Here is a 54,947-nt window from a genome sequence, read left to right on the forward strand (position 1 = left end):
CGCGGCACCTTGTAGCGGTCAGCCTGACGCCACACGGTTTCGGTCTGCGGCTCGACGCCGGCGTTCCCGTCCAGCAGACAGATCGCGCCATCGAGAACCGCAAGCGAACGCTCGACTTCAATGGTAAAGTCGACGTGGCCGGGGGTGTCGATGATGTTAAAGCGATACTTGGTATCAGATATACCCTCGCTGCTCGGGTCTTCCTGGCGCTGCCAAAAAGTCGTGGTCGCAGCCGAGGTGATGGTGATACCGCGTTCCTGCTCCTGCTCCATCCAGTCCATTGTCGCGGCGCCGTCGTGAACTTCGCCGATCTTGTGGGACTTGCCGGTGTAAAACAGGATGCGCTCGGTCGTCGTGGTCTTGCCCGCATCGATGTGGGCCATGATCCCGAAGTTCCGGTAACGCTGGAGGGGATAGTCGCGTGCCATGATTCAAATGCCTCTGAGGTTTACCAGCGGTAATGGCTGAACGCTTTGTTCGCGTCTGCCATCTTGTGGGTGTCTTCGCGCTTCTTCACGGCCGAACCGCGGCTCTGGACCGCATCAAGCAGCTCACCTGCTAGACGCTCTTCCATCGTGTTCTCGTTGCGCGAGCGCGATGCGTTGATCAGCCAACGGATGGCAAGAGCTTCGCGGCGCTCGGGGCGCACTTCGACGGGCACCTGATAGGTGGCACCACCGACGCGGCGCGAACGCACTTCGACCGACGGCTTGATATTGTCGAGCGCTTCGTGGAACACTTCCACCGGCGCGCGCTTGATCTTGCCTTCGACGCGCTCGAGCGCGTTGTAGACGATCGTTTCAGCGACGGATTTCTTGCCGTCGATCATCAGGTTGTTCATGAACTTGGTCAGAACCCGATCGCCATACTTGGCATCGGGCAGGACTTCGCGTTTTTCTGCGGCGTGACGACGAGACATCTGTGGTTCCTCTTACTTCGGACGCTTCGCGCCATATTTCGAACGGCGCTGCTTACGATCCTTGACGCCTTGCGTATCGAGCACGCCGCGCAGGATGTGGTAACGCACACCGGGAAGGTCTTTTACACGGCCGCCACGGATCAGAACCACAGAGTGCTCCTGAAGGTTGTGGCTCTCGCCGGGGATGTAGCTGATGACCTCGAAGCCATTGGTCAGGCGCACCTTAGCAACCTTCCGCATGGCCGAGTTCGGCTTCTTCGGCGTCGTCGTATAGACGCGCGTGCAAACGCCACGCTTCTGCGGGCAGCCCTGAAGATGCTGTGACTTGGTGGTTCTGACTTTCGGCTGCCGCGGCTTGCGGATCAGCTGTTGGATCGTTGGCATTCCGGTTATTTCCCCGTCTCTCAACACATGTGTCTGCACAAGGACCAGCCCCATGCGGTTAATCAAAAGCGAATCGCGCGTCCGCAATACGCAAAGACCGCAATCGCACCCTGCATTCTGGGTCCGACGCGGTGGGTTTCCAGAGGATCGGGGCGCATTCGCCCGGATCTTGACCACTACAGTTCTGATACAGGCGACGGGGCGACCCCCTCAGCCATGGATGGGGCGCGTATAGGGGGAGTCGCGGGGGTTGTCAACAGGTCCGGACTTGCGTTCACTACAGGCCAATGCCACAGTCGACACAAGCAGTCTAAGGCATGCAGGGCAGGATGGAAAATGCAAATTCGCAGGTGATCGGCCTGTGCCGGTTTTCCTATCCAGCCTTCGGTGGTTTTCAGGTCGAACATACCGAAACCGCAGAGCGCGAGGCTTATTTATACGCCCCCGAACGCATGCAGGAACGCTTTCGCCTGTTTGAGCAATTCACCCTCCCACCCCTGCGCGCTCAGACCGATCCGGATTTCATCCTTTTGGTGGTCATCGGCCCCAATATGCCGCGTCAGGATCACGCCCGCCTGATGGACAATCTCGCCACCCTGCCACAGGCCCGCGTCGTGATCCGCGAACCGGGGCGTCACCGCGATGTCATGCGCGAGGTCATCAACGCGGCCGTTCTGGACAGCGATCAACCCTCCTTGCAATTCCGCATGGACGACGACGATGCGGTATCCGTCCATTTCGTGGAGCGTCTGCGCAAACTGGCCCATTCGGCGCGCGGCCTCTTGCGCAGCCACCGCCATGTCGCGATTGATTTCGTCAACGGCTTTGTCGCCACCCCAACGCCCGAAGGCATCATGGCCTCTGCCACGTTCCAGCACATGTGGACCCCGGCCCTCGCCCTCTCAGTCCGCCCCGGGGTGCGCCATACGATCATGAACTATTCCCACGCGCGCCTCTGGCAGAACATGCCCACCCTCTCTTGGCCCGAGGAACCGATGTTCGTGCGCGGGCACAACGGCTATAATGACTCGCGCCAAAAGGAAGGGGTGCGCATGCCCAAACTCTCGTTGCTCGATGCCGAAGGCGAGGCACTCTTTCGCGATCATTTTCACATCGACGCGGACAGGGTCCGCGCAAGCTTTCGCTAGGGGACCGCAACAGATGCGTGTGATCGGGATTTGCCGGTTTTCATATCCCGCCCTTGGCGGCTTCAAACGCATGCATGAGACGGTCGAGGAACGCGAGGCCTATCTCTATGCCCCCGCCCGGATGGAGCTGCGGTTTCGCCATTTCGAATGCCTGACCCTGCCCTCCATCGCGGCGCAGCAGAACCCCGATTTCACCTTTCTCGTGATGATCGGGCAGAATATGCCCAAACCCTATCTCGAGCGCCTGCATGATCTGACCGCCCCGGTGCCGCAGATCAAGATCATCGAAAGCGAACCGATGAAGCATCGCCTTGCCATGCAACTGGCGATCAAGCACGAACTGGGCGAGGATACCGACCTCTCCATGCAATTCCGCCTCGATGATGACGATGCGGTCGGTCTCGGCTTTGTGCGTAGCCTGCGCTGGTTCGAGAAACACACCCGCACCATGCGCAAGAGCTGGCGCTACATGGCCATCGACTATAACCGCGGCTATTCCGTCACCTTGTCAGAACGCGGGATCGTCGCAGAAGAACTGCAAGCCCCGTTTTGGGCCTGCGGCCTTGCCGTGCTCTTTCGCTCCGGCGATCCGCTGACCGTAATGAATTTCGGCCATCACAAGCTGCATTACGACATGCCCACGCTGATTCAGCCCGGCCCGCATATGTATCTGCGCGCCAAACATGCCGACAACGACTCTCATGCCAAATACAAAACGGGTCCGATGCACCCGATTGATGCCCGCGAAGCAGCGTTTTTCAAATCTCAGTTCAACGTGGACGAGGCCCAAGTGAAAGCTGTCTTTTCAAATCCGCTTTTGCCCGGCGGCTGATCTGCGCCTCGCGGTAAAGGGTAAAGAGCCCGCTTGCCACCACGATAGCAGCCCCGACCAAGGTCAGCGTCTGCGGCCAGTCGCCGAACACCAACCACCCCAGGATCAAGGCCCAAATCAGGCTGGTGTAGCGAAACGGTGCCACGAAACTTATCTCGCCAACCCGCATCACCATGATTGAAAAAAGATAGCCGCCGATGATCATCACCGCCGCGCCACAGATCAAGAGCGCGGCCCGCCCATCGAGCGCCACCCATTCGCCGGTCAGGCTTCCCAGACCGAAAAACGCCATTATGAAGAACGAGTTGAACAGCGTCACCAGCATCGAGGGCACATCGCGCGACAACCGCCGCGTCGCCAGATCGCGCAACGTGACAAAGGCAACGGCCGCCAATCCATAGACAGAATAGATGTTGAACCCTTCGGTGCCCGGCCGCACGATCAACATCACGCCGACAAACCCGGCCAAGATCGCCGCCATCCGCTTCCACCCCACCGGCTCGCGGAAAAAGAGCGCAGCAGCCAGCGTCAGTGTCAGCGGCAGGGCCTGCATGATCGCGCTGATATTGGCCAGCGGCATATGATAGAGGGCCGTGACAAAGAAATACGCCGATCCGATTTCGCCCACCAGACGCCAGAACACCGGCCCCCAATCCTCGCGCGGGAGATGCCGCTTGAGCGCGCCCATCTTCCACGCGATCAGCGCGACGAGGATCGTCGTCATCACCCCGCGCAGAAACATCACTTGGAAAAGCGGCACCTGCCCTGCCAACCCCTTGATCATGGCGTCGTTCAGCGTGAACGCAGCCATTGACCCCATCATCAGAAGGGCGCCAGTCAAATTGTCGGAGCGGGGCATGATGTGCCTGTTTTTTATCCTGTCGCCCGCGCATTAGACGCGGATCACCAGCGGACGCAAGGGGGCGCAAGGGGGATCACCCGGCCAAAGCGGCGTGCAGCGCGCCATGCAACAGCGGGTTTGCGGCCAGCACGCCATCGACCATCGGCACCGGGTTGTTGAACCGGAGCGGTGCCGCGCGGCGGTCCGATGTCATTGCTCCCGCCTCGCGCAGGATCAGATCACCCGCCGCAATATCCCATTCCCAGGATGGGCGCAGCGTCATCATCGCGTCATACCGCCCCTCCGCCACAAGGCTCAGGCGATAGGCCAGCGACGGGCGAAAGGCGCGCGCCATCTCGGGCACTTGGCCCTCTCGCCAATTCTCGGCCGCGTAATTGGGCTTGGACGCCAATATCGACGCGCCCACCAGATCTGCCCGCGCCGTGGCCCGGATGGGCACCCCGTTCAGCGTGGCCCCATGCCCTGCTGCGGCAGCGTAGAGCTTGTCGCGCATCGGCAAGTAAATCGCCGCGGCAATGACTACGCCACGCTCCACCACCGCCAGAGAATGCGCCCAGTCGTGATTGCCTTCGATGAAACTGCGGGTGCCGTCGATCGGATCGACAATGAACACCCGCTCGGCCCCTAGCCGTGCCGCGTTATCCTCAGTCTCTTCCGACAGCCATCCATAGTCAGGCCGCGCCGCGCGCAATTGCTCTACCAGCATCGCATTGACCGCCAGATCCGCCGCCGTCACCGGCCCGGCACCACCCGGTTTGTCCTGCATGTCGAGCGGCCCACCCACAAAGGCGGTCGCAATCCGGCCCGCCTCATGCGCCGCCTCGATCAAGAGTGCCAGATCATTCCCCGGCAAGCGTCAACCCCTCGATCAGCAGCGATGGCACCACCCGGCCCACATGCAGCCGTGCATCATTGGCCGGGACCATCTGGCGCAACATCTCGGGCAGGCTGCCGGCGATGGTGCATTCATTGACCGGCCATTTGATCTCGCCATTTTCAACCCAGAAGCCCGCCGCCCCCCGCGAATAGTCGCCGGTGTTGGGATTGATGGTCGAGCCGATCATCGACGTGACCAACAGGCCCGTGCCCATCTCGCGGATCAGATCCTCGCGGCTCTGCGTGCCTTGCGTGAGTGCGATATTCCAAGTCCCCGGCGAGGGCGCAGAAGACGTGCCGCGCGTGGCATTGGCCGTGCTCTGCATCCCCAGCTTGCGCGCCGTGGCCAGATCGAGCGTCCAGCCCATCAGCACGCCATCCTGCACAATCGCCCGCTTGGCGGTCGGCAGCCCCTCGGCATCAAACAGGCGCGATCCGCTCACGCGCGGACGGTGCGGATCCTCCAGCACCGAGAGCGCCTCGGGCAGCACCTGCTCGCCCAAACGCCCCCGCAGCCAGGACGACCCCCGCGCCACCGACGCCCCGTTGGCCGCCGCCAGCAGATGCCCGATCAAGGAGCCGGAAATGCGCTCGTCAAACAGCACCGGATAGGCCCCGGTGCGCGGGCGGCGCGCCCCCAGACGTTCTACCGCGCGCAGACCGGCCCGTTGCCCGATCTCCGAAACATCCCGCAAATCGCTGGCGAAAATCCGGCTGTCGCCATCATAATCGCGCTCCATCCCGGTGCCCGACCCGGCGATTGCCACGCAGGAAACCCCTGTTTCGCTGCGCGCGTAACCGCCCGAGAACCCGTTGCTCGCCGCGATATGCACGGCCCGGTGGCTATAGCCCGCCGTCGCCGATTGCACCTGGGTCACACCGGAAACCGCCAAGGCCGCCGCCTCCGCCTCTTGCGCCATGCCCGCCAAAGCATCGGGTGCTGGCTCGGGTGCCGGATCGCACAGCTCCAGCGCTGCCACATCCCAATCTCTCGCCAATTGCCCCACCTCGGCCAGCCCGGCGTAGGGATCAACCGGCGCCTCCCGCGCCATCGCCACGGCCCGCTCGGCCAAGGCCGCAATCGTCGCAGCCCCGGTATCCGAGGCCGACACATTCGCCTGCCGCCCACCGATCAGCACGCGCAGACCGATGTCCACCCCCTCGGCGCGCTCTGCCCGTTCCAGCGTACCGCCGCGCATGTCGATTGTGATCGACTGCCCGCGCAAGGCAATGGCATCCGCCGCCTCGGCCCCGGCCTTCAGGGCCGCGTCAATCAGCGCATGGGTCAATTCATCGAGCGCTTTCGCCATCGGCATCTCCTTGTTGCCGCCCTGAGGTAGACCGCCACCCCCCCACGCGCAAGCCCGCGCCTAAGCAAAAGGCCACGCGCCTGCGCCCGTGACCCTCTCCTGCCTTGTATTTCCGCGTTACTTCAGACGCTGCCCATTGGCCAGAACCTGACCCTCCTCGGTCACTTCGATGCGCGAGGTCAACTCGTCCTCGCCGGTGCCAGTGCGCGCGAACATACCCGCCATCATCCGCACCATCATCGCCTGATCTTCGGCCACAAAGCCCATGCCAATGAGCTTGTCCAAGAGGCCATTGCCCCCCACCAACCGCAGATCAATCGCGCCTTCCGGGGCTGGCACCCCGTCAAAGCTGGTCAGGTCCGTCTGATCAAAGGTAAACGCCCCCGCCCCGGTCAGCTTGGCCCCCGCAAGATCGACCGTCAGGTCATTGAGCACGAGGCTCTCCACCTCACCGGGCACCTCGTCCCCCTCTTCCAGCTTGGCCATCTGCGCAGGGTCCAGCAGGTCGTAAAAGAGCCGCCCCTTCCCCGACACATCAACGCTGATCGTGGCCGGATCACGCGGCAATTGCGCGCCCGGATCGAACATCGCCCAGATCGTATCGGCCATGGTGAACCCACCAAATTCGAGCGCCAAGGCGAAATCCTGTGCCGCATCACTCTTGACAACAGGCATCGCAAAATTGAATCCCATCCGCGCCATCCCGGCCGTAACCGGAAATGGCAAACCGCTTCCCGCCAGGGCAACGCTCACGTCGCGCCCCTCGCCGCCATAGCGCAAACCATCCGGCCCCATGCCCACCTGCAGCGTGCCCGATGTCGAGCTTTGGGTGCCTTCGATATCCTCATCGCCGTTTGTCAGCCGATAGGACGTGTTGCCCTCTTCATAGGCGATCTCACTGTCCACCCGAAAACCTGCGCGCAGCGCGGCAGCCATGTCGCTGGTGTCCACGCCATCGACCATATCGCCATTCCCGGTCATGCTGAGCCGTGCCAACGTGCCGTTGATCCGGGCGCGCCCACCTTCTTCGGGATCCGTGAAATCAATCTCGTAGGCCACGGGACCGGCGGTCATCTCTTGCGTGACCGCGCGCGTCGCCCCGTCCAGCGTGCTCTGATGCCGTCCCGCCATGTCGGCCATGCGGACCTCGGCCACCCCAATCTCGACCGTCTCCGCACCGGCAACGACATCATCCAGCGTCATCGCCACCTCTTGCGCGGTGTAGTCATAGGTCATTGCACTGGCATCGCCGGTCACAAGCATCTCCATGCCCGTTTGCGCCACCTGCATGGTGACCGCAACCTGCTCGCCCGCCTCATCCTTGAGGTCCATCGCAATCGGCATGACCGCTGGCAGGATCACGGCCACCGATCCGTCGCCTTGCTCGACCAGTTGCATCTCGACCATGCGCACTTCGACGGTGCCACCCTCTTCGGGCACCTCCATCCGCATCGCCAGATCGCGGATCGTCAGCGTATCGCCCGCCTGCGCCGTCTCGGCGGTGACAGCATAGCCATTGCTTTCCAGATAGCTTTGCCAATCCTGCCAGACCTCTGCCGCAGTCAGATCGGCGAATCCGGCCGTCGCCGACAGGCAGAGCACAGAGGTCGAAGCGGCGAGCGTGCGGATATAAGACATGAAGAGCACCTTTTTTAAATCGGGGTTGCCAACAACTTCGGTTGTCACCGCCGCTTGGTCAAGGGATGATCTGACTGGAACTTGGCCTACCACAGCGTTAGGACAAGGGCATTCAAAAAGGGGAATACCATGGATATGCAGGGCAAATGCGTTCTCATCACTGGCGCCAGCAAAGGCATCGGCGCCTCCGCTGCGCGGGTTTTCGCCACCGCAGGGGCGAATGTCGCACTCGCGGCGCGCAATGGCGATGCAATTGCCGAACTGGCTGGTGAAATTGGCCCCGCAGCCATCGCCATTCCCTGCGATGTCAGCCGCTTTTGGGAAATGGAGGCTGCCGTTGCCGCCTGCCACACCGCCTTTGGGCATCTCGATGTGCTGATCAACAACGCCGGCGTGATCGAACCGATCACCACCCTGTCCGAGGCTGATCCCGATGATTGGGCGCGCGCCATCGACGTGAACCTCAAGGGTGTTTTCAACGGCATGCGCGCCGCCCTGCCCGGCATGATCGCACGCGGCGCGGGCACCATCCTCACCGTCAGTTCCGGCGCGGCCCATAACCCGCTTGAAGGCTGGAGCGCCTATTGCACCTCCAAGGCCGGAGCCGCGATGCTCACCCGCTGCGCCACCCTCGAAGCCGCCCCCGCGGGCATCCGCGTCATGGGCCTCTCGCCCGGCACGGTGGCCACCGACATGCAGCGCGAGATCAAGGCCAGCGGCGTCAATGCCGTAAGCCAGTTGGACTGGTCCAGCCATATCCCGGCCGATTGGCCCGCCCGCGCCCTCCTCTGGATGTGCGGCCCCGACGCTGCCGAGTTCGCCGGACAGGAAATCTCGCTGCGCGACGAGGCGATCCGCCGCCGGGTGGGCCTGATATGAGCGCGGCCCCATTGGTCACGCTCGAACGCGACGGCGGGCTCTGGATCGCGACCCTCAACCGCCCGGACAAGGCCAATGCCCTGACCGAGCCGATGCTCTCGGACCTCGCCGACATCGCAGAGTCCGCCCAAGAGGCGCGCGTGTTCGTGCTGACCGGAGCGGGCAAGGTCTTTTCCGCCGGGGCCGATCTGGACGCCGCGCGCGCCGGCCTCGCCACCAGCCCGGTCTGGGAACGCCTCTCGGGTGCCATTGCCGCCCTGCCCGGCCTCAGCATCGCCGCGCTCAACGGAACGGTCGCGGGCGGGGCCACAGGCATGGCGCTTGCCTGTGACATCCGCATCGCCGCCGAGGGCGCAGGCGCGTTCTACCCGGTGATGAAACTGGGCTTCTTGCCCCAACCCAGTGATCCCGCCCGCCTTGCCGCCCTGATCGGCCCGGCACGCGCCAAGATGATCCTTCTGGCTGGCGCACGGCTCAGCACCCAAGAGGCGCTCGACTGGGGGCTGTTCGACCGCGTCGTCCCCGGCGACAGCCTGATGCAATCGGCCCGTGATCTGGCCGCCAACGCCCTCGCCGCGTCGCCCGATCACGCGGCGGCGCTCAAGGCGATGTGCCGCGCGGCAGAATGACCGCGCTCAGACCGGCATCGGAAACGGTCTGAGGATCGTATCCTTGCGCAGGTATAGCGGATGCTTGGCCGAACCGTCCTTGTTCAGCCCCAGACACATCAGCGGCTTGCCCGTGGCGGCAATCTCGCGCAGCGCGTGCCGCACGATGCCCTGATAACGCGCATGCAGCTTGCCATAGGCCAACACGACAAGCTCTGATTGCTCTGCCATGGCCACCAGCGCCGGGATGTTCGCGGCACTGCATGCCACATCCGGCTCGCGCGGCAGATCCTTGGGCGAGGTCGCCCGCCAATCCAGCATATTGCCTTTGAAATAAAAGGAATATCCCCAATCCTTTGCGAACATCACCTCGCGATGACAGGTCGGATCGGAGACCTCCGCACTGGCCACAGACGGGTTCATGCCCACAAAGAGCACCCGGCGCGGGGCCGCCCCTTCGGGTGTCCAATCCCGGCTCAGAACCTGACGATACCGCCCACAGTCCGAATATTCCGCCCCACCTATCACCCCGTCAGGCAGGCGCAGGCGCACCTTTCCGCCCGGATCATGCAGGTGATCCGGTGCGCCGCCGTTCATTGGTTGAATACCCGGCTGGGGTGCAATTCCCCCGCCTTGTAGCGGCCCACGGCCACGGCTTTGCCCTCGATCGCTGCCCAACATTCATCGCCGTACTCAATGCCCTGCGCGATCACCATGCCGGGGTTGCCGTTGCGCAGACGCGTTGCCCCCTCGGGCGTGGCCGTGACCATGGGCAAATCGGCCAGCCCCTCTTCGAGCGGACGCACATGCGCCTCCAACTCCGGGCTCTGCGCCATTCGGTCGATGTCCTCGATGCTCAGGCCATCCTCGGCCTCGAACGGCCCCGACCAAACCCGCCGCAACCACGCCACATGGCCGTAACAACCCAGCTTCTCGCCCAGATCGCGCGCCACAGAGCGGACATACCCACCCTTGCCACAGGTCATTTCCAGAACCGCATGATCCGCATCTGGGCGGTCCACAAGCAGCAATTCCTCAACCCAGAGAGGCCGCGCCGCGACATCGAACTCTTCACCGTCGCGCGCCAGTTTATAGGCCCGCTGCCCGTCGATCTTGACGGCGGAATACTTGGGCGGCACCTGCATCACGTCGCCCACGAACCCGCCAAGCACTGCCTTGATCTCGTCATCAGACGGACGGCGCTCGCTCTCGGCAATCACCTCGCCCTCGGTGTCATCGGTATTGGTCGCCTGCCCCAGCCGCACGCAAAACGTATAAGCCTTGAGCGCATCGGTGATATAAGGCACCGTCTTGGTCGCCTCGCCAAGCGCCACCGCCAGCACGCCCGTCGCCTCGGGATCAAGCGTGCCCGCATGGCCCGCCTTTTGCGCCTGCAACGCCCATTTCACCTTGTTGACCACGGCGGTCGAGGTCATGCCAGCGGGCTTGTCCACCACCAGCCAACCCGAAATCTCGCGCCCCTTGCGTTTGCGTGCCATGCCCGGCCCTTTGCCTGTTGCCTAAGCCCGCAGCGCCTAATCCACTGCCGTGCCCGCGTCAATCACCGCGCCCACCATCGGCCCCAAAGGAAAGCCGATGTCAGAGCGCCCAAGCGCGGGCGCATAGAGGCGCGAGACCTTGCCGTCGAAATAGAGCGCCTGACGCAGTTTCAGATGATCGCGGAAAAATCGCCCGAACGTATGGAAATTCACCGCCCGGTCCGAAATCACGAAGAACGCCCGCCGTCCGTCCCGGGACGTGCCCACGCCGTTGCGGATATAGAGACTGTCGCTATCCTTCAGAAACCTTGGATGCAGCGCGCCATCAATGACCAGCATCGGGCCCGATTGGCTGGCATCCCGACAGCGCGGGCGCTCGCGCTCGAAACGCAAGGTCTCGATCACATCGGCGCGGCCCTCGCGGATGCAGAAAACCCCGTTGGGCAAGAGGCCGAAATTGCCGGGACCATCGCGCGTGACAAGGCCACGCACCTCCTTGCCCGCCTCCACGTAGAGGCCGACCGGGCTGCGATCCGCATGATACATGCCCGCATTCATCGCAAAGACCAGCGCTTTGCCCTCGGCCTTTATCTGGTCCTCAATGGCGCCGAAACTGCCCAAAGGCGTCCCGGCCTCGGCATCGTTGAGGAAAAGCCGCAGATCATCGCGCGCCATGTCAACGGCACACACGGTGTAGCTTTCGCCCTCAAACTGTTCGCCACGGCACTCGGCTGCCTGCACGGCCCCAGGGCCAAGCACCACCGCAAGCAAGATACAGAGCCTAGCTTTCCACATCCCGGCGCACCGTGTCTTGGTCAAAGAGGCGTCGCGTCTCATCCATCTGATCGAATGTCTCATCCAGCCGAAAGCGCAGATCGGGTGCGTATTTCAGCCCCACCTTCTTGCCGATGATCCGCCGCAACTCGTGCTTGTTGCGCGCCAGGAGCGCGATCAGATCGTCCTGCCCCTCGCCCCCCAACGGCATCACATAGGCGGTCGCAATCTTGAGATCCGGCGAGGTGCGCACCTCGCCCACCGTCACGGAAATACGGTTGAGCTCGGGGTCGTGAATATCCCCCCGCATCAGAACTTCGGACAACGTCCGGCGGATCAACTCGCCCACGCGAAGCTGACGTTGCGAAGGGCCGGGCCCGTCATGAAACTTGTTCTTTGCCATGCCCCGCATCTAATCGCTTGGACCGGCATTTCCAAGCACAGAAATCTACCCGGCTTGTTCTGGGCCGAAATACTCCTGTGCCGCCCTGGCCCTGCCCGCTCTCTTGCCGCATAAAGCACAGCGCGCTATGCAGGCGCGAAACCATCACCAGGAGTTCCGCCAATGACCGACCTGCCGGGCATCGTGATCACCGGGGCCTCTGGCCGCATGGGCCAGATGCTGATCCGCACCCTTGCCGATAGTCCGCGCGCGACGCTCATCGGCGCGCTTGAGCGTCCCGGACACGCCTGGATCGGGCAGGATGTGGGCCGCGCCATGGGCGGGGCCGAGATGGGTGTGACTGTGACCGACGATCCGCTCGAGGTAATCGCACGCGCCCATGCGGTGATCGACTTCACCTCCCCCGCGGCCACGCGGGAGTTCGCCACGCTGGCCGCTCAGGCGCGGGTCGTGCATGTGATCGGCACCACCGGGCTCGACGCGGACGACCTCAAACATCTAGACGCCGCAGCGCGCCACGCTGTGATCGTGCGCGCAGGCAACATGAGCCTTGGTGTCAATCTGCTCACCCAACTGACCAAGCGCGTGGCCGCCGCCCTGGACGAGGATTTCGACATCGAGATCGTCGAGGCACATCACAATCAAAAGGTCGATGCCCCCTCCGGCACAGCACTCATGCTGGGCGAAGCGGCGGCAGAGGGGCGCGGGGTCGCACTCGACCGTGTGAGCGACCGCGGCCGCGACGGCATCACCGGCAAACGCACGCGCGGGCACATCGGATTTTCGGCCATTCGCGGCGGCGATATCGTCGGTGAACATGACGTGATCTTTGCGGCGGCAGGCGAGCGGATCGTGCTGCGCCACATCGCCACCGACCGCGCCATTTTCGCGCGCGGGGCGCTCAAGGCCGCGCTCTGGGGGCTGGGGCGCAAACCGGGTAGCTATGACATGATCGACGTTCTGGGCCTCGGCGAAAACTGATCCGATCCCGGCGCTCTCGCGTATCCAGTTCAAACCACTTTTGGTCTGGTGTCCCGATGCGCGTTCTTTCTGCTGCCCTACTGTTTTTCGGACTGGCCGCCCCTGCCATGGCAGAGGGCTTTGCCCCCGTTACCAAACGCGACCGGTTCGTGTCACTGATCGAAGGGCGGGACCTGACCCGCTTTGGCATCACCCTGAACGTAACCTCTGATGGGCAGATCAAAGGCCGCGCCTTTGGTCGTGACGTCACCGGCGCATGGCGCTGGAATGGCGATTACTTCTGCCGAGACCTCTATTGGGGCAAGATGGACCTTGGCCCGAACTGTCAGGCGGTGCGCCTGAATGGCGACACGATCCGCTTCATCTTGGATCAGGGCACGGGACAGTTTGCGGATCTCTACCTGCGCTAGGCCGGCGCATGCTTAATCCAGAGTAGTCGCGTCAAGCTCTCACCGCGTTCAACAGCTTGTCGGGATTGCGCATGATGTAGATCCAGTCGATCTTGCCCGAGCGGTCCAGCGTCAGCGTATAAAGCACATCCTCCGCTCCCCCTTCGAGAATCGCAAGCGCGGGCGCACCGTTGGCCTGCACCCACCGCGGCACCGCAGGACCGGCCTTTGCCGCGACCGCAAGGATCACCTGCGCCACCTCCGACGCCCCCATGAGCGACCGCAGCGCCGCGCGCGCCTTGCCGCCGCCATCGCTGATGGCTGTGACATCCGGCGCGAGCATGGCAAGTACCGTGGCGTGATCCTGTGCCATCGCCGCCTGCGCAAAGCGTTCAAGTGCTACCCGAACCGCGCCCTCGTCTGGCGCGAAACGCGGACGCGCGGTCCTCAGACGCGCGGCGGCACGACTTACCATTTGACGACAGGCGGTCTCACTGCGGCCGAGCGTGGTCGCGATCTCGGCATAATCGGCATCAAACACGCGCCGCAGGAGGAACGCCGCGCGGTCCTCTGGGCCGAGCCTTTCCATCGCCCATAAAAGAGCAAGGTGGCACTCCTCGGCCAGCGCCATTTGCGTCGCGCCATCGGCCTCGTCCACCTCGGCGATGATCGGTTCGGGCAGCCACGGGCCGACATAGTGCTCGCGCCGTGCCCGCGCGCTGCGCAGCGCGTCCACCGCCAATCGCGTCGTCACCTGCCGCAGCCATGCGCGCGGCGCCTCAACCGTTGCCGCATGCGCGGACCAGCGCAGCCACGCGTCCTGAACCACGTCTTCGGCCGCAGCGCGCTCGCCCAGCATCCGGTAGGCCAGTGCCGTCAGGTGCGGGCGCTCGGTCTCGAAGATATGCAGCGCGTCACCGGTCATGTATCTGCCCTCACAACCGCGATGTCCTTTTCACCCAGCCTGATCGCATGGCAGGCCGCGCCATGACCCAGCCCGCGCTTGAGCACTGGATAGACCCGTCCCGAGGCGGCGGCGAACGCTGCGGCGATGGCCGCACGCGACCCGTGCCGCTGAACGATCTCGGCACGCAATGCCTCGGCATCCTCCGCCCCCTCGATCGCCGCCTCTGCAAAGCAAAAGCCAAGCCCCACCGCCCCCGCCGCCGCGAAATCGCGCCTCAGGCAGGCCGCCAGACACAGGGGGTCCACCCCCTTCGCCAGCGCATCATTGCACACAAGCTGCGCGCAGGGGCCGCAATCGCCGTCCAACACCGAAGCAAGGATCGCGCCCGCCCAGATATCGGGATCAGGCCCGGTCAACCGGCTCAACGCAGGCAGGAATAGATAGCGCAGCCCTGCACCGGGCCATGCATCGGTCATCTCCTGAAGGTAGGTCGTGTCATAATCATTGAGCCGCGCAAAGCGTCGAAACCCGATGTTCAGTAGCCAGCGCATCATGACCTGCCCTCCGGTGTCTTGATCCTTAGGCACAAAGCGGCGGTCAGCGCAATCAGCCCGGGCAGCACAGTGGCGACCAGCTCGCCCGCCCCGCCATGCGGCCCGTGATCAACCGCCTCGGCAAGGTGCAATCCGCCGTGCAGCAGTGGGAATCCGGCCCCCGCCAGCGCCACCCGCCAATCGCGCAGCACCGCCCCGACACCCAGTGCCAATGCAGAGGCCACAAAGGCAAGACCCACGTCGCGGAAAAAATGAATGTTGAACGCGCCGGTGTCGGACACGCCGGGAATGGTGGCGTAGAATCCCCCGGGCGAGACCACGAGCCAAAGCCCGATACCCCCGCACCACGCCGCCACAAGAGCTATGAAAGATCGCGTCATTTAGCACCTCCTTGTCCCGTAAAGACGAAACGGAAGGCCAAGTTGTGACAGGCGATGTTGAAAAAGAGCGGGGATCGGGGGCTATCCCGCCCGGTTTAGAAATCGATGGCGAGGCCCTTTTTCTCCCAATCGCCATAGCGTACGGGCTCCAGCCCCTCGCGCCGCCCCCCCAATTCGCGGGGCAGGTCCAGGGCATCGGCGGCCTTGCGCCGTGCCTCGGCCTCTGTCAACGCCCGTTGCGCAGCAGGGGGCAGATCGCGGATCGGGGTGCTGTCATCATCGGTCATGGTCGGGCTTTCCTTGGCAAGACCCCCCTGATATATCGCACAGCCAACCCCTCGCCAAGGACATGGCCCATGAAAAAGCACACCGCCACCGCCCGCTCAGCCGCGGCGCATCTGCTCGACCGCGTGCTGGGGGATGGACGGCTGCTCTCGGATCTCATCGCCGGGGGTGCGCTCGACCCGCTCAGCCCCGCCGACCGCGCACGCGCGCAACGGCTGGCCTCTGAGACGCTGCGCGGGCTGGCGCGCGCCGACCGCCTCTTGTCCCGCCACCTGCGCAAGACACCGCCTTTGCCCGTCTATAACGTGCTGCGCTTGGCCACCGTCGAACTGGCGCAGGGCGGCGAGTCGCATGGCGTGGTCAATGCCGCCGTTGACATCGTGGGTCAGAGCGCGCGGCACGCCAATCTCAAGGGGCTGGTCAACGCCGTGCTGCGCAAACTGGCCGACGAGGCACCGCGCAGTTGGAACGACCTGCGACTGCCCGGCTTGCCCGACTGGCTGCGCGGTCCGCTGGTCGAGGCCTGGGGCAAGGCGGCCGTTACCGCCATGGAGCGCGCGCATTTCGCCGGGGCCGCCCTCGACATCACCGTGAAATCCGACCCCGAGGGTTGGGCCGAAGCCCTGGGGGCCACGCTTTTGCCCACCGGCTCGCTGCGGCGCACCGATCCGGGGCAGGTCTCGGCCCTACCCGGCTATGCCGAGGGCGCGTGGTGGGTGCAAGATGCGGCCGCCGCCCTGCCGGTGCAGGTGCTGGCCCCCAAACCCAGCGAGCAGGTGCTTGACCTCTGCGCCGCGCCTGGCGGCAAGACGCTGCAATTGGCGGCGGCGGGCGCACAAGTCACAGCTCTCGACCTGTCAGAGCGCCGCATGACGCGAGTGGCCGAAAACCTCTCCCGCACCGGCCTTGCCGCCACCTGCCGGGTCGAGGACGCGCGCACCCATCAGGGCGGTCCCTATGATGCCATTCTGCTTGACGCACCCTGTTCCGCGACCGGAACCATCCGGCGTCACCCCGACCTGCCTCACGCCAAGGACGGCTCAGACTTTGGCGCGCTTATCAGCTTGCAAGCCGAGATGCTCGACCATGCGCTGACCTTGCTGAAGCCCGGCGGGCGGCTCGTGTTTTGCACCTGTTCGCTCTTGCCCGACGAAGGCGAATGTCAGGTGGAAGAGGCGCTGGCACGTCACCCCGGCCTGCGCGTCGATCGGGTCGCCTTGGAGCATCCCGGAATTGACCCGGCCTGGATCACCGAAGAGGGCGGGCTGCGCCTGCGGCCCGATTACTGGGCAGACCTGGGCGGAATGGATGGATTCTACATCGCCTGCCTGCGATTTTAACTCCCCCAGCCCCTTCAAAGAAACGGTGACTTGACCACACCCCACCGCTATAGTGCCTCCATCAACGCCGAAAGAAGCGTCCAGAGGCACGGCATATGTCCACATCCGATCCCTTGCCAGAACGCTGGCCAGAGCGCTGGTCGCGCCTGCTGAACCGCGTGGCGGCACGCCGAGCCGCTCTCAGCCGTCCCGCCACCGCCTTTCTGTCGCAGCCAGAACCGCGCAGCATCGGCTACCTTGCCCGTGGCCGACAGCTCTGCGCCGGGAATTTCGTCTTTGCCGGGCACTTGATCGAAGCCCCCGACACCGACATCTGGGATCTTGATCCGCCCGACGCAGCCTTTGCCGCGCAATTGCACGGCTTTGGCTGGCTCGACGATTTGGCGGCAGCAGGCGACACCCCGGCGCGCGCGCGCGCGCAAGCCTGGCTTTGGGCTTGGATCGATCGCTACGGCAAAGGCACCGGACCGGGCTGGACACCGGACCTGACCGGCCGGCGATTGATTCGCTGGATCAGCCAAGCGCTCTTCGTGCTCAGCGGTCAACCCTCAGAGGCCTCCGCCCCCTTTTTTCGGTCCTTGGCACAACAGACGGCATTCCTGTCCAGGCGCTGGCAGGCCGCCCGCCCCGGCCTGCCCCGGTTCGAGGCGCTGACGGGCCTCATCTATGCCGGGCTGTCGCTTGAGGGGATGCAAACACATCTCGACCCGGCGCTGACGGCACTGGCACGAGAATGCTCCGACCAGATTGACGCGCAAGGCGGTGTGCCCACGCGCAATCCCGAGGAACTGCTCGAGGTTTTCACCCTGCTCACCTGGGCCGCCATGGCCCTGAGCGAATCCGGTCGAACCGCAGGCGAGGCGCATTGGCGCGCGATCGAGCGCATTGCCCCCACCCTGCGCAGCCTGCGCCATGCCGATGGTGGTCTCGCGCGCTTTCACGGCGGCGGGCGCGGGTTGGAAGGGCGGCTCGACAGCGCATTGGCCACCAGCGGGGTCAAGACGCGGCGCATGGACGGGTTGGCCATGGGCTTTGCCCGGCTTGGCGCGGGCCGCACCAGCGTCATCATAGACGCGGCACCGCCCCCCACCGGCCCGGCCTCTGCCGGGGCGCATGCCTCAACCCTCGCGCTCGAACTGACCTCGGGGCGGCGCCCGCTAATCGTCAGTTGCGGCTCGGGCAACAGCTTTGGACCAGACTGGCGACGCGCGGGCCGCGCCACGCCCTCGCATTCGACACTTGTGCTTGCCAATGGATCCAGCGCGCGGCTCAGCAACGACAAACGCCACCCCGAATGGCTGAGTGAAGCCCCGCGCAATGTGCCGGTCAACCTGACCAAGGCCCCCGACGGGCTGCGTTTCGAAGGGGCGCAGGACGGCTATCGGCGCAGCCATGGCCTGACCCATGTTCGGCAACTCGATCTGACCTCGGACGGCCGTGGGCTTGCGGGCGAAGACATGCTGCTCGCCATCGAAGAGATGGACAAGCGCCGCTTTGATCGCGCCCTTGACGACAGCCGAATGCAGGGCATCACCTACGATATCCGCTTTCATCTGCACCCGGATGTCGACGCATCGGTCGATATGGGCGGTGCGGCGGTGTCCCTGGCGCTGCGCAGCGGCGAAATTTGGGTCTTCCGCAGCGACGGGCGCGCCGCTTTGTCCTTGCAACCAAGTGTGTATCTTGAAAAAACGCGGCTCAAACCGCGTGCGACCAAACAGATCGTTTTATCCGGCCGCGCGATGGACTATGCGACCCATCTGAGATGGTCACTGGCCAAGGCGCAAGATACCCCGGTCGGCATCCGCGATGTCGAGGAGGAGGCGCTTGATCCCGTGGCCGACGACTGAACCGACAAGGCAGGACCGCCCGACATGACCGATCAAGCGCCCATCACCCGCGCCCTTCTCTCCGTTTCCGACAAGACCGGGCTTCTTGAGCTCGGTCGCGCATTGGCTGAACGCGGGGTCGAACTCCTGTCCACCGGAGGCACCGCCAAGGCGCTGCGCGACGCGGGGCTCGCGGTGCGTGACGTGGCCGAGGTGACAGGCTTTCCCGAGATGATGGACGGGCGCGTCAAGACCCTGCATCCGATGGTGCATGGCGGCCTTCTGGCGCTGCGCGACAACCCCGAGCATCAGGCGGCGATGCAGGCGCATGGCATCGGTGCCATCGACCTTCTGGTCGTCAACCTCTATCCGTTCGAGGAAACCGTGGCGCGCGGCGGCGACTATGAGACCTGCGTCGAGAATATCGACATCGGCGGCCCGGCGATGATCCGCGCCGCATCCAAGAACCACGGTTTTGTCACCGTGGTGGTGGATGTGGCCGATTACGCGCCGCTTCTGGCGGAACTTGATGCGCATGACGGCCACACGACACAGGCGTTCCGGCAGCGTCTGGCACAGATCGCCTATGCCCGCACCGCCGCCTATGACGCGGCGGTCAGCACTTGGCTCGCAGGGGCCATCGGCGAGGCCGCACCCCGCCGCAGCGCCTTTGCCGGAACGCTGGCACAAACGCTGCGCTATGGCGAAAACCCGCATCAGGCGGCGGCCTTCTACACCGATGGCTCAGAGCGCCCCGGCGTGGCCACCGCCCGGCAGGTGCAGGGCAAGGAACTGAGCTACAACAATATCAACGACACTGACGCAGCCTTTGAACTGGTGAGCGAATTTGCCCCCGCCGATGGCCCCGCCTGCGCCATCATCAAACACGCCAACCCCTGCGGCGTGGCGCGCGGCGCGACCCTGCTCGAGGCTTATAAACACGCCTTCGACTGTGACCGCACCTCCGCCTTTGGTGGCATCATCGCGCTCAACCAGCCGCTCGATGCCGCCACCGCCGAAGAAATTGCCGAGATTTTCACCGAAGTGGTGATCGCCCCCGGCGCAGACGCCGGTGCCATGAGTATTTTTGCCAAGAAGAAGAACCTGCGCCTGCTCTTGACAGACGGGCTGGCCGATCCTGCCACCGCAGGTCGGATGATCAAACAGGTCTCGGGTGGCTATCTCGTGCAGGACAAGGACAACGGCCGTATCAACGCAGCCGATCTCAAGGTTGTGACCAAACGCGCGCCCGATCCGCGCGAACTGGAGGATCTGCTCTTTGCGTGGAAAGTGGCGAAACACGTCAAATCCAACGCCATCGTCTACGTCAAGGACGGGGCCACCGTCGGCGTGGGCGCAGGCCAGATGAGCCGGGTCGATAGCTGCCGCATCGCGGCGCGCAAGGCGGTGGACATGGCCGAAACCCTCGGGCTGGCCGCGCCCTTGACCCAAGGCAGCGTCGTGGCTTCGGATGCGTTCTTTCCCTTTGCCGATGGGCTGATGACCGCCGCCGAGGCGGGTGCCACCGCCATCATTCAGCCCGGCGGCTCGATGCGCGATGACGAGGTGATCGCGGCGGCAGATGCGGCGGGGTTGGCCATGGTCTTCACCGGCATGCGCCATTTCCGGCACTGACGCGCCGATGCGGATTGTATTCTGGACGGCGTTCTGGGTTTTCCTGCTGGATCAGGCCACAAAGTATCTTGTGGTGCATATGATGGACCTGCGCAGCCTCGGTTCCATCGACCTCTGGCCGCCGTTTATCAATCTGCGCATGGCGTGGAACTACGGCATCAACTTCGGGATTCTGGCGGGCGATGATCCGCTCACCCGGTGGGTGCTGATTGCCGTGGCGCTGGTCATCTCGGGCGCGGTTCTGTGGTGGGTGCATAACGAACCCTTGGAGCGCTGGCACCGGTTCGCCGCCGGGCTGCTGGTGGGCGGCGCTCTCGGCAATGTGATCGACCGGCTTATCTATGGGGCGGTGGCGGATTTTCTCAACATGTCCTGTTGCGGGATTTCCAACCCTTATGCATTCAACGTGGCCGATATCGCCGTGTTTGCCGGTGCCTTTGGCATGGTTCTGCTGCCTTCGGGCAAAAAGCCCTCGTGACCTTGCGCATTGAATGCGATAAAGCTCCCATGACCTTGCAGGAGAGTGGCGATGACGATGCCGCGAAAGACAGTTCTGACCTTTCTTGTGGCCACGCTCGTGGCCGGGTGCGGCGGGCGCGACGACGTCACGCTCAGCAAGATTCGTCATACCGGAAACGGGCCTGACGAGTTTTCCATAATTCCCGGCAAGCCCTTGCAAACGCCCGAGGATCTGGCCAGCTTACCCGCGCCGAACCCTGGCGGCAGCAACCTCACCGATCAAAATCCCCTCGCCGATGGCGTGGCCGCCCTTGGCGGCAATCCGGCAGGCGGGGTCGCGAGCAACGGCGCGCTTGTCAATCATGCCAATCGTTTCGGGGCCACCACCCCGGCCATCCGCCAGACTCTCGCCGCCGAGGACAAAGCGCTGCGTCAGGCGCATGGCCGCGTCGATGTGCTGCGCTTCCTGCCGGGCGACGATTACGTGCAGGCCTACCGCCGCGAATGGCTGGATGCCTATGCCGAAGAACGCTACCTGCGCAGTCGTGGCGTGGTAACACCGGCGAGTCCGCCCCCGCCAGAGTGAACGCCACCCCGCTTGAAACGGCGCGGCCAAGGCGTATCTACCAAATCAAACGCGACATAGACCGGAGACCGTATATGCGACACTTCCTCGCCGGGCTGACGCTGGCCCTTTTGCCGTTTGCTGCCCCGACATCGGCCTCGACTGCCGATCAGGTGACGCATTTCACGCTCGACAACGGGCTTGATGTGGTGGTGATCGAGGATCACCGCGCGCCCGTGGTCACGCAGATGCTCTGGTATCGTGCCGGGTCCGCCGACGAGACACCAGGCGTGTCGGGTGTCGCGCATTTCCTCGAACATCTGCTCTTCAAGGGCACCGAGACCATGGCACCGGGCGAATTTTCCGCCACCGTGGCGCGCAACGGCGGCTCGGACAACGCCTTTACCAGCTATGACTATACCGCGTATTTCCAACGTATCGCCGCCGATCGTCTTGAGCTGATCATGCGGATGGAATCGGACCGCATGACCAATCTGCAACTGGACGAGGCGGACATCCTGACAGAGCGCGACGTGATCATCGAAGAGCGCAATCAACGGGTCGAAAACAGCCCCGGCGCGCTGTTCCGTGAACAAAAGAACGCGATGCAATATCTCAATCACCGCTACGGCGTGCCGATCATCGGATGGCGACACGAAATGGAGGCGCTCGATCTCGACGCGGCGCTTGATTACTACCGGACCTTCTATGCCCCCAACAATGCCATCCTGATCGTCGCGGGCGATGTCACCCCCGTGAATGTGCGCGCCTTGGCCGAAACCTATTACGGCCCCATCCCCGCCAATCCCGCCCTGCCCGAACGCGCCCGCCCGCAAGAGCCACCGCAACTGGCGGAACGCCGGATCACCATGCGCGACGCGCGCGTCTCGCAACCCTATGTCACCCGCTCCTATCTGGCACCCGAGCGCGACAGCGGCGCACAGGAAAAAGCCGCGGCACTGACCCTGCTTGCCGACATTCTGGGCAGCGGTCAAACCTCGCTTCTGGCCGAAGAACTTCAGTTCCAGACCCAGACAGCGGTGCAGGTCGGCGCGTCTTATTCGGGCCTGTCGCTCGATGACACCACCTTTGACCTCTTTGTCGTGCCCGCACCAGGTGTCACGCTGGAACAGGCAGAGGCCGCGATGGACGAGGCTCTGATCACCTTTCTCGAAACCGGCGTGGATGCCGACCAGCTTGAGCGTATCAAGATGCAGTTCCGCGCCTCGGAAACCTATGCCCGTGACGATGCCGGGGGCTTGGCCCAGCGTTATGGGCAGGCACTGACCCAAGGCCTGACCGTGGCCGATGTGCAGGCATGGCCCGCTCTCATCCAGGCTACCACCGCCGAAGAGATCATGCAGGCCGCGCGCGATGTGCTGGACCGCACCCAATCCGTCACAGGCTGGCTTATGGCACCGGAGGTCACGCAATGATCCGTTTCGTTCTGAGTTTTGTTCTGCTGATGGCCGCTCTCCCCGCACGCGCAGATATCGACGTGCGGGAAATCACCACGTCCGGCGGACTGAATGCCTGGCTGGTCGAGGATCACTCGATCCCCTTCGTGGCACTCGAACTGCGCTTTCGCGGCGGTGGCTCTCTTGACCCCGAGGGCAAGCGCGGTGTGACCAATCTCATGGTCGGGCTTCTCGAAGAAGGTGCCGCCGAGATGGACGCGCAGGGTTTTGCCCGCGCCTCTGAATCCCTTGCCGCCGATTTCAACTATTCGGTCAATGATGACCGGGTCAGCGTCTCTGCCCGCTTCCTCACCGAGAACCGCGATCAGGCGATTGATCTTTTGCGCGCAAGCCTCGTGGAACCGCGCTTTGACCCGGACGCCATCGAGCGTGTGCGCGCGCAAATACTCTCGATTATCAACTCCGCCCAAACTGACCCGCGCGATATCGTGGCAAAGGCGTTTGACGGCCTCGTATTCGGCGATCATCCCTATGGATCATCGCTTGATGGCACGGTCGAGAGCGTGACCGCGCTCACGCGTGACGATATCGTGGCCGCATATCAGGGCGCTCTTGCACGGGACCGGATCTATGTTTCCGCCGTGGGCGACATCACCGAGGCAGAGCTTGCCGCTCTGCTCGACAGGCTTCTTGGCGACCTGCCCGAAACCGGCGCCCCCCTGCCGGGCGCGGCTGATCCCAACCTGCCCGGCGGCGTCAAGGTCACGGATTTCGCCACCCCGCAATCCATCGTGGCCTTTGCCCAACCCGGCATTGACCGCGATCATCCCGATTTCTTCGCCGCCTATATCCTCAATCATATCCTCGGCGGTGGCGGCTTTGAAAGCCGCCTGATGACCGAGGTGCGCGAGAAGCGTGGGCTGACCTATGGTGTCTATTCCTACCTTGCCGACAAGGACGCGGCCCAGCTTTGGATGGGGTCCGTCGCCTCTGCCAATGACCGTGTCGCCGAGGCGATCAGCGTCATTCGCGCGGAATGGGCGCGGATGCACACCGACGGTGTCACCCCCGAAGAGCTGGAAAACGCCAAGACCTATCTGACCGGCGCCTATCCCCTGCAATTCGAGGGGAACGGCCCCATCGCCGACATCGCCGTCGGCATGCAGATGGAGGGGCTGCCCACCGATTACATCACCACCCGCAATGACAAGGTGAATGCCGTCACGCTCGAGGACATCAACCGCGTCGCGCGCGACCTCCTTGATCCCGAGGCGCTGACCTTTGTGGTGGTGGGTCAGCCCGAAGGGCTGGACAGCACGCTCAACTGACCCCGCCGCCCTGACGCAATCCCACCCGCGTCAGGGCCGCATCCAGGGGGGCCTTGTCCGGCAGATTCAGCCGCATCGGCAGGCTTAAGACCTTACGCCGAAACGCCTCTGGCAAACGCACGGCATCCTCTTCCGTCGTGACCAGTTGCGCCGCCCGCAGGTAGGCCTCGCGCTCCAGCCGCGCGAGCAGGGCCGAGCCATAGGCCTCCTCTGTCGCCAACGCCTCAAAGCGCACAAGCTCTGCCCCAAGCCCGCGCAAGGTGGCAAAGAAGAGCCCAGGATCTTCGCCCCCCGCAAAGGCCAAAAGCCGCGCCCCCTCCCACTCCATGCCGGTGGGCAGCGGGCACAGCTCCCCCAGCATCCTTGGCATGTCGAGCCGCGCACGCCAAAGCTCTGCAAATCGCTCTTGCGCGGCGCGCGGCCCGACCGGGATCAGCAGATCAACCCGCGCCAGCGTAGCCTCCAGAGGTTCCGCAAGCGGCCCCGCCGGGCGACAGCGTCCGTTGCCGAACCCCCGCACCGCATCGACCACGCCAATGGATACATCCTTGACCAGCGCCGGATCGCGCAGCCCCCCCATCATCACGAGACAGTCGGCCCCGCCTTCAGCCAAGGCCACCCGCGCGCCCGATGCCCAGTCGGGCGCAACCCAGGTCGGCGCGAAATCCGCAGCCAGCAGCGCAGCCGCCCCAACCTCTGCCGCCCCATGGCGGCGCGGCTCTACCCGGAGCGGTCCTGACCCGCCCCGCGCAAGGATCACAGGCGCAAACCCCAACCGCTGTATATGCCCGACCACCGCCAGCACCGCAGGCAACGCGCCCACACCCCCCGCCGCCAATGCATCGACCGAGATCACCGGCACCGGCGCACGCCAGCCCTCGCCATCCACCCGCTTGCCGCGCGCCCGCCAGTGCGCCCAAGGCGTCAACAACCGCGCGCGCAGGCCGGGTCGGTCCGGTGGCGTGAACCAATGCGCGGGCATGCTCATCGCGCGGCGTCCAGCCGATCCAGCCGATCCAGCAGCATATCCTGAATCCGGTCGGTCACCGCCGCCCCGCGCGAGGCCACGTCCCAGGCCGCATGGGCCATCACCGCCGCCTGATCCGGTGCAATCAATCGCTGAACCGCCGCCGTGAGCGTTGCGCTGTCGCGCACGATCCGCGCCGCCCCGGCCTCGGCATAGCGCGAATACCGGTTGAGGTAGCGGCCAACGTTGGGGCCATAAAGGATCGCCGATCCATGCGCGGCAGGCTCGTTGGGATCGCGCCCATGCTGGCCCGAGACCAGCGACGAGCCCATGAATGTCACCGGGGCCAGGCGATACCACAGGCCCATCTCGCCCCGCGTATCGGCCAGAATTACCTGCGTTGTCTCGCTTGGCATTTCGCCTTCGGACCAGACCGCGACCCGCCAGCCCTGCGCGTCCAGCGTGGCGCGCATCCCGGCGCAATCCTGCAAATCGTCCGGCACCACGATCAGAACGCTACGATGCGCCAGACGGCTCACCTCGCGATGGGTCTCCAGCACGGTTGCCAATTCATCGCGATGGATACGCGACGCCAGCCAGATCGGGCGACTGCGCAAGAGGCCCGCCATCTCTTCGCGCTCGGCGGCACTAAAGGGTAGCGTCATCGCCCCTTCCTGAAACGCGCCCGTCACGGTCACAATCCGCTCGGGCGCCCCAAACCGGCGGACCAGCCGCGCCGCCGCTTCGGTTCGTGTCAGGATTTCCGTAAACAGCCCCAACACCGCGCGCGGCATGTCGGGAAACCAGCGCCAGCTTGCCCGATCCAGGTTCTCTTCATCGGCATCGACAAGATAGAGAGGAATGTTCATGCGCGCGGCACAAATTAACAACGCAGGCCGCAAATCGCCCCCGGTCCAGAGGCATATATCAGGCCGCCAATGGCCCAGAAATGCCTCGGCGGCGGGCAGGTTGTCCTCGGGCACCGTCTGCCAAACGACCGACGCCGCCGTGTCGGTGCGCGCGGGTGTCGTGCTCGCCGTGGTCAGCAATAGATGAAGACCCCGCCTCTGCGCCGCCAAACGCTCGGCCAGATGCACCAGCGTATCGGCCCTTGCGGCATCGACCGCATGCGCCCAGATAAGCGGCCCCGGCGGGCGCGCCTGATCCGGCGCAGGCCCTGCGCGCCCAGCCCGGCGCGCATAGGCCAGATAGGCCGAGAGGCTGAGCGACCGGCTCATACCATCGCCCCGTCAATCGCCGCAAGAGCAGGCGCAATCAGGCTCTCGGGCGCGATCCTCTCAACCGGCACGCCAAGCCCACGCAGCGCAACGGCATAGCTCTCAGCCGCGTCACCCGACGCGACCAGCCCCACATTCTGTCCCAGCCAATAGGGGCGCGCTGCCGCCAGTTCCGCCGCCAAAAGGTGACCCGTCAGCGCCGTCGCAGACCCGCGCACCTCAGCCCCACGCAGATACGCCGCCAGACGCTCCGGGCGGCTCAACGTATCGGCCAGGGCCACATCACAAGGCTCTGCGGCGCCCCCCAAGAGCCGCACCAGCCTTGGCGTCATGAAACTCTGGCAACTGATAGCCTCGCCCGCACTCAGATGCACCCAATGGCTCAGGTCGCGCCCGACCACCCACGCCACACCGTCCCATTGCGTCCGTCCCTGCAAGAGCCCGATCAGCAACAGACGCACCCAGGCGTCGATGACATCGGGCGGGTTGTCCTGCACAAGCGGTGCCAGCCCCCGTGCACCCTGCGGCATGATCTGTGCTGGCAGGCGATCCCCCTGTCCTTCTCCAACCCGGAAAATCCTGTGCGGCATCGATGCCAGCATGGCCCGCGCAGCCGACTCATCGGGCGCCGTGGCCTCTTGAACAATCCGCGCACCCTGCATCACAAAGGCGCGCGCCCTCTCTCCGTCATGGCCGATGACGGCCCAGTCGGTCATTGCCGGCGTTCAAGCTGCGCCACGAGACCGGACATATCATAGCCCGCCTCGGCGGTGGCGCGCAGGATTTCATCCCCACCCAGATCGTCAAACCGCGTTATGCTCCACAGCATCGTGCAGCGCGTGCCGGTCCGGCAATAGGCAAGGATGGGCTTGGGCATCTCATCGAGTGCGGCGCGAAACTCATCCAATGCGGCCTGTGTCATTTGCCCCGACACAATAGGCACCCACCGCACCGCAAGCCCCGCCGCCTCTGCTGCGGCGGCAACGGCATCATAGGCCGGTTGCCCGTAATCCTCGCCATCCGGGCGGTTGCAAAGGATCGAACGATATCCGGCATCGACAACAGCGGCCACATCCCCCACCTCGATCTGCGGGGATACGGTAAAATCTTGGGTGATCGGGCGCAGGTCCATAAGGCTCTCCAGCAGGGTTTGCCCCATCTATGCGCAAATCCCGATCCGGATTCAATGGCACACACGCGGCAGTGACAGAGCAGCGCGCGGCGATACGTCACGCGCAGACCTCAGCACTAAAGGCGAAGATTCTTGCAGCACATCCCGATTTTTGCCGAAATTTACGGCATTCGGCCTGCAAATCCGGGAAATCCGGGAAAACCGCAGACGTAACCTCTGGTAGAGTAGACTACCGGGCAACGTCTGGATGCCCGGACAAGTAACAACAACAGCGAGGGAGATCCTGTCATGTCTGGAAAATTCGTCGTCGGCTACGACGGCAGCGTGTCATCGCGGCGCGCCTTGGAATTCGCGGTAGAGCGCGCACGCGCACAAGGCGGCACTATCGTGCTGGCACATGTGCTGGAATGGTCGCCCTATTCCTTCCTGACGGCCAGCGAGTTGGAGGAACGTCACAAGCGCCGCCGCGAAGAGATGGAGCGCGCAGAAAAGGCGATCACCTCAACCGTCGTTACGGAACTGAAGGACAGCGGCATGCCGGTTGAAACCGTAATCCGCTATGGCAACACCGCCGATCTGCTCTGCCGTATCGCCAAAGAGGTGAACGCCGTCCAGATCGTCATCGGACGTGATGGCCAGTCGGCGATCGGCGCGCGGGTGTTCGGTTCGGTCGCCGGTGCGCTTGTGCAGACGGCCCCGGTGCCCTGCACCATTGTTCCATAACAGCAAGAAACAACAGGGATAACAAAAATGACTCGATACGCATTTCCTGCGGCGGCGGTCGGGGCGGCGATGCTCGCCATGCCCGCTCATGCACAATCCGTTGATGAAAAGGTCAACCAGATTTTCGCCGATTCAACCGGCTGGTTCGTCAATCTGATCTTTTCCAACTTTCCGGGCACTTCCTTTCCGTGGATCGTGGCGTGGCTTGTGATCGGTGCCACCGTGTTCACGCTCTATTTCGGCTTTATTCAATTCCGCGCGATCGGTCATTCCATCGCACTGGTCAAAGGCGACTATTCCGACCCCAACGATGCCGGCGAAGTCAGCCATTTTCAGGCGCTCGCCACCGCCCTGTCGGGCACCGTGGGCCTTGGTAATATCGCAGGCGTCGCCGTCGCGGTCAGCATCGGTGGCCCCGGCGCGACCTTCTGGATGATCCTTGCGGGCCTCATGGGCATGGCGTCGAAATTCACCGAATGCACCTTGGGCGTGAAATACCGCAACGAATACCCCGACGGCCGCGTCTCGGGCGGCCCGATGTATTACCTGACCAAGGGCTTTGCCGAACGCGGCCTGCCCGGTGGCAGAATCCTCGCCGTGATGTTCTCGATCTTCTGTATCCTCGGCGCGCTCGGCGGCGGCAACATGTTTCAGGCCAATCAGGCGCATCAGCAGATTGCCGGCATCGTCGGCGCTTATCCGGGCTGGATCACCGGCGTGATCTTTGCCGGTGTGGTCTTTGCGGTGATCGTGGGCGGCCTCAAATCCATCGCCAAGGTGACCGAGAAAATCGTGCCCTTCATGGGCATCCTCTACGTTGGCACGGCGCTGATCATCATCGCGATGAATGCCGATCAGATTGGCTGGGCCTTTGGCCAGATCTTCGAAGGGGCCTTTACCGGGCTGGGCGTTGCGGGTGGCATGGTCGGCGCGCTGATCCAAGGCTTCAAGCGCGCGGCCTTTTCCAACGAGGCCGGCGTCGGCTCCGCCGCCATCGCCCATTCGGCGGTGCGCACCAAGGAACCGATCACCGAAGGTTTCGTGTCGCTGCTTGAACCCTTTATCGACACGGTGGTGATCTGCACCATGACCGCGCTGGTGATCATCATCACGGGACAGCTGGTTGCAGGATCGGATGGCAACTACCTGCTCAACGAGGCGGGCACGGCGATCCAGACCGTCGGCGGCACCTCCGGCGTGGGTCTCACCTCCGCGGCCTTTGGCAGCGCAATCAGCTGGTTTCCTTATGTGCTGGCCATTGCCGTCGTGCTCTTTGCCTTCTCGACCATGATCAGCTGGTCCTACTACGGGCTCAAGGCCTGGACCTACCTCTTTGGCGAAGGCGAGACCAAGGAACTGGTGTTCAAGGTGATCTTCTGCATCTTCGTGGTGATCGGTGCGGCCGCCAACCTCGGCCCGGTGATCGACTTTTCGGATGCGGCGATCTTTGCCATGGCGGTGGTCAACATCATCGGGCTCTATTTCCTGATGCCCATCGTCAAACGCGAGCTTGACAGCTATCTCAGCCGCCTGAAGTCCGGCGAAATCAAGAAGTTCGAGTAACTTTTCACCCGATTTGACAATCATGGGGGCCGGCGGACATCCGCTGGCCCCTTTGGATTCAGGGAGATCATGCATAGATAAATGTCAGAACGACACGACGATTTCCCTCAAGGAGGACCAGTTATGGACAAAGAGACATACCAGAAAAAGCTGCACGCCCAACTCGATCAATGGAAAGCCGAAATCGACAAGCTGCAAGCCCAGTCGCGCGAGGCTTCTGCCGACATGCAGATCAAGTATCAGGATCAAATCAAAGAGCTGCGCGAAAAACGCGCCGAAATGGCAGCCGAGTATGACAAGATTGAGGCCGCCAGCATCGAGGCGTGGAAAGATTTCAAGACCGGCGCCGACGAGGCATGGGATAACATGTCAAAAGCCATGAAGTCAGCATGGGGTCGGTTTGGCTGACGACTGCCAAGCCTCTTCAATTTCCGTCACGCAAGCGCCATAACAGGCGCTTGCGTGCTTTTTCAGAGGTAGAATTGCCTGCTCAGGCCGCCGCAAACCCGGCATCGAGCGCCGACAGGATCACGTCGATTTCAGCTTCGGAAATCACCAGGGGCGGCGACATCAGGATGTTATGCGCCCCCAGACGCACCATCGCGCCTGCCTCATAGGTGGCCTGATGCACCCGCTTCATGGTCGCGGCATCCATCGGCGTTTTCTTGGCGCGGTCGCTGACCAGCTCGATCCCCATCATCAACCCATGGCCGCCACGCACATCACCGATGATGTCGTATTTTTCGGCCAGCTTCTTGACCCCTTCATAGAGCTGCGTGCCGCGCACGGCGGCATTGCTCTTGGTATCCAGCCGCAGAGTTTCCGACAGGCACGCCACCACGGCCGCCGCGCCCACGGGATGCGCCGAATAGGTATAGCCGGTCCAGATGCTGCCTTCCGGCCCCGCCTTTTCAAAGACGTCGGCCACCTTGTCGCCCAGAACCACACCGCCCACCGGGAAGTATCCGCTGGTAATGCCCTTGGCGATGGTCATCATGTCGGGCTTGACGCCCCAGTGCCGCGCGCCGGTCCAGTCGCCGGTGCGCCCGAACCCGGTGATCACCTCATCCGAAATCATCAGGATGCCGTAGCGGTCGCAGATCTCGCGCATAAGCTTCATGAAGGAGGCATCCGGCACGATCACCCCGCCCGCGCCCTGAATGGGCTCCATGATAAAGGCGGCAATGGTCGAGGGGTCCTGAAACTCGATCTCATCCACCATGGCCGCGGCAATCTTCTGCGCCAGTTTGGCCCCATCGGTCTCGTCATAGGGATTGCGATAGGTATAGGGGCTGGGCAGGTGATAGCATCCCGGCAAGAGCGGCTCATAGGTGATGCGGAAGCGGTTGTTGCCATTGACGCTCGCCCCGCCCCAATGGGTGCCGTGATAGCCCTTTTTCAGGCTCAGGAACTTGGTGCGCGTGGGTTCCCCCCGCAGGCGGTGATATTGCCGCGCCATGCGCAGCGCCGTGTCCACGCTATCCGACCCACCAGAGGTGAAAAAGACGCGCGTCATCCCATCTTCGGCAAAGAATTCCTGCACCGCATAGGACGCCTCGATCGCCGCGGGATTGGTGCTACCGGCAAAGGCCGAATAATAGGGCAACTGCCAGAGCTGATCGGAAATCGCCTGTTTCACCACATCGTTGGAATAGCCGAGGTTGACACACCAGAGGCCCCCCACCGCATCCACCGGATCATGCCCGTCAATGTCGGTGATCCGCACACCTGAGGCGCTCTTGATGATCTTGGGCGCGTTGGCCTGCTGCTCGCCGGGATGCCCCATCGGGTGCCACAGGTGGCGCGCGTTCATCTCACGCAGGAAATTGTCGTCTTTCATGGGGGTGCTCCGGCATTGGTGGGAATTTGATCAAATTCTGCCACCGCCGCGAGAGACTGTCCAGAGGGATTAAGGGGCCGGAACACCAATCCCGGCCCATCCCACGTGGCGGATCACTCCGCCAGCTTTTCCTCGATGATGGCCTTGAGATCGTCATAGGCCATATTGGAATATTTCTGCTCGTTGATCACCAGGGTCGGGGTCGACTCGACCGCATCCGCCTCGGCGTTCTGCTGATACCAGGCCACAAGCGCCTTGGCCTTTTCGGTGTCGTTCAGGCAGGCCTCGACCGCATCCGGCTCCAACCCCGCGACCTTGCCGATGCGGCGCAGGTTGTCGGCAATCGCGGCGGGCTCGCCTTGGGTCCATTCGCGCTGCTGCTCATAGAGCATATCAGAGATGCCAAAGAATTTCTCGGGCCCGCCGCAGCGCGCCACCATCGACGCCCATAGGCCGAACCGGTCAAAATAGACATCGCGATAAATGAAATGGATCTTGTCCGTGTCGATGTAATCGGCCTTCAATTGCTTGAGCGGCCCTTTGTGGAAATTCGCGCAATGCGGACAGGTAAAGGACGCATATTCGATGATCGTGACCTTGGCATCCTCTGGCCCCATCGTCATTTCGACGATCTGCGACGTATCGGGGGCGGCCTCTTGTGCCACGGCGGGGCCTGTGAGCATGGCAAGGGCCAGCGCCCCGGTTGCGATCATGTGTTTCATGTCTTTATCCTTGGTCTGATGGGTCGGTCAGTGTTGCTGCTTGGTTAACACGTTGCGCGCCAGCCTTTCCAGCGCGGCCCGCAACCCGTCGTCTGTGACAGGCGCGGCAAGGCTCGTGGCGGCCTCGAGTGTCTCGGGCGGCACGGCGGGCGCCGGCGCCACCTTGGGCCGATGTGAGAAATCCACCTGCCCCTCGGCAAAACCCACGGGGGCTGTCTGGGTGATACGAATACGCGCAATCGCATTGTAGCCGTAAACGGCATTGACCCGCTCGCGCAGCTTTTCCTTTTGCATCTCCAGCATTGGGGCCTGCGCGCCGGTCGTGAGCAACGTGAGCGTTGCCCCCATCCCCTGCCGCGCATAAGAGACCTCGACCGGGCGGGCAATGGCCGCGATGTCCTCGCCCACCACTTCGGCCCAATGGGTCAAGAGCCGCGATTGTGCGAAGCCACGGCTCTCCGAGGCGCGGCGGATGCTGGTCTGCAGCAACGCCGAGGTGCGTTTGAACCCGTATGTCGCGGCCTTGCGGCTGGTCATGGTTGGCGCTCTCCTCATTGGCGCTAATCTATGGCATGTGACAGGGGATACCAGAGCAGATTGCGAGGCAGAGGGATAAACTATGCGTTATTTCGCCGAGGCTGAGAGCCTTCTCGCGTGGTATGATACCCATGCCCGCGACCTGCCATGGCGGATCAGCCCCGCCGCCCGAGCAGGCGGCGCGCACCCCGATCCCTACCGCGTCTGGCTCAGCGAAGTGATGCTGCAACAGACAACCGTCGCGGCGGTCAAATCCTACTTCCTGCGATTCACAACGCTCTGGCCCACCGTTGCCGATCTGGCGGCGGCAGAAGATTCTGCCGTGATGGGCGAATGGGCGGGCTTGGGCTACTACGCCCGTGCCCGCAATCTCCTGAAATGCGCCCGCGCGGTCGTGCGCGATCACAACGGACGCTTTCCCGACACGCTCGACGGCCTGCGCGCGCTACCCGGCATCGGGCCCTATACCGCCGCCGCCATTGCCGCCATTGCCTATGATCAGCCGCATGTGGTGGTGGACGGCAATGTCGAACGGGTGATGGCGCGGCTCCATGACATCCACACCCCCCTGCCCACCGCCAAGCGCGAACTGACCGAGGCCGCTGCCCGCCTCACGCCCCGCTCGCGCCCCGGTGATTACGCACAGGCGGTGATGGACCTTGGCGCCACCATCTGCACGCCCAAATCCCCCGCCTGCGCCCTCTGCCCCTGGCGCGCGCCCTGTGCCGCCCACGCTGCAGGCACCGCCGCAGACCTGCCGCGCAAACTGCCCAAGACGGCCAAACCACTGCGCCATGGTCACGCCTATGTCGCCCGTCGCGCCGACGGCGCATGGCTGCTCGAGCGCCGCCCCGACAGCGGCCTCTTGGGCGGGATGCTGGGCTGGCCCTGCAGCGATTGGGGCGACACCCCATCCCCCGCCCCGCCCATTGCCGCCCACTGGCAGGAGCTAAATGCCGAGGCCCGCCACACCTTCACCCATTTCCACCTCCGCCTCCGCGTCCACGTGGCGCTTCTGCCAGAGGATGCGACACCAGGGCGCGGCCAGTTCCTGCCTGACGCAACGTTTCGTCCCGCGGAATTGCCTACCGTCATGCGAAAGGTCTTTGACCTTGCGCGGGCTGCGCTAAACTCTTCCGCGTGATAAGCCGTGATATGTAAGTGTAAACTGCACAGGACACCCCCATGATCCCCGCCGCACAGGTTGCCCAACTGCACCGCGCTTTGCCCTTCTGGATGTCTCTGCTCCTGTTGCCCTTGGGCGTTCTGGGCGCGCTCAACGGCGGCTGGACCGTTCTGCTGCTCCCGCTCACCACGTGGTATTTCTTCTCGATCCTCGACGCCTTTCTTGGGCTTTATACCGAGAATGCCGATCTTGAGACGCGCGAGGATCAATTGACCTGGTATCGCGCCATCACCCTGATCTGGGCCCCTTTGCAATTCGGGCTGCTCTATTGGCTGATCTGGTATGTCACCGGCCCCGGTGACGCCCATCTCAGCCCTCTGGAAACCATCCTGCTTTTCTTTGGCGTGGGGGTGATCACCGGCACGGTCGGGATCAACTACAGCCACGAGCTCATGCATCAGAAAAACCGGGGCGAGCGGTTCATGGGCGACATTCTTTTGGCGATGGTGCTCTATTCGCATTTCCGCTCCGAGCATCTGCTGGTGCATCACCGCTATGTGGGCACCCCCCGCGATCCGGTCACGGCGCGCTGTAACGAGGGGTTCCACCGCTTTTTCCCGCGCGTGCTCCGGCAAAGCTGGCACTCGGCCTTCAAGGCAGAGGCCGACATGCTCGCCCGCCGCAACCTGCCGTGGCATGACCTCAAGAACCCGTTTTTCAAATACTGGGCGCTGCAAGGGTTCATGGTCCTGCTGGCCGGGCTGATCGGCGGCTGGATCGGCCTTGCTCTCTTTGTCTGGCAGGCCTTCGTTGCAATCTGGCAATTGGAGCTGGTGAATTACATCGAACATTACGGCCTGACGCGCAAACATCTGGGCGACGGCAAATACGAGCATGTCCAACCGCGCCATAGCTGGAACGCGGCGCACAAGGCGTCGAACTGGCTCTTGATCAATCTGCAACGCCATTCGGATCATCACTACAAACCCGATCGCCGCTTTCCGCTCTTGCAGAATTACACCGAGGCGGACGCGCCGCAACTGCCCTATGGCTATCCGGTGATGACCTTGGCTGCCATGGTCCCGCCCATTTGGCGGCGGGTGATGAACCCCCGCGTGCGCCGCTGGCGCGAGATGTACTATCCCGAGATCACCAATTGGCGCCCCTACAACCGCGCGAGCAATCCTTTGCCGCGCTAAGGCTATGCGAAGCGGCGCGCGGACGCTGGAAAGAAGGCCGGAGCGGATGGCGTCTCATCGGGGTCACATCGCCCCGCCCCCCGAGCCGGGACCTCTACGCTGACTCGGCGACACTCCGGGTCAAGCCCGGGACGGGTGTGGTTTCGATGGGGCGCAACACGCCCTAGAATAGAATATCACGCCGCAACCTGATCGAGCAGATGCCCCGTCTTCACATAGATCAGACAGCCCTCGTCGGAATAGGGTTTGTGCTCTGACAGATGCGGGCTGCGCAGCCAGGTCCCCGCCGGGTAGCTGCCGTGCTCATCGGCAAAGGTGCCTTCGATCACGAATATCTCTTCGCCGCCCCAATGCCGATGCGGTGTGAACCGCGTGCCGGGCGCCCAACGCACCAGCGCCACATTCTCATTCACAGCCGTATGCAGCGGCAGCACGCTCAGCCCCTCAACCAGACCCGGGCGAAACGCGGCACGTTTCGTGTCAATGTGGAATTGCTCGGTATCGGACGTGTCAAACTGGTAGAGCTTCACAAGGATCGTGCAGCCGTCCTTGGTATGGGGCTTGTGACGTGTGCCAATCGGATTGCGCACATAAGACCCCGCCGGATAATCTCCACTCTCGTCGGAAAACACCCCCTCCAGGACAAGGAATTCCTCACCGCCATCATGGGTATGGGCGTCGAAATACGAATCCGGCGCGAACCGCACGATGGTGGTTGCACGCGCCACCTCATCCCCGATTCTGTCCAGCATCATCCGCTCGACTCCGGTCGCGGGGGATTGCACCCAAGTGTAATCCTCTGGCCGGATCACGACACGTTGGGAAAAATCTGCATTGATGCGCATAGCGGTCCTCCTGAGGGGTAGCTAGGCAGCGGACCGCCGAATTCAAGCCGCCTCGATCACCGCCCGTGCTTCGGCAAAAGACAACAACCGACGTGCTTTTTCGTCCCAAAGATGCAGCCGTGCATTGGCAAGGCTCTCGCGGATGGTCATCCGGTTGATCTGGGCCAGTTGGGCGTGATCCCGCAGCGCTTCGGGCAAACGGTAAAAAGGAATGCGGCTGTTGACGTGATGGACGTGGTGAATCCCGATATTGGCGCTCAACCATTGCAGCCAGCCGGGCAGCACATAATGCGAGCTGCCCTCAAGCGCGGCATCATGCAATTGCCAGTTTTCCTCGGCCTCCCAATGGGTCGTCTCGAACTGATGCTGCACATAGAAAAGCCACACTCCCGCCGTCGCCGCCAGAACGGTCGAAGGCAAAAAGATCAATAGAATCGGCATCAGCCCCCCGAACCACGCCACCAGCCCCAGCACCGCCACCAGAACAGCATTGGTCGCCATCGCGCTGACCCAATAGCGCGCCTTGCCCATGAACCCGAGCGGCAGGCGGTTCTCCAGCAAAAAGATATAGCCCGGCCCCAACCCGAACAGAACCAGCGGATTGCGATAGAGCCGGTATTTCAGCCGCTGAAACGGCGTCAGCGCGGCATATTCCGCCACCGTCAGCGTGTTTATATCGCCGATGCCCCGCCGCCCCAGATTGCCCGAGGAACTGTGGTGGATCGAATGCGAATGTCGCCACACATCATAAGGCGTGAGCGTCACAACCCCAAGCGCGCGACCCAGCCAGTCGTTCATCGACCGGCTCTTGAAAAACGCGCCATGGCCGCAATCATGCTGGATAGCAAACAGGCGCAACAGGAACGGCGCGGCGCAGAGCGCCAGAACGACACTCAACACGTAACTCAGCGACAGCGCCCACCACGCCAACCCCCAAAGGGCGAGAAACGGGCCAACCGTCACGCACAATTCAAACGCGGCACGCGGCGAACTCGGTTCGCGGTATTTCGCAAGGAGTTGCGCCCATTCCCTACCAGCGCGTGTTTCAGGTGGCAGCGGGGCGGGGTGGGTTTGATCGAGCATGTGCCTGTATTTTTTGGTAGCGATTGCCAAACTCATAGAGGATTGGCAGGCGTTTGCAAACGTTGCGTCACCTTGCCCCCTGCGCTATTTGACCACGTCTTGAAATATTTTTGACCCAACGTCACGCAAAAGCCCCGCAAGCCGGGCTTGCGGGGCTTTCGTAATGCATGAGGTCGCGACTCGATCAGCTCGTTTTCTTGCCCTTGACCGGGGCCCAGATCCGCTTGTTGGTCAGATAGAGCAGCACCGACAGGATGGTGAGGAAGATCACGCCGGTCAGGCCCGCATGCTTGCGCGCCATCATCTTGGGCTCCGCCGTCCACATCAGGAAGGCCGCGACATCCTCGGCCTCTTGTTCCAACGTGGCCGCGGTGCCGTCGTCATATTCGACATCGTCACCCCAGAGCGGCTGGCCCATGGCAATCCAAGTACCGGGAACCGTGTGGTGCCCATGCTCGTCCTTGCACTCTTCGGGATAGCCGCCCGCCGTAAAGGCCGCGTTATAGGTGCCGGGGAAATCCTCGGGCGCACATTCCGGCACTTCGTGATAGCCGGTCATCAGCGAGTAGATATACTCTGCCCCGCCCATCCCGTTGAAGAGCTGGCTCAGACCCGTGCCATAAGGGCCGTGAAAGCCCGCACGCTTCTTGGCCATCAGGCTCAGGTCCGGGGCCCCGGCCGAGGTCACAGCCGGGAAATGGTCGGTCGGCGTGGCCGTCCGGAAATCGTCAAGCTCCGGATCGAACACCTCGAACTGCTCGGAATAGGCAAAGACCTGATCCTCGGGCAGGTGCGGCCCACCCTCGTCGCCGAGGGTGCGCAGCGGCACATACTTCAGCCCATGGCAGGCCGCACAGACCTGCGTATAGACCTTCAGACCGCGCTGAAGCTGGTTCTGGTCGAACTTGCCGAACGGACCTTCAAAGGAAAAGGCGACGTCCTCGATATGCCCCTCGCCCCCGGCGGCCAATGCGCCGCCGGTCGAGAGGGACAGGGCCACAAGGGCCGCAATGCCTGTTGTCTTGAACATTGTCATCCGTCCTTTCTTATTCGGCGGGCGTGTGGGCCTTGCCATAATGCGCATCGAAATCTTCCTCGATGGTGGCAGGCTGGGCCTCGGGTTTCTCGATCACGCCCAAGAGCGGCAGGATCACCAGGAAATAGGCGAACCAATAGGCCGACGCGATCAGCGAAATCGTGGAATAGGGCGGTTCTGCGGGCATTGCGCCCACCCACATCAGGACGACAAAGTCGATCGCCAAGAGCCAGAACCACCACTTGAACATCGGGCGATAGCGGCCCGACCGCACCGAAGACGTATCAAGCCAGGGTGCCAGCGCCATCACCGCGATAGCCCCGAACATCGCCAACACGCCAAAGAACTTGGCGTCGATGATTCCGCCGGTGATCCAGTTGGCGAACATCACCACCCAGACATCGGCGGTAAAGGCACGCAGGATCGCGTAGAACGGCAAGAAGTACCATTCCGGCACGATATGCGCGGGCGTCACCAGCGGATTCGCTTCGATGTAGTTGTCGGGATGGCCAAGGTAGTTGGGCATGAAACCGACGATGGCAAAGAACACCACCATGATCACGGCCAAGGCAAAGAGGTCCTTGATCACGAAATAGGGCCAGAACGGAACGGTATCCTTCTGCGCCTCTTCCTTGGAGGTGCGGCGCACGTCCACGCCGGTCGGGTTGTTGTTGCCCGTGGTGTGGAACGCCCAGATATGCAGCGCCACCAGTGCGGCGATCACAAAGGGCAAGAGATAATGCAGCGAGAAGAAGCGGTTCAGCGTGGCATTGTCCACCGCTGGCCCACCCAACAGCCAGGTCTGGATCGACTCGCCGATGAACGGGATCGCGCCAAACAGCCCGGTGATCACCGTGGCCCCCCAGAACGACATCTGCCCCCAAGGCAACACATAACCCATGAATGCCGTGCCCATCATCGCAAGATAAATCAACATGCCGATGATCCACGTCACCTCACGCGGGGCTTTGTAAGACCCATAGTAGAGACCGCGGAAAATATGCAGGTAAACGGCCACAAAGAACAGCGACGCGCCGTTCATATGCAGGTAGCGAATGAAATGACCACCGTTCACGTTGCGCATGATATGCTCGATGCTGGCAAAGGCCAGATCGACATGCGGCGTGTAATGCATCACCAGAATGATGCCGGTGACGATTTGCAGCACCAGACAGAAGGTCAGAACAATACCCCAGATCCACATCCAGTTCAGGTTCTTGGGCGTGGGAATCATGATGGTGTCATAAAGCAACCCGACGATGGGCAGGCGCGAATGAAGCCATTTCTCGCCGCCCGTCTTGGGCTCATAGTGATCGTGCGGAATCCCGGACATTTGCGCGTTTCCTTATCCCAGTTGGATCGTGGTTTCGTCGAGGAATTGGGCCACCGGCACCGGAAGGTTCTCCGGGGCGGGCCCTTTGCGGATACGGCCCGCGCTGTCATAGTGCGACCCGTGACAGGGGCAGAACCAACCACCGAAATCACCGGCACCATCACCGATGGGAACGCAACCGAGATGGGTGCATACGCCCATTTCGACCAGCCATTCACCCGCTTCATCGAGCGTACGGTTCTCGTCCGTTGCGGGTGCGGTCTCTTCGATATTTGCATTGCGTGCCAGACCGTCGGGCAGCGTGGCGACATCAACGCTGCGCGCCGCCTCGATATCTTTCGCGGTCCGGCGACGGATGAACACCGGCTTGCCCAGCCATTTCACCGTCAATTGCGTCCCAGGTTCAATCCCGGACACATCCACGCGGATCGAGGACAGAGCCTGAACATCCGCCGAGGGGTTCATCTGGTTGATCAGCGGCCAGATGGCTGCGCCTGCGGTCACGGCACCCGCGCCCGCGGTCGCATAATAGAGGAAATCCCTCCGGGTGCCTTCGTGATCTTCTGCGTGGGACACGAGAAATACTCCCTATATATCAGTGCCGCAATCGGCCTCATACGATGATAGGCCTCGGGATTCCCAAAGCCAGCATGTGCGGCTATTTAGCGAGGCTTTGGGGGGCCGTCCAGCCTGCATTGCCCCTAGATTTCAACAGAGCGCGCATCTGTCGCGCTTCACGGGTCCTGTTCGGCAAGCCGGGCGCGGCCCTCTCACGCCGACCACGCTTACGCCGGGGCAGTTTTAACCATGCTTTCGCGCGCGCTCATCTTGGCATACCACGCCTCCAACGCCGGATGCCCATCCCGCCAACCGCGCACGTCATGGCGAAAATCGAGATAGCCCAGCGCACAACCCAGCGCGATATGGCTCATGTCGAGCGGCCCCGCGAGATGGCTCATCCAGCGCCCTTCCACGGCATCCAGCGCCCGCGCCGCCTTGGCCCACTGCCCCTCGACCCAAGGCGCATAGCGCATGTCTTCGGGACGAAACCGTGCTTCATAGGTCATCGCCAGCGCCGCTTCCATGATGCCTTCGGCAATCGCCTCCAGCGTCAGCACCTCCCAGAGCCGCGCCTCGGGATAAAACCGCCCGCCCGCCTGCTGATCCAGATAGCGGGTGATCACCCGGCTGTCGTGGATTGCCGGACCGTCGAGCCGCACCAGCGCGGGAATCTTGCCCAGCGGATTGGCCGCCGCCGCCTGCGGATCGGTCTCCAGCGGCGTGGTGGTCACATCGACCACTTCGACCTGGTCCGCCAGACCGCTTTCCAGCAAGAGTACACGCACCTTGCGCACAAAGGGGGACAAAGGCGAGGAAATGAGTTTCATGACGCGCTCCTTGAAGTTTTGGCGTGACCCTAGGCCCAGCCCCCGACGCTGTAAAGCCGCTCACGCAGGCGGCGCGCGCATCCATTCGGCCAAGAGGTCAGTTTCCTGCCCCTGCCCTGCCGGGCCCAGATAATCGGCGGCACGCAGACGCACCTCCTCGGGCTTGTTCTGCCCCAGCTTCCACGTGCCCGCGATCTCGTCCACCCGCATCGCGCAGGGCACGATCTGCCGCATCATTCGGTCCAGCACCTCGGGCGTCATCTTTTCGGCCCGCCATTCCGGCTTGGGCGCAAGCCGCGCCTCGAACTCCGCCGATTGCCGATCCAGAAGGTCGCGCATCCCCTCTTGCGGCTGCAACATGACCTCTCCCACCAGATGCACGGCGACATAGTTCCACGTCGGCACCTGATCCTCGACCCCATACCAGTCGGGCGAGACATAGGAATGCGGCCCCTCGATCGCCAACCGCGCCTTGAGCGGCCCAGTCAAAAGCCGCGCAATCGGATTGGAACGTACCAGATGAAACTCGACCTGCGTCCCATCCGCATTCAAGAGAAACGGAATATGGCTCATCAATGGCCCCTCGGGGCTGCAAACCGCCAGGATCCCGAACCCGCGTGCGCGCGCAAATTCCAGATTGTACGCCGCCGTGGCCTGACGAAAGGCGGGATTGGGATGCATGGCCCTATTCCCCGCGTCGGGGGCAGAGAACATCCTCGACCGCCTTTGCCACCCGCAACAGCCGCTCCTCACCATAGGGCTGCCCGCAGAGCATCAGACCGCAACTCGGCTCCCCCGTGGGCAGCGTCACGGCACAGAGCCCCAAGAGATTGCCCACCCGCGTATTGCGCAAGGTCAGCAGGTTCTCGGTTACGTAATAGTCGGGATCGGCCAGGAGCCGCGCCTGATCGGGCGGCAGATTGGGAGCCGTGGGCATGAGCACCGCATCATAGCCCGCCACCCGCGCGTTCCATGTCGCGCGCAGCACCTCGAGCTTGCGCCACCCCGCCACATAATCGGCGGCACTGATGTCCTTGCCGCTGCGGAACCGCTCCAGAATCGGCGCGAACATCTTGTCCGGCGCCGCCTCGATCACCTCGCGCCAGAGCCCATAGGCCTCGCCCGTGAACAGCACCGGCGAGAGCGGCAGCGCCTCGGCCACCTCGGGCGCCTCGATCTCTTCGATCACCGCGCCCGCCTCTCGCAGCACCTCCAGCGCGAGCGCATGGGCGCGCGCCGGTTCGGGCCGAATATCCTCCATCACCGACGTCCGCAGCACTGCAAACCGCAGCCCCGCCAAGGTCGCCCCGCGCAAATCCGCCGCCTTGCCCCCTTCCAATGCCGCCAGCATCAGCGCGCAATCCTCGACCGAGCGGGCCAGCGGCCCCACCGTGTCGAACCGCAGGCAAAGCGGCACCACCCCCTGCAACGAAACCCGCCCCGAAGTGGTCTTGAGCCCGACCAGATCATTCCACGCCGACGGGATGCGCACCGACCCGCCCGTGTCCGACCCGATCCCGCAGGGGGCCAGATCAAAGGCCACGCTCGCCGCCGCCCCCGACGACGAGCCCCCCGGCACGGCCTTCGCATTGTTCACGCAGGGCGGTGTTGCCGTCACCGGATTGAGGCCCAGACCGGAAAAGGCCAGTTCGCTCATATGCGTCTTGCCAAGGCAGACCAACCCCGCCGCCGTGCCGTTGCGCAAGACTTCGGCATCGCGATCCGGCACCCGGCCTTGCAACAGCGCCGATCCCGCCTCGGTCGCCACACCTGCGCTGTCAAAGAGGTCTTTCCAGCTGACCGGCACCCCGTCGAGCAGGCCCAGACGCTGCCCCGCCTTGGCCCGCGCCGATGCCGCCGCCGCCTCGGCCAGCGCGCGCTCTTCGGTCACCGCGCTGTAAATGCGGCTCCGCAACGGATGAGCCTGGATTGCCCCCAGATAGGTCTCACACAGAGCCTCGGGGTCAATCTCGCCACGACCAATGCCGCGCCCCAGATCGCCCGCCGTCATCTTCAGCCAGTCCCGCATCCCGTCCCCCTCTTGCGTTCAAAAACCATTGCTAGCGGCAGAGCGGCGCATGGACAATCCCGCGCGCACGCACATATTGGGCGCATGACACATGACAGCGACCTTCTCATCGTCGGTGGCGGCCTCAACGGCCCCACCCTCGCCCTTGCCGCCGCCCAGGCGGGGCTTTCCAGCACGGTGATCGACGCCCTACCCGAACCCACCCGCAAGAATGCGGCCTTCGACGGGCGCGCCTATGCCTTGGCGCTCGCCTCGGTGCGGCTCTTGCAGAACCTCGGGATCTGGGACCGCGTGGCCGAACATGCCCAGCCGATGCTGGAAATCAAGGTTTCGGACGGGCGTGCGGGCGAAGGGCCATCACCTTTCTTCCTGCATTTCGACCATGCCGAGATCGAAGAAGGCCCGATGGGCCATATGCTCGAGGATCGCTACCTCCGCCGCGCCCTGATCGAAGCCATGGCAGAGCAACCCCTGATCACCCAGGTTTCCAACGACACGGTCACAGCACAAGAAAGCGACGCCACTGGCGTCACCGTCACGCTCGCCTCGGGCAAGACCCTCACGGGCCGTCTTCTCATCGGGGCCGATGGGCGTAGCTCAGGCACCGCCGCGCGCGCGGGTATCCGGCGCACCGGCTGGGGCTATGGCCAGACGGCACTCGTCGCGGCCATCGAACACGAATTGCCGCATCACGGCATCGCGCATCAGTTCTTCATGCCTCCCGGCCCGCTCGCGATCCTGCCGCTGCCCGGCAATGTCAGCTCGATCGTCTGGTCCGAGACCGACGCCACCGCCGCCCGCTTCGCCGCCCTTCCCGATGCCGAATTCATGGAGGTGCTGCGCCCGCGCTTTGGCGATTTCCTCGGTGCCATCAAACTGCGCGGCGCGCGCTACACCTATCCGCTCAGCCTGACCGTGGCCAACAGCTTTGTCGCGGACCGCCTTGCGCTGATCGGTGACGCCGCCCACGGCATGCATCCGATTGCCGGACAGGGGCTCAACGCGGGCCTGCGCGATGTCGCCGCGCTGGCACAGGTGATGACCGAGGCCGCGCACCGGGGCGAGGATATCGCAGCACCCGATGTGCTCGCCCGCTACCAGCAGTGGCGGCGGTTCGACACCGCGACGCTCGCCTTGGCCACCGACCTCACCAACCGGCTTTTCTCCAACGACAACCCGCTCCTTCGCGCCGCCCGCGATCTTGGCATGGGCGCGCTCGGCCATATGCCCCGCCTGCGCCGGGGCTTCATCCGCGAGGCGGCGGGGCTGACGGGGGACTTGCCCGAGTTGATGAAGGGTTAAGACACCGCGCGGAATCAAGCCCGAAGGGCGCCGCGCGATCGCTGGGCTGTCCCGCGGCCTAGCGATTTTGAGAGGGAGTAAAATTCTGAGAGTTTAGACGAACTTGGCAGGCATAAAGTGGCAACCACTACCGTTGCATCGCTAGTCCCCGGCCCAGCGATCGCGCGGCACAATGCTTGGGGAGAACGCCAGTAAGGGACGGATTTTTATTTAGGGTTTGACAGGAGAGCGGACTTGAAAAATCAGTATTCATCCGAGATTGAGAAGCTGCTTCCCAACGAATTTCTCTACGCCCTTGGCGTCTATATGCAACTATGCGCCCACATAGAAAAGAACGCGAGCGCTTTAATTGTTTGCCTAAGTGGGGTTTTTCCAAGTGATGCCAACTGGTTAGAAAATTATTGGAAAAATCGCAAACGTTCAACTTCTGACCTGATACGCGAACTGAAAAGATGTTCCAGTAAAGCCGAAGAATTTGGCTTTTCATCAGAGTTGAAGACACTTTGCTCATGGATCAATGAATTTAAGAGAAATAGGCACTTGGCAGCACACGGGGCGTTCTACGGCTCACCCAGTGGTTTTCTCAGAGTGGACTACGTACACAATGATGGATCTTTTACGGAACCATTATATCGAACAGATCGAACTGCAATTACAATGGATCTGGTCGATGAAGCGATACGAGATGCTGACCGCATCTTCATAGTGCTCATAGACATGTTAGAGAAAATACGGGAAGGCTTGTATCGGGAAGTTTCGTTTCACACGATACCAGTGGTCGTTCACCCCAATTCACAACCGTGATCTCTACGTCCACCGCCTATCCCCGCTCCAGAAACCTAATCACCGTATCGCCATAACGCCGCTCTTCCAACAGGCGCAGCCCCTCGGGCGGGGTGATTGCGGCACTTTCCTCCCAGACGATCAGCGCCTCTTCAGAAATCCAGCCCCCCGCCAGCGCCGCCGTCAGCGCCTCCTCGCCCAGCCCCTTGCCATAGGGCGGATCGAGAAAGACCAGCTCATGCGCCGCCGTGGGATTATTCCCCGGCCTGCGCGCATCCAGAGGGAACACGCGCGTTTCCTCCTCGGCGCGGCAAAGCCCGATGTTCTGCCGCAAGAGCGACAGCGCCTTGCGCCCGCTCTCGATGAAGCTCACGGCCTCCGCCCCGCGCGACAAGGCCTCCAGCCCCAGCGCGCCGGTGCCCGCGAAAATATCGAGCACCCGCGCCCCCGTCACCGGATCGCCATAGCCCCCGGCCAGCACGTTAAAGAGCGCCTCGCGCACCCGGTCCGACGTGGGCCGCAGATGCGCCGCCTCATCGCCCTTGCCGACACTGGCCAGCGCCCGCCCGCGATGCGCCCCGCCGATGATCCTCACCCGAGCAATACCTTGAGATCGGCCCCCGCATCCGCCACCACCGCCGGATCGGCCGATTTCCCGGCATCAATCAACCGCTTTCCCACCATATAGGCACGCGGATCGTTCATCGCGTCCACCGCCAGCAACTGATCGCCCCGGTAGTACCAGAACGACACCGCCGCCCCGCCATCGCGCGTCACGATCCGGTCATAGCCGGTGCTCAGCCCCGTGATCTGCAACTTCACATCGTATTGATCCGACCAGAACCACGGCTTTGGCACATAATCCACGCCACGCCCCAGGATATTGCCCGCCACACAGTCGGCCATGTCGATGGCATTGGGCACGCTCTCCAGCCGCAAACGCCCCTCGTTATGGGGGAAGGACGCACAATCGCCCGCGGCCCAGATCGCGGGATCGGAGGTGCGCCCCTGCGCATCCACCGCGATTCCATTGTCAATCGCCAGCCCTGCCGCCTCGGCGAGCGCGGTATCCGGCACGATGCCAACGCCAACGATCACCATGTCCACGGCCAACTCCGTCCCGTCCGACAGGCGCGCGCCGATGACCTGGCCGTCACCCAGCAAACGCTCCAATCCCACGCCCTCGCGAATATCGACGCCGTGCCGGCCATGCAGCGCGCGGAAATAATCCGAGGTCTCCTTGGCAGCCACCCGCTGCAGGATACGCGGCGCCATCTCGACCAGAACCACCTGCATCCCCCGGCTGGCCGCGACCGCCGCCGCCTCAAGCCCGATATAGCCGCCGCCCACGATCAGCACGCGCGCGCCGGGGCGAAACCCCGGTGCCATCGCATAGACATCGGCCAGCGTGCGCACCACATGCACACCGCCCAAATCACCGCCAATCGCCGCAGGCAGGTGGCGGGGGCGCGATCCGGTGGTCAGCACCAGATGCTCATAGCCCAACCGCTCCGCGCCCATCACCACCGCCCGCGCCGCGCGGTCAATCCCGGTGACGCGCACGCCCAACCGCAGGTCGATGCCCGCCTCGGCATAATAGCTCTCGGGCCGCAAATAGAGCCGCTCCAGAGCCATCTCGCCTAGCAGGTATTTCTTGGACAGGGGCGGGCGCTGATAGGGCGGCACCGGCTCTTCGCCGATCAGCGTGATGGGGCCCTCATAGCCCTCGCTCCGCAGCTTCGCCACCAGCGACGCCCCCGCCTGCCCCGCTCCGATCACCACGACACCCGACATCCCGCTCTCTCCTTCTTTGGCATGGTCACTTGCCTATCACCGGCCTATATCTACTTCCATCCCGAAACCCTCGACAGACAAGGAACGACCATGACCCTTTCTTCCGGCGACAAACTTCCCGACGCGACCCTGCTGAAACTGGGCGACAAGGGCCCCGAAGCGGTCGATCTCAAGAGCCTGACCGCGGGCCGCAAGGTGGTGATCTTTGCCGTGCCGGGCGCCTATACGCCCACCTGTTCCTCGGCGCATGTCCCCAGCTTCATCCGCACCAAGGCGCAATTCGACGCGGCAGGCGTGGATGAAATCATCTGCGTTTCGGTCAACGACCCCTTCGTGATGAAGGCCTGGGGCGAGGCCACCGGGGCCACAGAGGCCGGGATCACCATGCTGGCCGACGCCGAGAGCGCCTTCACCAAGGCCATCGGCCTTGATTTCGACGCGCCGCCCGCTGGCCTCCTCGCGCGCTCCAAGCGCTATGCGATGGCGGTCGAGGATGGCACCGTCACCGTGCTGCATGTCGAGGAAAGCCCCGGCACCTGCGAAGCGACAGCCGGCGAATCGCTGCTCGCGGCGCTCTGAACCGGACCAGGGGTGCGAGGGGCCAGCCCCTCGCGCTCCCCGGAGTATTTGCACCATAAAGAAACCTCACACCCCCGGTGGTGTCAGGATGTGACGCAAGAGCGCCAAGGGATGCGCCCGCAGGCTGAGGCGCAGCGCGGTGTAATCCTCGACCACCTCCTCGCCCAGCGTCATCGCGGGCAGATGCGCGGCAGGCTCGACAATCCCCTCGCCGTCAATATCCCGCGCGAATAATGGCAAGGGCTGCTCACCCCCGATTGCCCGCGCCTGCCAGAGTGCGTCGCGCCGCGTAAGACCAAGCTCGGCAAACACATCCGCCTCGGCCAGACGGGCCAGCGCCGCAGGCGTCACCCCCGCCCGCCGCCAGACATCCTCGGGGCCCACATAGCCATTGCCCCGCGCCGCCGCGATCCAGTCGGCCTCGTCCTGCGCCACGCCCTTGATCTGGCGAAACCCCAGACGCAGCGCCAGCCGCCCCCGGCTGTCCGGCTCGATGGTATTGTCCCAATAGGAAGCGTTGATGCAGACCGGGCGCACGGTGACACCATGTTCGCGCGCATCGCGCACGATCTGCGCCGGGGCATAGAACCCCATAGGCTGGGAATTCAGCAGCGCACAGGCAAAGATCGCCGGGTGATGGCATTTGAGCCAGGCGCTCGCATAGACCAGATGCGCGAAACTGGCGGCATGACTTTCGGGAAAGCCATAGCTGCCAAAACCCTCGATCTGGCTGAAACAGCGCTCGGCGAAATCGCTGTCATAGCCATTGGCCTGCATCCCGCGCAGAAACCGCGCGCGAAACTCAGAGACATTGCCATGTTTCTTGAAGGTGGCCAGCGACCGGCGCAAACGGTCCGCCTCTTCGGGCGTGAACCCCGCGCCGATGATGGCAATCTGCATCGCCTGTTCCTGAAAGAGCGGCACGCCCAGCGTCTTGCCCAGCACCCGCCCCAGTTCATCCGACGGGAAACTCACCGCCTCTTCGCCATTCCGACGGCGGATGAAGGGATGCACCATATCGCCCTGAATGGGACCGGGGCGAATGATCGCCACCTGAATCACCAGATCGTAAAAGCAGCGCGGGCGCATGCGCGGCAGGAAATTCATCTGCGCCCGGCTCTCGACCTGAAAGACACCCAGACTGTCGGCACGGCTCAGCATGTCGTAGACTTGGGCGTCCTCGGGCGGCAGCGTGGCCAGGCTATAGGCCTGCCCGCGATGCTGCACCAAGAGGTCAAAGGCCTTGCGGATACAGGTCAGCATCCCCAGCGCCAGCACATCGACCTTGAGAATCCCCAGCGTGTCGATGTCATCCTTGTCCCAGCAAATGACCGTGCGTCCCTCCATGCTGGCATTCTCGATGGGCACCAGCTCATCCAGCCGTCCCTCGGTGATGACGAAGCCGCCGACATGCTGGCTCAGATGCCGGGGAAAACCGATAATCTCGCGGATCAGCGCCAGCGTCCGCGCCAGACGCGGATCGCGCGGATCAAGCCCGATCTCGGCCAGGCGCGCAGGCTCCAGCGCCCCCTCGCCGCCATGCCCCCATATCTGCGAGGTCATGGCGCCCAGCAAATCCTCTGATAGCCCCATGGCGCGGCCCACCTCGCGGATGGCGCGCTTGGTGCGGTAATGGATCACCGTGGCGCAGAGCCCCGCGCGATGCCGCCCATAGCGCTCATAGATCCACTGGATCACCTCCTCGCGGCGCTCATGCTCGAAATCCACGTCGATATCGGGCGGCTCGTCGCGCGCCTCGGAGACAAAGCGCTCGAACACCATCGTGCCGATCTCGGGGCTGACAGAGGTGACACCAAGACAGTAGCACACCACCGAATTGGCCGCTGATCCGCGCCCCTGACACAGGATCCCGCGCGACCGGGCAAAATCCACCACGTCATGCACGGTCAGGAAATAGGGCTCGTAGCGCAGCTTGGTGATCAACGCCAATTCATGCTCCATCATGCCACGCACCCGCGCGGGCGCACCGCCCGGATAGCGCCAGTCCAGCCCCGCCTCGGCCAGACGCCGCAGCCTCTGGGTTGGGGTCTCGTTCTCGGCAACCTCGCTGGGGTATTCATACCGCAGTTCTTCCAGCGAAAATCTCAGCCGCGCGGCCAGCGCCGCCGCGCGGTCAATCGCCCCTTCATGCTCTGCGAAAAGACGGCGCATTTCCGTCTCTGACCGCAGGCGCTGTTCGGCATTGCGCAGCGCATGACGCCCCAGCCGGTCCACCGTCACCCCCAGCCGGATCGCGCTCAGCACATCCGCGAGACGGCGGCGATGCCCGCGGTGCAGGATCGGTGCCGCCGCCGCCACCGTCGGCAGGCCCAGCCGCGCCGCCTGCCCCGCCAGCCACGCGAACCGTGCCGGATCACGCCCGTCATAGCGCGGGCTGAGCAAGAGCGCGACAGAGCCCCCCCAGCGCTGCGCCAATTGCCCAGCCTGCGCCTGCCACGCGCGCCCGGGGCCGGGATGCAGCAAGAGATAGAGCCCTGCCGCCCCCGCCAATACATCCGCCACCCCCAGATCACAGGTCCCCTTGACCGCCCGCTGCCGCCCCAGGCTGATCAGACGGCAAAGGCTGGCCCAGCCGCCACGATCCATCGGCAGGGCGGTGATCTCGATCCCTTCGCGCAGCACCAGCCGCGCGGCGGGAATAAGACGCGGGCAATTGGCCCAATCGGGCGGCGCAGGCTCCGGCGCAGGCGGCCCGATGGGCCCCTGCCGCGCCTCCAGCGCCTGCCGCGCCGCCACCTCGCGGGCAATCTCGCGCGCCGCCGCATGGGCGCGCACGATCCCCGCCACCGAATTCACATCGGCAATCGCCACGCCCGAGAGGCCCAGCGCCGCGGCATGACGGATATATTCCTCGGGATGCGACGCCCCGGTGAGAAAGGTGAAATTCGACGTGGCAGAAAGCTCGGCAAAGGGCATGGCGGCACTGATTCCCAGACCCGCCCAGTATGTTCACTTTGTGTTCCTTTTTCCACCCTGCGTTTGCGCGCGCTCAGCGGCGCGTGCGCATGCAAGGCCCCCCTTGCAAACACTCCAGCGCCTTGTCCAGCATGGCAGGTGTCGGATCGGGATGGCCCATACCGCCGCAGGGGTCCACCGTCAGCACATAGCCGCCGTCCCGCCGCTCCAGAAATCCCAGATACTCCGTCCCCGGCACCGCCGAGGCGCACCACGAGCCAAAACATTGCACGTCGAGCGTGATGGCGCGGTCGAACGCCTGATCGAACCCACCCTTTGTCAGCGCCTGCCCCGTCAGCCGCGCCGGGATCAGCGTATGCGCGGGCTTTTGCTGCGGGATCATATCGGTGCTGGGCAGACGCGCCGGATCAAACTTCAGCCGCCCCTGCACCACGATATAGGTCTCCTCCGCCTCGGCCGCGCGCCGATAGGTCTCGGCCACATCCGGTGGCAGGCAACTCAAGGCCAAGGCCGGTCCTCCCAGCGCACATCCCAGCGCCAGAACCGCCGCCCGGATCACAGCAAGGCCCCGAATTCATCCAGCACGCGCGAATAAACCGCCCGTTTGAAGGGGACAATATTGGCCTCGAGGTCACGGGGCGGCAACCAGCGCCATTCCGAGAATTCCGGGTGTTCGGTCGCGATGTTCACATCCCCGTCGCGGCCCAGAAACCGCATCAGCACCCACTTCTGCTCTTGCCCCCGATACCGCCCCTTCCAGATGCGCGGGACGATGTCATGCGGCAGATCATAGGTCAGCCAGCCTGGCGTTTCCGCCTCGATGCGCACCTTGTCAGAGGTCACGCCGGTTTCCTCCCAGAGCTCGCGCAGCGCGGCTTCGGTCACGCTCTCGCCCTTGTCGATGCCCCCCTGCGGCATCTGCCAGGCCGGCGCGTCATTGTCGATCCGCTGCCCGACAAAGACATGGCCCTCCGCATTGACCAGCATCACCCCTACACAGCGGCGATAGGGCAGTTTTACAATCTCTTCAGGCGTCATCATCAGGTCTTTCAGCTAGGGTCACGGGCAGAGTGCGGCGAGACGCCAGAGGCGTCAAGACCGCAACAGATCATTTGACTTTTCCCGTGGCTCACCCAGTGTGAGTCACATAACAACGCCAACAGAGAGACCCGAACATGACTGAAAAACCCGTGCTATACGGCTTTGATGCCTCGACCTATGTGCGCACCGTGCGCATGGTGCTGGCCGACAAGGGCATCGCCTATGATCAGGTGCCGGTGAATGTGCTGGCGGGCGAGACCCGCACACCCGAGCATCTGGCCCGCCATCCCTTCGGCAAGGTGCCGGTGCTCGACATCGACGGGCTGCGCATCCGCGAGACCGACGCCATCTGCCGCTATCTCGAGGACATTGCACCAGAGCCTGCGCTCTCTCCCGCCGATGCCAAGGGCCGCGCCCGCATGAACGAGGCCATCGGCCTCATCGACAGCTACGGCTATGGGGCGCTTGTCGGGGTTGCGGGCTATCACCTCTTTCCCGACCTGATCGGCGGGCAGAACGAAGACGCGCGCAAGGCGGCGCTCGACGCATCGGCAACCCTGCTGACGCTGCTCATGGAAAATCGCAACGGTGCCAAATGGCTGGCCGGGGACAGCCCCACGCTCGCGGATTACTTCCTCGCGCCGATCATGTTCTATGTCTCGCTCACACCCGATGCCGATCAGGTGCTCTCCACCCCCGGCGTGGCCGACTGGTGGGAGGCGATGAAGGCGAATGACACCTTCGCCAAGACCGAGCCCGATCTGGGCTGAGGGGATTTGCAGTCGAGCGCGCGCGGGGAAATGGCGATTGCGGGCACCTGGCCCGGTTACACCTCGCGCGCGCCCACCATGCCCATGATCTCGTAGGTCTGGCGCAGGATCGGCGCGGCAATGGCACGGGCACGGGCCGCCCCATCCGCCAGAATCCGGTCAATCTCGGACAAATCCTGCATCAGCCGCGCCATTTCGGTCGAAATCGGGGCGATGCGATCCACCGCCAGATCGGCCAGCATCGGCTTGAACTCGGAAAACGGCCTGCCGCCCACGTCCGCCATCACCTGATCCACCGACATATCGGCCAGCGCCGCATAGATATTCACCAGATTGCGCGCCTCGGGCCGCCCTTCCAGCCCGGCAACCTCCGAGGGCAGCGGCTCGGGGTCGGTCTTGGCCTTGCGGATCTTCTTGGCGATGGTCTCGGCATCATCGGTCAGGTTGATACGGCTCATGTCCGACGGATCGGATTTCGACATCTTGTTGGTGCCATCGCGCAGCGACATCACCCGCGTCGCCGCCCCTTCGATCACCGGCTCGGGGATCGGGAAAAACTCCACGCCATAATCGTGGTTGAACTTGATCGCGATGTCGCGCGTCAATTCCAGATGCTGCTTTTGGTCCTCGCCCACCGGCACATGCGTCGCGTGATAGGTCAGAATATCGGCGGCCATCAGCGCCGGATAGGCAAAGAGACCCAGCGAGGCATTCTGCGCATTCTTGCCGGCCTTGTCCTTGAACTGCGTCATCCGCTGCATCCAGCCCATGCGCGCCACGCAGTTGAATACCCACGCCATCTGCGTGTGCTCAGCCACCTGAGACTGGTTGAACAGGATCGACCGCGCCGGATCGAGGCCAGAGGCAATGAACCCCGCCGCCAGCTCCCGTGTGGCACGGGCCAGATCGGCCGGATCCTGCCAGACCGTGATCGCATGCAGGTCCACCATGCAATAAAGCGTCTGGATCCCCTTGTTCTGCGCTTCGGCAAACCGCTTCAACGCGCCCAGGTAATTGCCCAGGTGCAAGTTGCCCGAAGGCTGGATTCCCGAAAACACGCGGGGGGTAAAGGCCGCCTCGGTCATGGCACAACTCCGTGGTGGATTTCTCTGCCCGCCTCGCTTACCCATGCGCCAAAGCCCCGTCAAGGAGAGGTGCCATGTCCGAGCAGAGACCACCCGCCCCCGTCAACCCCCTGCCGCCCTTCCTGATTGCCCTCTTTCTGGTGCTGATCGGGATAGAGGCCGCCTTTACCCTTGGCGCGCGCGGGCTCGTTGGCGGCCCCGATGCGGTGGGCTGGCGATCGGCGGCCATTCAGGACTACGGGTTCAACGGTGAAATCCTTGCCTGGATGCTTGAGAACAATACCTTCCCGGTCGAGCACCTGCGCCGCCTCCTGAGCTACGCCTTTGTTCACGGCAGCTTTACCCACGCGCTTTTTGCGGGCGTGCTGCTTCTGGCCATGGGCAAATTCGTCTCGGATGTCTTTCGCCACTGGGCGGTTCTGGTTCTGTTTCTGGTCAGCACGGTTGCGGGCGCGGCGATCTTTGGCCTCGTGGCCCCCGGCGGGACGTGGCTCATCGGGGCCTTTCCCGGCGTTTACGGCCTGATTGGCGGCTTTACCTATATCATGTGGCTCAGGCTGGGGCAGCTGGGCAGCAATCAGACCCGCGCCTTCACCCTCATCGGCGTGCTGATGGGGCTGCAACTGGTGTTTGGGCTTTTGTTTGGCGGCAATGCCACCTGGATCGCCGATGTCAGCGGCTTCGCCACCGGTTTTCTCGCCTCTTTCGTGCTCAGCCCCGGCGGTTGGTCGCGCCTGCGTTCCAAACTGCGGCACGACTGAAGGGGCAAGCGCCCGCGCGGATTGCTGGGCCGGGGACTAGCGAAACAACAGGCGTGACTGCCACTTTATGCCTGCCAAGTCCGTATAATCTCTCAGCGAGACGCGCCTTCTCAAAATCGCTAGGCCGCGGGACGGCCCAGCGATCCGCGCGGCGGTGCCTGCGGCACCTTGATTCCGCGCGTGAAGACGACCCCCCTACCGCCTCAACCTGCTCCGGATTTCCTGCATCCGAAACGCCCCCAACCCTTGCCCAAAGAGGGCATACGCAAGCGTGCCGACGCCAATCAGCAGCAAGAGCGCAAGCCACCGCACGCCCCCCATGCCGAAAAGCGGCCCAAGCAAAACCCCCGCCCCCCAGAGCACGGCCCCCATCAGCACCGAGGCGAGACAGATCCGCCACAACCGACGCCGGAATTGAGCGTCAAACCGCGCCACATCGCCAAACTGCCGCGCCCCGGCGGCAAGTTGCACCACCATGATCCACGCCGCGATTGTCGTGGCAATCGCCGCCGCAATCCAGCCGATGACCATCGCCAACCCCACCGCCAGAACCGCATTGACCACCATCGCCCAGACCGCATAGCGGAACGGGCTGCGCGTATCCTCGCGCGCGAAAAACACCGGTTGCAGGATCTTTTGCAACACGAACGCCGGCAGGCCCAACCCGTAGATCGCCACCGCAAGCGCTGTCGCCGCACTGTCATCCGCCCCGAACGCCCCGCGCTCGAACAGCACCGACACAAGCTGGACGGGGATCACGATCAGCGCCACGGCACAGGGAATGGTCAGCGCCAGTGCGATCTCACCCGCGCGCGACAACGCCATACGCGCGCCCACATCATCCTGCGCCTTCAGCCGCCGCGACAGATCCGGCAAGAGCACGATGCCCACCGCGATTCCCACGACCCCCAAGGGCAATTGATAGAGCCGGT

The 54,947-nt window shown here is 63.7% G+C and carries 60 protein-coding genes (1 of these 60 running past the window's edge); 23 read left to right on the forward strand and 37 right to left on the reverse strand.

Features of this window, described 5'->3' with window-relative positions; genetic code table 11:
- The 3 genes from AACZ65_RS14510 to rpsL all read right to left on the reverse strand — a co-directional run.
- Positions 1–428 (reverse strand): GTP-binding protein (locus AACZ65_RS14510; RefSeq protein ID WP_339672018.1); only part of this gene is annotated, 428 nt, incomplete at its 3' end.
- A 20-nt stretch (positions 429–448) separates the two neighbouring features.
- Positions 449–919, reverse strand: coding sequence for a 30S ribosomal protein S7 (gene rpsG / locus AACZ65_RS14515; RefSeq protein ID WP_008281864.1), 471 nt, complete (start codon positions 917–919; stop codon positions 449–451).
- Positions 920–931: 12 nt separating this feature from the next.
- A complete protein-coding gene (gene rpsL / locus AACZ65_RS14520; RefSeq protein ID WP_008281863.1) occupies positions 932–1,303 on the reverse strand; it encodes a 30S ribosomal protein S12 in 372 nt (123 codons plus the stop codon).
- A gap of 329 nt (positions 1,304–1,632) precedes the next feature.
- Between rpsL and AACZ65_RS14525 the strand changes: the two genes are divergently transcribed.
- Positions 1,633–2,451 (forward strand): putative rhamnosyl transferase, encoded by an 819-nt coding sequence (locus tag AACZ65_RS14525; protein WP_339672021.1) that lies wholly within the window; start codon positions 1,633–1,635, stop codon positions 2,449–2,451.
- A gap of 13 nt (positions 2,452–2,464) precedes the next feature.
- On the forward strand, positions 2,465–3,283 hold the full coding sequence (locus AACZ65_RS14530) for a glycosyltransferase (RefSeq protein WP_339672023.1): 819 nt from the start codon (positions 2,465–2,467) through the stop codon (positions 3,281–3,283).
- Here AACZ65_RS14530 and AACZ65_RS14535 read toward each other — a convergent pair.
- From AACZ65_RS14535 to AACZ65_RS14550, 4 genes are all read right to left on the reverse strand, one after another.
- Positions 3,222–4,142, reverse strand: a complete 921-nt coding sequence (locus tag AACZ65_RS14535) for a DMT family transporter (RefSeq protein WP_339672025.1) — start codon at positions 4,140–4,142, stop codon at positions 3,222–3,224. The genes AACZ65_RS14530 and AACZ65_RS14535 overlap by 62 nt on opposite strands.
- A 76-nt stretch (positions 4,143–4,218) precedes the next feature.
- A complete protein-coding gene (locus AACZ65_RS14540) occupies positions 4,219–4,998 on the reverse strand; it encodes a 3'(2'),5'-bisphosphate nucleotidase CysQ (RefSeq protein WP_339672027.1) in 780 nt (259 codons plus the stop codon).
- On the reverse strand, positions 4,985–6,331 hold the full coding sequence (locus AACZ65_RS14545; protein ID WP_339672029.1) for a TldD/PmbA family protein: 1,347 nt from the start codon (positions 6,329–6,331) through the stop codon (positions 4,985–4,987). Before AACZ65_RS14545 ends, AACZ65_RS14540 begins: the two co-directional genes overlap by 14 nt.
- 117 nt (positions 6,332–6,448) lie before the next feature.
- On the reverse strand, positions 6,449–7,969 hold the full coding sequence (locus AACZ65_RS14550) for a DUF2125 domain-containing protein (protein ID WP_339672030.1): 1,521 nt from the start codon (positions 7,967–7,969) through the stop codon (positions 6,449–6,451).
- Positions 7,970–8,098: 129 nt separating this feature from the next.
- Here AACZ65_RS14550 and AACZ65_RS14555 point away from each other — a divergent pair, with 129 nt between their 5' ends.
- Positions 8,099–8,848 carry an SDR family oxidoreductase gene (locus AACZ65_RS14555; RefSeq protein WP_339672032.1) on the forward strand — a complete coding sequence of 250 codons (750 nt, stop codon included), beginning with the start codon at positions 8,099–8,101 and terminating at the stop codon, positions 8,846–8,848.
- Positions 8,845–9,477, forward strand: a complete 633-nt coding sequence (locus AACZ65_RS14560; RefSeq protein WP_339672034.1) for an enoyl-CoA hydratase/isomerase family protein — start codon at positions 8,845–8,847, stop codon at positions 9,475–9,477. Before AACZ65_RS14555 ends, AACZ65_RS14560 begins: the two co-directional genes overlap by 4 nt.
- 6 nt (positions 9,478–9,483) lie before the next feature.
- Here the strand turns inward: AACZ65_RS14560 and AACZ65_RS14565 are convergent, their stop codons facing one another.
- Genes AACZ65_RS14565 through rbfA form a run of 4 tightly spaced genes read right to left on the reverse strand, consistent with a single transcriptional unit; the run spans position 9,484 to position 12,132 of the window.
- A complete protein-coding gene (locus AACZ65_RS14565; RefSeq protein WP_339672036.1) occupies positions 9,484–10,053 on the reverse strand; it encodes a DUF1643 domain-containing protein in 570 nt (189 codons plus the stop codon).
- Positions 10,050–10,955 (reverse strand): tRNA pseudouridine(55) synthase TruB, encoded by a 906-nt coding sequence (truB, locus tag AACZ65_RS14570; RefSeq protein ID WP_339672038.1) that lies wholly within the window; start codon positions 10,953–10,955, stop codon positions 10,050–10,052. Before truB ends, AACZ65_RS14565 begins: the two co-directional genes overlap by 4 nt.
- Before the next feature lie 36 nt (positions 10,956–10,991).
- Positions 10,992–11,750, reverse strand: a complete 759-nt coding sequence (locus tag AACZ65_RS14575) for a phosphodiester glycosidase family protein (protein WP_339672040.1) — start codon at positions 11,748–11,750, stop codon at positions 10,992–10,994.
- Positions 11,737–12,132 (reverse strand): 30S ribosome-binding factor RbfA, encoded by a 396-nt coding sequence (rbfA, locus tag AACZ65_RS14580; RefSeq protein ID WP_339672042.1) that lies wholly within the window; start codon positions 12,130–12,132, stop codon positions 11,737–11,739. The genes AACZ65_RS14575 and rbfA overlap by 14 nt, the downstream gene beginning before the upstream one ends.
- Positions 12,133–12,294: 162 nt before the next feature.
- Between rbfA and dapB the strand changes: the two genes are divergently transcribed.
- Positions 12,295–13,113, forward strand: coding sequence for a 4-hydroxy-tetrahydrodipicolinate reductase (dapB, locus tag AACZ65_RS14585; RefSeq protein WP_297539769.1), 819 nt, complete (start codon positions 12,295–12,297; stop codon positions 13,111–13,113).
- A 56-nt stretch (positions 13,114–13,169) separates the two neighbouring features.
- Entirely contained in the window at positions 13,170–13,523 is a 354-nt protein-coding gene (locus AACZ65_RS14590) for a dihydrodipicolinate reductase (RefSeq protein ID WP_339672045.1), read from the forward strand.
- 31 nt (positions 13,524–13,554) lie between these two features.
- Here AACZ65_RS14590 and sigJ read toward each other — a convergent pair whose 3' ends face one another.
- The 4 genes from sigJ to AACZ65_RS14610 form a co-directional block, all read right to left on the reverse strand.
- Positions 13,555–14,427 carry an RNA polymerase sigma factor SigJ gene (gene sigJ / locus AACZ65_RS14595; protein ID WP_339672047.1) on the reverse strand — a complete coding sequence of 291 codons (873 nt, stop codon included), beginning with the start codon at positions 14,425–14,427 and terminating at the stop codon, positions 13,555–13,557.
- On the reverse strand, positions 14,424–14,963 hold the full coding sequence (locus AACZ65_RS14600; protein WP_339672049.1) for a hypothetical protein: 540 nt from the start codon (positions 14,961–14,963) through the stop codon (positions 14,424–14,426). The genes sigJ and AACZ65_RS14600 overlap by 4 nt, the downstream gene beginning before the upstream one ends.
- Positions 14,960–15,343 (reverse strand): hypothetical protein, encoded by a 384-nt coding sequence (locus AACZ65_RS14605; protein WP_339672050.1) that lies wholly within the window; start codon positions 15,341–15,343, stop codon positions 14,960–14,962. Before AACZ65_RS14605 ends, AACZ65_RS14600 begins: the two co-directional genes overlap by 4 nt.
- A 95-nt stretch (positions 15,344–15,438) precedes the next feature.
- Positions 15,439–15,630, reverse strand: coding sequence for a DUF1674 domain-containing protein (locus tag AACZ65_RS14610; protein WP_339672052.1), 192 nt, complete (start codon positions 15,628–15,630; stop codon positions 15,439–15,441).
- A gap of 69 nt (positions 15,631–15,699) precedes the next feature.
- On the opposite strand from AACZ65_RS14610, the gene AACZ65_RS14615 reads away from it, so the two are divergent.
- The 7 genes from AACZ65_RS14615 to AACZ65_RS14645 all read left to right on the forward strand — a co-directional run bounded on the left by AACZ65_RS14615 (position 15,700) and on the right by AACZ65_RS14645 (position 24,202).
- Entirely contained in the window at positions 15,700–16,968 is a 1,269-nt protein-coding gene (locus AACZ65_RS14615; protein WP_339672054.1) for an RsmB/NOP family class I SAM-dependent RNA methyltransferase, read from the forward strand.
- Positions 16,969–17,063: 95 nt separating this feature from the next.
- Entirely contained in the window at positions 17,064–18,818 is a 1,755-nt protein-coding gene (locus tag AACZ65_RS14620; protein WP_339672056.1) for a heparinase II/III family protein, read from the forward strand.
- A 24-nt stretch (positions 18,819–18,842) separates the two neighbouring features.
- The gene (gene purH / locus AACZ65_RS14625) at positions 18,843–20,432 is read left to right on the forward strand and encodes a bifunctional phosphoribosylaminoimidazolecarboxamide formyltransferase/IMP cyclohydrolase (RefSeq protein ID WP_339672058.1); all 1,590 of its coding nucleotides are present in this window, start codon (positions 18,843–18,845) and stop codon (positions 20,430–20,432) included.
- Between the two features lie 7 nt (positions 20,433–20,439).
- Complete coding sequence (lspA, locus tag AACZ65_RS14630; RefSeq protein WP_339672060.1) at positions 20,440–20,910, forward strand: signal peptidase II; 471 nt, start codon at positions 20,440–20,442, stop codon at positions 20,908–20,910.
- A gap of 51 nt (positions 20,911–20,961) precedes the next feature.
- Positions 20,962–21,477 (forward strand): DUF3035 domain-containing protein, encoded by a 516-nt coding sequence (locus AACZ65_RS14635; RefSeq protein WP_037273411.1) that lies wholly within the window; start codon positions 20,962–20,964, stop codon positions 21,475–21,477.
- A 74-nt stretch (positions 21,478–21,551) separates the two neighbouring features.
- On the forward strand, positions 21,552–22,892 hold the full coding sequence (locus AACZ65_RS14640; protein ID WP_339672063.1) for a pitrilysin family protein: 1,341 nt from the start codon (positions 21,552–21,554) through the stop codon (positions 22,890–22,892).
- Positions 22,889–24,202: a pitrilysin family protein gene (locus AACZ65_RS14645; protein WP_339672064.1), complete on the forward strand. Its 1,314-nt coding sequence runs from the start codon at positions 22,889–22,891 to the stop codon at positions 24,200–24,202. Before AACZ65_RS14640 ends, AACZ65_RS14645 begins: the two co-directional genes overlap by 4 nt.
- Here AACZ65_RS14645 and AACZ65_RS14650 read toward each other — a convergent pair.
- Genes AACZ65_RS14650 through AACZ65_RS14665 form a run of 4 tightly spaced genes read right to left on the reverse strand, consistent with a single transcriptional unit; the run spans position 24,195 to position 27,566 of the window.
- Positions 24,195–25,190 (reverse strand): tetraacyldisaccharide 4'-kinase, encoded by a 996-nt coding sequence (locus AACZ65_RS14650; RefSeq protein WP_339672065.1) that lies wholly within the window; start codon positions 25,188–25,190, stop codon positions 24,195–24,197. The genes AACZ65_RS14645 and AACZ65_RS14650 overlap by 8 nt on opposite strands.
- On the reverse strand, positions 25,187–26,407 hold the full coding sequence (locus tag AACZ65_RS14655; protein WP_339672067.1) for a glycosyltransferase N-terminal domain-containing protein: 1,221 nt from the start codon (positions 26,405–26,407) through the stop codon (positions 25,187–25,189). The genes AACZ65_RS14650 and AACZ65_RS14655 overlap by 4 nt, the downstream gene beginning before the upstream one ends.
- Entirely contained in the window at positions 26,404–27,123 is a 720-nt protein-coding gene (locus AACZ65_RS14660) for a 2-dehydro-3-deoxygalactonokinase (RefSeq protein WP_339672068.1), read from the reverse strand. The genes AACZ65_RS14655 and AACZ65_RS14660 overlap by 4 nt, the downstream gene beginning before the upstream one ends.
- Positions 27,120–27,566, reverse strand: a complete 447-nt coding sequence (locus tag AACZ65_RS14665) for a TIGR01244 family sulfur transferase (protein WP_102105947.1) — start codon at positions 27,564–27,566, stop codon at positions 27,120–27,122. Before AACZ65_RS14665 ends, AACZ65_RS14660 begins: the two co-directional genes overlap by 4 nt.
- A 261-nt stretch (positions 27,567–27,827) precedes the next feature.
- On the opposite strand from AACZ65_RS14665, the gene AACZ65_RS14670 reads away from it, so the two are divergent.
- From AACZ65_RS14670 to AACZ65_RS14680, 3 genes are all read left to right on the forward strand, one after another.
- Complete coding sequence (locus tag AACZ65_RS14670; RefSeq protein ID WP_037273398.1) at positions 27,828–28,262, forward strand: universal stress protein; 435 nt, start codon at positions 27,828–27,830, stop codon at positions 28,260–28,262.
- A gap of 27 nt (positions 28,263–28,289) precedes the next feature.
- The gene (locus tag AACZ65_RS14675; protein WP_339672070.1) at positions 28,290–29,825 is read left to right on the forward strand and encodes an alanine/glycine:cation symporter family protein; all 1,536 of its coding nucleotides are present in this window, start codon (positions 28,290–28,292) and stop codon (positions 29,823–29,825) included.
- A 123-nt stretch (positions 29,826–29,948) separates the two neighbouring features.
- A complete protein-coding gene (locus tag AACZ65_RS14680; protein ID WP_037273393.1) occupies positions 29,949–30,233 on the forward strand; it encodes a hypothetical protein in 285 nt (94 codons plus the stop codon).
- Positions 30,234–30,315: 82 nt separating this feature from the next.
- Here the strand turns inward: AACZ65_RS14680 and AACZ65_RS14685 are convergent, their stop codons facing one another.
- The 3 genes from AACZ65_RS14685 to AACZ65_RS14695 all read right to left on the reverse strand — a co-directional run bounded on the left by AACZ65_RS14685 (position 30,316) and on the right by AACZ65_RS14695 (position 32,924).
- Positions 30,316–31,665 carry an aminotransferase class III-fold pyridoxal phosphate-dependent enzyme gene (locus AACZ65_RS14685; RefSeq protein WP_339672072.1) on the reverse strand — a complete coding sequence of 450 codons (1,350 nt, stop codon included), beginning with the start codon at positions 31,663–31,665 and terminating at the stop codon, positions 30,316–30,318.
- A 113-nt stretch (positions 31,666–31,778) separates the two neighbouring features.
- Entirely contained in the window at positions 31,779–32,387 is a 609-nt protein-coding gene (locus tag AACZ65_RS14690; protein WP_339672074.1) for a DsbA family protein, read from the reverse strand.
- Between the two features lie 27 nt (positions 32,388–32,414).
- Complete coding sequence (locus tag AACZ65_RS14695; RefSeq protein WP_339672075.1) at positions 32,415–32,924, reverse strand: DciA family protein; 510 nt, start codon at positions 32,922–32,924, stop codon at positions 32,415–32,417.
- A gap of 82 nt (positions 32,925–33,006) precedes the next feature.
- On the opposite strand from AACZ65_RS14695, the gene mutY reads away from it, so the two are divergent.
- Positions 33,007–34,068 carry an A/G-specific adenine glycosylase gene (gene mutY / locus AACZ65_RS14700; protein ID WP_339672077.1) on the forward strand — a complete coding sequence of 354 codons (1,062 nt, stop codon included), beginning with the start codon at positions 33,007–33,009 and terminating at the stop codon, positions 34,066–34,068.
- A gap of 41 nt (positions 34,069–34,109) precedes the next feature.
- Complete coding sequence (locus AACZ65_RS14705; protein ID WP_339672078.1) at positions 34,110–35,249, forward strand: alkane 1-monooxygenase; 1,140 nt, start codon at positions 34,110–34,112, stop codon at positions 35,247–35,249.
- A gap of 176 nt (positions 35,250–35,425) precedes the next feature.
- Here the strand turns inward: AACZ65_RS14705 and AACZ65_RS14710 are convergent, their stop codons facing one another.
- From AACZ65_RS14710 to AACZ65_RS14745, 8 genes are all read right to left on the reverse strand, one after another.
- Complete coding sequence (locus AACZ65_RS14710; RefSeq protein WP_339672079.1) at positions 35,426–36,094, reverse strand: cupin domain-containing protein; 669 nt, start codon at positions 36,092–36,094, stop codon at positions 35,426–35,428.
- A 42-nt stretch (positions 36,095–36,136) separates the two neighbouring features.
- Positions 36,137–37,177 carry a fatty acid desaturase gene (locus AACZ65_RS14715; protein ID WP_339672081.1) on the reverse strand — a complete coding sequence of 347 codons (1,041 nt, stop codon included), beginning with the start codon at positions 37,175–37,177 and terminating at the stop codon, positions 36,137–36,139.
- A 184-nt stretch (positions 37,178–37,361) separates the two neighbouring features.
- Positions 37,362–38,213: a cytochrome c1 gene (locus AACZ65_RS14720; RefSeq protein WP_339672082.1), complete on the reverse strand. Its 852-nt coding sequence runs from the start codon at positions 38,211–38,213 to the stop codon at positions 37,362–37,364.
- A gap of 10 nt (positions 38,214–38,223) precedes the next feature.
- A complete protein-coding gene (petB, locus tag AACZ65_RS14725; RefSeq protein ID WP_037273369.1) occupies positions 38,224–39,546 on the reverse strand; it encodes a cytochrome b in 1,323 nt (440 codons plus the stop codon).
- 12 nt (positions 39,547–39,558) lie between these two features.
- A complete protein-coding gene (gene petA / locus AACZ65_RS14730; protein WP_037273366.1) occupies positions 39,559–40,122 on the reverse strand; it encodes a ubiquinol-cytochrome c reductase iron-sulfur subunit in 564 nt (187 codons plus the stop codon).
- A 209-nt stretch (positions 40,123–40,331) separates the two neighbouring features.
- A complete protein-coding gene (locus AACZ65_RS14735) occupies positions 40,332–40,934 on the reverse strand; it encodes a glutathione S-transferase (RefSeq protein ID WP_296632412.1) in 603 nt (200 codons plus the stop codon).
- Positions 40,935–40,994: 60 nt separating this feature from the next.
- On the reverse strand, positions 40,995–41,615 hold the full coding sequence (locus AACZ65_RS14740) for an FMN-binding negative transcriptional regulator (protein ID WP_339672087.1): 621 nt from the start codon (positions 41,613–41,615) through the stop codon (positions 40,995–40,997).
- Positions 41,616–41,619: 4 nt separating this feature from the next.
- Positions 41,620–42,963, reverse strand: a complete 1,344-nt coding sequence (locus tag AACZ65_RS14745; protein ID WP_339672089.1) for an amidase family protein — start codon at positions 42,961–42,963, stop codon at positions 41,620–41,622.
- Positions 42,964–43,047: 84 nt separating this feature from the next.
- Here AACZ65_RS14745 and AACZ65_RS14750 point away from each other — a divergent pair, with 84 nt between their 5' ends.
- Together AACZ65_RS14750 and AACZ65_RS14755 are read left to right on the forward strand one after the other, a co-directional pair.
- Positions 43,048–44,265 carry an FAD-dependent monooxygenase gene (locus AACZ65_RS14750; protein WP_339672091.1) on the forward strand — a complete coding sequence of 406 codons (1,218 nt, stop codon included), beginning with the start codon at positions 43,048–43,050 and terminating at the stop codon, positions 44,263–44,265.
- Positions 44,266–44,499: 234 nt separating this feature from the next.
- A complete protein-coding gene (locus AACZ65_RS14755; protein WP_339672093.1) occupies positions 44,500–45,069 on the forward strand; it encodes a hypothetical protein in 570 nt (189 codons plus the stop codon).
- A 16-nt stretch (positions 45,070–45,085) separates the two neighbouring features.
- Here AACZ65_RS14755 and rsmD read toward each other — a convergent pair whose 3' ends face one another.
- Positions 45,086–45,643, reverse strand: a complete 558-nt coding sequence (rsmD, locus tag AACZ65_RS14760) for a 16S rRNA (guanine(966)-N(2))-methyltransferase RsmD (protein ID WP_339672095.1) — start codon at positions 45,641–45,643, stop codon at positions 45,086–45,088.
- The gene (locus AACZ65_RS14765; protein ID WP_339672097.1) at positions 45,640–46,842 is read right to left on the reverse strand and encodes an FAD-dependent oxidoreductase; all 1,203 of its coding nucleotides are present in this window, start codon (positions 46,840–46,842) and stop codon (positions 45,640–45,642) included. Before AACZ65_RS14765 ends, rsmD begins: the two co-directional genes overlap by 4 nt.
- Before the next feature lie 90 nt (positions 46,843–46,932).
- Here AACZ65_RS14765 and AACZ65_RS14770 point away from each other — a divergent pair, with 90 nt between their 5' ends.
- Positions 46,933–47,421, forward strand: a complete 489-nt coding sequence (locus AACZ65_RS14770; RefSeq protein ID WP_297539164.1) for a peroxiredoxin — start codon at positions 46,933–46,935, stop codon at positions 47,419–47,421.
- A gap of 66 nt (positions 47,422–47,487) precedes the next feature.
- Here AACZ65_RS14770 and AACZ65_RS14775 read toward each other — a convergent pair whose 3' ends face one another.
- The 3 genes from AACZ65_RS14775 to AACZ65_RS14785 all read right to left on the reverse strand — a co-directional run bounded on the left by AACZ65_RS14775 (position 47,488) and on the right by AACZ65_RS14785 (position 51,396).
- On the reverse strand, positions 47,488–50,358 hold the full coding sequence (locus tag AACZ65_RS14775) for an error-prone DNA polymerase (RefSeq protein WP_339672099.1): 2,871 nt from the start codon (positions 50,356–50,358) through the stop codon (positions 47,488–47,490).
- A 73-nt stretch (positions 50,359–50,431) separates the two neighbouring features.
- On the reverse strand, positions 50,432–50,917 hold the full coding sequence (locus AACZ65_RS14780) for a hypothetical protein (RefSeq protein WP_339672101.1): 486 nt from the start codon (positions 50,915–50,917) through the stop codon (positions 50,432–50,434).
- Complete coding sequence (locus AACZ65_RS14785; protein WP_339672103.1) at positions 50,914–51,396, reverse strand: RNA pyrophosphohydrolase; 483 nt, start codon at positions 51,394–51,396, stop codon at positions 50,914–50,916. Before AACZ65_RS14785 ends, AACZ65_RS14780 begins: the two co-directional genes overlap by 4 nt.
- A gap of 137 nt (positions 51,397–51,533) precedes the next feature.
- On the opposite strand from AACZ65_RS14785, the gene AACZ65_RS14790 reads away from it, so the two are divergent.
- Entirely contained in the window at positions 51,534–52,169 is a 636-nt protein-coding gene (locus AACZ65_RS14790) for a glutathione S-transferase family protein (protein WP_339672105.1), read from the forward strand.
- Between the two features lie 56 nt (positions 52,170–52,225).
- Here the strand turns inward: AACZ65_RS14790 and trpS are convergent, their stop codons facing one another.
- Positions 52,226–53,254: a tryptophan--tRNA ligase gene (gene trpS, locus AACZ65_RS14795; protein ID WP_339672107.1), complete on the reverse strand. Its 1,029-nt coding sequence runs from the start codon at positions 53,252–53,254 to the stop codon at positions 52,226–52,228.
- Between the two features lie 74 nt (positions 53,255–53,328).
- Here trpS and AACZ65_RS14800 point away from each other — a divergent pair, with 74 nt between their 5' ends.
- The gene (locus AACZ65_RS14800) at positions 53,329–54,015 is read left to right on the forward strand and encodes a rhomboid family intramembrane serine protease (RefSeq protein ID WP_339672109.1); all 687 of its coding nucleotides are present in this window, start codon (positions 53,329–53,331) and stop codon (positions 54,013–54,015) included.
- Positions 54,016–54,210: 195 nt separating this feature from the next.
- Here the strand turns inward: AACZ65_RS14800 and murJ are convergent, their stop codons facing one another.
- Positions 54,211–54,947: the end of a murein biosynthesis integral membrane protein MurJ gene (murJ, locus tag AACZ65_RS14805; protein WP_339672111.1), read on the reverse strand. The gene runs 802 nt beyond the window's last position; 737 of the gene's 1,539 nt are visible here — the last part of the coding sequence; its start codon lies beyond the right edge, outside the window; the stop codon is at positions 54,211–54,213.

Source organism: uncultured Roseovarius sp., assembly GCF_963972555.1.
In the GTDB taxonomy this organism is placed as follows: domain Bacteria; phylum Pseudomonadota; class Alphaproteobacteria; order Rhodobacterales; family Rhodobacteraceae; genus Roseovarius; species Roseovarius mucosus.

Excerpts from the sequence above, each read along its gene's own strand:
- AACZ65_RS14620 (WP_339672056.1), top strand. The coding sequence starts at position 17,064 with ATGTCCACATCCGATCCCTTGCCAGAACGCTGGCCAGAGCGCTGGTCG.
- rpsL (WP_008281863.1), bottom strand. The coding sequence starts at position 1,303 with ATGCCAACGATCCAACAGCTGATCCGCAAGCCGCGGCAGCCGAAAGTC.
- purH (WP_339672058.1), top strand. The coding sequence starts at position 18,843 with ATGACCGATCAAGCGCCCATCACCCGCGCCCTTCTCTCCGTTTCCGAC.
- AACZ65_RS14670 (WP_037273398.1), top strand. The coding sequence starts at position 27,828 with ATGTCTGGAAAATTCGTCGTCGGCTACGACGGCAGCGTGTCATCGCGG.
- AACZ65_RS14610 (WP_339672052.1), bottom strand. The coding sequence starts at position 15,630 with ATGACCGATGATGACAGCACCCCGATCCGCGATCTGCCCCCTGCTGCG.
- sigJ (WP_339672047.1), bottom strand. The coding sequence starts at position 14,427 with ATGACCGGTGACGCGCTGCATATCTTCGAGACCGAGCGCCCGCACCTG.
- AACZ65_RS14665 (WP_102105947.1), bottom strand. The coding sequence starts at position 27,566 with ATGGGGCAAACCCTGCTGGAGAGCCTTATGGACCTGCGCCCGATCACC.
- AACZ65_RS14655 (WP_339672067.1), bottom strand. The coding sequence starts at position 26,407 with ATGAGCCGGTCGCTCAGCCTCTCGGCCTATCTGGCCTATGCGCGCCGG.
- AACZ65_RS14635 (WP_037273411.1), top strand. The coding sequence starts at position 20,962 with ATGACGATGCCGCGAAAGACAGTTCTGACCTTTCTTGTGGCCACGCTC.
- AACZ65_RS14590 (WP_339672045.1), top strand. The coding sequence starts at position 13,170 with ATGCGCGTTCTTTCTGCTGCCCTACTGTTTTTCGGACTGGCCGCCCCT.
- AACZ65_RS14785 (WP_339672103.1), bottom strand. The coding sequence starts at position 51,396 with ATGACGCCTGAAGAGATTGTAAAACTGCCCTATCGCCGCTGTGTAGGG.
- AACZ65_RS14715 (WP_339672081.1), bottom strand. The coding sequence starts at position 37,177 with ATGCTCGATCAAACCCACCCCGCCCCGCTGCCACCTGAAACACGCGCT.
- AACZ65_RS14705 (WP_339672078.1), top strand. The coding sequence starts at position 34,110 with ATGATCCCCGCCGCACAGGTTGCCCAACTGCACCGCGCTTTGCCCTTC.
- AACZ65_RS14740 (WP_339672087.1), bottom strand. The coding sequence starts at position 41,615 with ATGCATCCCAATCCCGCCTTTCGTCAGGCCACGGCGGCGTACAATCTG.
- AACZ65_RS14640 (WP_339672063.1), top strand. The coding sequence starts at position 21,552 with ATGCGACACTTCCTCGCCGGGCTGACGCTGGCCCTTTTGCCGTTTGCT.
- AACZ65_RS14600 (WP_339672049.1), bottom strand. The coding sequence starts at position 14,963 with ATGATGCGCTGGCTACTGAACATCGGGTTTCGACGCTTTGCGCGGCTC.
- AACZ65_RS14690 (WP_339672074.1), bottom strand. The coding sequence starts at position 32,387 with ATGAAACACATGATCGCAACCGGGGCGCTGGCCCTTGCCATGCTCACA.
- rbfA (WP_339672042.1), bottom strand. The coding sequence starts at position 12,132 with ATGGCAAAGAACAAGTTTCATGACGGGCCCGGCCCTTCGCAACGTCAG.
- AACZ65_RS14685 (WP_339672072.1), bottom strand. The coding sequence starts at position 31,665 with ATGAAAGACGACAATTTCCTGCGTGAGATGAACGCGCGCCACCTGTGG.
- AACZ65_RS14680 (WP_037273393.1), top strand. The coding sequence starts at position 29,949 with ATGGACAAAGAGACATACCAGAAAAAGCTGCACGCCCAACTCGATCAA.
- petB (WP_037273369.1), bottom strand. The coding sequence starts at position 39,546 with ATGTCCGGGATTCCGCACGATCACTATGAGCCCAAGACGGGCGGCGAG.
- AACZ65_RS14790 (WP_339672105.1), top strand. The coding sequence starts at position 51,534 with ATGACTGAAAAACCCGTGCTATACGGCTTTGATGCCTCGACCTATGTG.
- AACZ65_RS14535 (WP_339672025.1), bottom strand. The coding sequence starts at position 4,142 with ATGCCCCGCTCCGACAATTTGACTGGCGCCCTTCTGATGATGGGGTCA.
- AACZ65_RS14525 (WP_339672021.1), top strand. The coding sequence starts at position 1,633 with ATGGAAAATGCAAATTCGCAGGTGATCGGCCTGTGCCGGTTTTCCTAT.
- AACZ65_RS14710 (WP_339672079.1), bottom strand. The coding sequence starts at position 36,094 with ATGCGCATCAATGCAGATTTTTCCCAACGTGTCGTGATCCGGCCAGAG.
- AACZ65_RS14560 (WP_339672034.1), top strand. The coding sequence starts at position 8,845 with ATGAGCGCGGCCCCATTGGTCACGCTCGAACGCGACGGCGGGCTCTGG.
- AACZ65_RS14550 (WP_339672030.1), bottom strand. The coding sequence starts at position 7,969 with ATGTCTTATATCCGCACGCTCGCCGCTTCGACCTCTGTGCTCTGCCTG.
- AACZ65_RS14695 (WP_339672075.1), bottom strand. The coding sequence starts at position 32,924 with ATGACCAGCCGCAAGGCCGCGACATACGGGTTCAAACGCACCTCGGCG.
- AACZ65_RS14750 (WP_339672091.1), top strand. The coding sequence starts at position 43,048 with ATGACACATGACAGCGACCTTCTCATCGTCGGTGGCGGCCTCAACGGC.
- lspA (WP_339672060.1), top strand. The coding sequence starts at position 20,440 with ATGCGGATTGTATTCTGGACGGCGTTCTGGGTTTTCCTGCTGGATCAG.
- AACZ65_RS14800 (WP_339672109.1), top strand. The coding sequence starts at position 53,329 with ATGTCCGAGCAGAGACCACCCGCCCCCGTCAACCCCCTGCCGCCCTTC.
- AACZ65_RS14745 (WP_339672089.1), bottom strand. The coding sequence starts at position 42,963 with ATGCGGGACTGGCTGAAGATGACGGCGGGCGATCTGGGGCGCGGCATT.
- AACZ65_RS14660 (WP_339672068.1), bottom strand. The coding sequence starts at position 27,123 with ATGACCGACTGGGCCGTCATCGGCCATGACGGAGAGAGGGCGCGCGCC.
- rpsG (WP_008281864.1), bottom strand. The coding sequence starts at position 919 with ATGTCTCGTCGTCACGCCGCAGAAAAACGCGAAGTCCTGCCCGATGCC.
- AACZ65_RS14720 (WP_339672082.1), bottom strand. The coding sequence starts at position 38,213 with ATGACAATGTTCAAGACAACAGGCATTGCGGCCCTTGTGGCCCTGTCC.
- AACZ65_RS14545 (WP_339672029.1), bottom strand. The coding sequence starts at position 6,331 with ATGGCGAAAGCGCTCGATGAATTGACCCATGCGCTGATTGACGCGGCC.
- AACZ65_RS14555 (WP_339672032.1), top strand. The coding sequence starts at position 8,099 with ATGGATATGCAGGGCAAATGCGTTCTCATCACTGGCGCCAGCAAAGGC.
- truB (WP_339672038.1), bottom strand. The coding sequence starts at position 10,955 with ATGGCACGCAAACGCAAGGGGCGCGAGATTTCGGGTTGGCTGGTGGTG.
- AACZ65_RS14775 (WP_339672099.1), bottom strand. The coding sequence starts at position 50,358 with ATGCCCTTTGCCGAGCTTTCTGCCACGTCGAATTTCACCTTTCTCACC.
- trpS (WP_339672107.1), bottom strand. The coding sequence starts at position 53,254 with ATGACCGAGGCGGCCTTTACCCCCCGCGTGTTTTCGGGAATCCAGCCT.
- AACZ65_RS14565 (WP_339672036.1), bottom strand. The coding sequence starts at position 10,053 with ATGAACGGCGGCGCACCGGATCACCTGCATGATCCGGGCGGAAAGGTG.
- AACZ65_RS14615 (WP_339672054.1), top strand. The coding sequence starts at position 15,700 with ATGAAAAAGCACACCGCCACCGCCCGCTCAGCCGCGGCGCATCTGCTC.
- AACZ65_RS14735 (WP_296632412.1), bottom strand. The coding sequence starts at position 40,934 with ATGAAACTCATTTCCTCGCCTTTGTCCCCCTTTGTGCGCAAGGTGCGT.
- AACZ65_RS14675 (WP_339672070.1), top strand. The coding sequence starts at position 28,290 with ATGACTCGATACGCATTTCCTGCGGCGGCGGTCGGGGCGGCGATGCTC.
- AACZ65_RS14605 (WP_339672050.1), bottom strand. The coding sequence starts at position 15,343 with ATGACGCGATCTTTCATAGCTCTTGTGGCGGCGTGGTGCGGGGGTATC.
- AACZ65_RS14530 (WP_339672023.1), top strand. The coding sequence starts at position 2,465 with ATGCGTGTGATCGGGATTTGCCGGTTTTCATATCCCGCCCTTGGCGGC.
- AACZ65_RS14765 (WP_339672097.1), bottom strand. The coding sequence starts at position 46,842 with ATGTCGGGTGTCGTGGTGATCGGAGCGGGGCAGGCGGGGGCGTCGCTG.
- dapB (WP_297539769.1), top strand. The coding sequence starts at position 12,295 with ATGACCGACCTGCCGGGCATCGTGATCACCGGGGCCTCTGGCCGCATG.
- AACZ65_RS14575 (WP_339672040.1), bottom strand. The coding sequence starts at position 11,750 with ATGTGGAAAGCTAGGCTCTGTATCTTGCTTGCGGTGGTGCTTGGCCCT.
- AACZ65_RS14650 (WP_339672065.1), bottom strand. The coding sequence starts at position 25,190 with ATGAGCATGCCCGCGCATTGGTTCACGCCACCGGACCGACCCGGCCTG.
- AACZ65_RS14645 (WP_339672064.1), top strand. The coding sequence starts at position 22,889 with ATGATCCGTTTCGTTCTGAGTTTTGTTCTGCTGATGGCCGCTCTCCCC.
- AACZ65_RS14770 (WP_297539164.1), top strand. The coding sequence starts at position 46,933 with ATGACCCTTTCTTCCGGCGACAAACTTCCCGACGCGACCCTGCTGAAA.
- mutY (WP_339672077.1), top strand. The coding sequence starts at position 33,007 with ATGCGTTATTTCGCCGAGGCTGAGAGCCTTCTCGCGTGGTATGATACC.